This window comes from Leucobacter aridicollis, from assembly GCF_013409595.1.
GTDB classification, from domain to species: domain Bacteria; phylum Actinomycetota; class Actinomycetes; order Actinomycetales; family Microbacteriaceae; genus Leucobacter; species Leucobacter aridicollis.
On the sequence record NZ_JACCBD010000001.1, the window covers coordinates 1075777 to 1132721 of the forward strand.

The window sequence follows — 56945 nt, forward strand, 5'->3', positions numbered from 1 at the left end:
GACGTCATTCCGAGCGAGGCGGATACCTCGACGCAGCTCACGAGGCGCGTGCGGCTTGCAATGCCGCTGATCTCCGCGGCCATGGACACCGTGACCGAAACGCGCATGGCCGTTGCCATGGCGCGCAACGGCGGCCTCGGTATTCTGCACCGCAACCTGTCCATTCAGGATCAGGCGGAGATGGTCGACCGCGTGAAGCGGTCGGAAGCCGGGATGATCACCAACCCGCTGACAACGACGGTCGACGCGACCGTCGCCGAGGTCGACGCGGTCTGCGGCGAGTACCGGGTGTCCGGTCTGCCCGTCGTTGACTCCGCTGGGATCCTGCTCGGAATCATCACGAACCGCGACATGCGCTTCATCGATCCGAAGGATCGCGCGAACGTTCGCGTGTCGGAGGCGATGACGCGGATGCCGCTCATCACCGCGCCCGCCGGGATCTCCCGCGACGAGGCCGCCGAGCTGTTCAAGCAGCACAAGATCGAGAAGCTGCCGCTCGTCGACGGCGAGGGGCGACTGACCGGCCTCATCACCGTGAAGGACTTCGACAAGGAAGAGCAGTACCCGCTCGCGACGAAGGACGACGCAGGTCGGCTGCGCGTCGGCGCGGCCGTCGGTTTCTTCGGCGACGCGTGGAAGCGCGCGGGCTCGCTGCTCGAAGCCGGCGTCGACGTGCTCGTCGTCGACACCGCGAACGGCGATTCGAAGGGCGTGCTCGACATCATCGCGAAGATCAAGGGCGACCCGGCGTTTGCCGGTGTCGACGTGATCGGCGGCAACGTGGCGACCTACAACGGCGCGAAGGCGATCGTTGACGCGGGGGCCGACGCCGTCAAGGTTGGGGTCGGCCCGGGGTCGATCTGCACGACCCGCGTCATCGCCGGTGTCGGCGTTCCCCAGGTGACCGCCGTCTACGAGGCCGCGAAGGCTGCCACGCCGGCTGGCGTTCCCGTGATCGCTGACGGCGGCCTGCAGTACTCGGGCGATATCGCGAAGGCGCTCGTCGCCGGCGCATCGTCCGTGATGATGGGCTCGCTCCTCGCCGGCACCGACGAGAGCCCCGGCGACCTCGTGTTCGTCGGTGGCAAGCAGTACAAGACGTACCGCGGTATGGGCTCCCTTGGCGCCCTGCAGACCCGCGGCGAGCGTACGTCGTACTCGAAGGATCGCTACTTCCAGGCTGATGTGCCGAGCGACGAGAAGCTCATCCCCGAGGGGATCGAGGGGCAGGTGCCGTACCGCGGCCCCGTCGGCGCCGTCGCGCACCAGATGGTTGGCGGCCTGCGCCAGTCGATGTTCTACGTCGGCGCGCGTTCCGTGACCGAGTTGAAGGAGCGCGGCCAGTTCGTGCGCATCACCTCGGCCGGGCTGAAGGAGAGCCACCCGCACGACATTCAGATGGTCGTCGAGGCGCCGAACTACCGCAAGTAGGGGAGCCCCTGGCCGAAGGGCCGCAGCGAATCAGTTCGATTCCGCTGCGGCCCTTTTGCCGTGTACGGGGCAGAGTGCGACGGTGTCGCCAGTGAGCCCGAGGAGCCGCTCGGCGGCGGCGAGCAGCTCGGTGATCGCCTCGCCGTGGAGCAGCGAGTACACCGAGGCACGACCCTGCGGCCGCGACTCGACGAGGCCCGCATCCTTGAGGCGCGCGAGATGCTTCGACACCGTGCTCTGGGACAAGCCGAGGTGCTCGGTGAGATCGACCACGCGGTGTTCGCCGAGCTGCAGGTGCTGCAGGATCACGAGGCGTGACGGATCGCTGAGGCTGTGGAACAGGCAGGTGGCCGGCAGCAGCATCTCGAGCTCCGCAGCCCGGTCGCCGTCTGATGTCCCCGCAGTGATCGCCATGTCTCGATGATACCGCCCGGCGCGCCTGTTGCCCGGTTAGTGGCCGTCGGCGGAGCCGGCGAGCTCGCGGTTGAGCAGCCCCTCGTGTACGAGGTGCGCCCGCTCTTCGAACTGGAAGGTGCAATGCTCGATCCCGAACCGCTCGCGCATCGCGGCGGTGAGCTCGTCGAGGAGCGGTGCGTGCTCGGCCTCGGCGGTCGGCACCACGTGCGCCGACATCACCGCCACGCCGCTCGTAAGGCCCCAGACGTGCAGGCTGTGGACCGCCTCGACCCCCTCGGCGTCGACGATGGCGCCACGCACCTCGTCGAGGTCGATGCCCTGGGGGACACCCTGCATGATGAGGTTGATCGCCTGCTTCAGGAGCACGAACGCGCGCGGCAGGATGATGACGCCGATAGCGGCTGCGGCGATTGCGTCGCCGCGGTTCCAGCCGAGGGTCACGTTGAGGATGCCGGAGATGATGATCGCCGCCGCCCCGATCCCGTCGCTCATGACCTCGAGGAACGCGGCCTTCACGTTGAGGCTTTCCTTCGCGCCGCGGTTGAGGATGATGAGCGACGTCGCCGCGCCAATCAGGCCGATGATCGCGAACACGATGACGCCGCCGCCTGCGACGTCGGAGGGGTTAAACCAGCGCTCGACTGCCTCGAACAGGATGAAGCCGCCGAGCCCGAACAGCAGCAGGCAGTTGATGAGCACCGCCACGATCTCCGCGCGCATGAGTCCGTAGCTGCGCCGCTTCGTGGCGGCCCGTGTCGCGAGGACGGTCGCGATCAGGGCGATGAGGATCCCGCTCGCGTCGACAGCCATGTGCATCGCCTCGGCGGCGAGGGCGAGACTGTTTGTGACGATCGCGCCGACGATCTGCGCGACGATGATTGTCGCGTAGATCGAGAGGACGATCATGAGCCGTCGCTTGTGCGCTCCGGTCGCGGTTTGGAGCCCTCCGGCGCCGTGATCGTGGTTGTGGCCCATGCCCATGTCCGTCCTCTCGTCGAAAGATTCATCGCTTTCTAGCGATGATAGCTCAACTAAACGATATTGTCGCCCCGCGTGCGCACTGTGGGGAACTCAGGATGCGCCCGTCGCGCACCCGATAGACTGTCTGGGTGAGCAACGAGATCGAGATTGGTCGCGGAAAGCGCGCCCGCCGTGTCTATACATTCGACGAGATTGGTATTGTGCCGACGCGCCGTACCCGAGACCCCGAACTCGTCTCGACCTCCTGGACGATTGACGCGTTCCAGTTCGACATCCCGGTCATCGGCGCGCCGATGGACTCGGTCATGTCGCCAGCGACCGCGATTCAGCTTGGCCAGCTCGGCGGCCTCGGCGTCCTGAATCTCGAGGGGCTCTGGACCCGGCACGAGAACCCCGAGCCGCTGCTCGAGGAGATCGCGCGGGTCGATGACGAAGTGACCGCGGTGAAGCGTATGCGCGAGCTGTACTCCGCCCCGATCAAGCCCGAGCTGATCCGCGATCGCCTCGCAGAGATCCGCGACGCGGGCGTGACGGTCGCCGGTGCTCTGTCGCCCCACCGGACCGCCGAGTTCACCGACACCGTGGTGAAGGCCGGCGTCGACCTGTTCGTCATCCGCGGGAACACAGTTTCCGCCGAGCACGTGTCGATCGACGGCCGTGAGCCGTTGAACCTCAAGCAGTTCATCTACGAACTCGATGTCCCCGTCATCGTTGGCGGCGCCGCGACCTACCAGTCGGCGCTCCACCTCATGCGCACCGGCGCGGCCGGCGTGCTCGTCGGCTTCGGTGGGGGAGCGTCCTCGACGACCCGGGTGACCCTCGGCATCCGCGCGCCAATGGCGAGCGCGATCGCAGACGTCGCGGGTGCACGAACCGACTACCTCGACGAGTCCGGCGGGCGCTACGTGCACGTTATCGCTGATGGCGGCCTCGGCACTTCGGGTGACCTCGTGAAGGCGATCGCCTGCGGCGCGGACGCCGTGATGCTTGGTGCCGCCCTCGCGCGCGCAACGGACGCCCCGGGCCGCGGCTGGCACTGGGGCCAGGAAGCCCACCACGAGGATCTGCCGCGCGGGCGCCGCGTGGCTGTCGAGCAGATCGCACCGCTCGCCGAGATCATGAATGGCCCCGCACACATCGCCGACGGCAGCGCGAACCTGTTGGGGGCGCTGCGCCGCGCGATGGCAACGAGTGGCTACTCCGACGTGAAGGAGTTCCAGCGGGTCGACATCGTTCACGCTGAGCGGTAGTCGTGGCCTCGCGCACGCCCGAGTACTTGGGAGAGCCGACACTCGGACAGATCATGCGGCGGCCCCAGTGGATCGCCGCGCTCCTGCTCGCGATGATCGTCGCCGCCGTGTTTGCCTGGCTCGGCCAGTGGCAGATGGGCAACGCGATCCGCGACAACGTCGACGACCTCACCGCGACCGAGACCGTGCGCCCGATCGACGACCTCACCGAGCCGATCGCCGGGATCCCTGAGATCGCCGCGGGCGCGGTGGTCTCAGTCGAGGGAACGTTCGTGCCGGGCGACTTCTCGGTGATCGCGGAGCGAATGAACCAGGGCGCCGACGAGAGCGCGGAGCGCCGCGAGGGTGCCTGGGTTGTCGGGCACCTCGTGCGAACCGAGCTCGACGACGCCAGCCTGGCGGTCGCGGTCGGCTGGGCTCCGAGCGTCGCGGACGCGCAGCGCGCCGTCGAGCGCCTCACCGAGCTCCCCGAGTCGGAGCGCGCGCTCGAGGGGCGGTACCTGCCTGCCGAAGCGCCCGAGGTGCCACGCCCCGACGCGGACTCGCGGTACATGCGCACGATGGTCCCCGCATTCCTCGCGAACGAGTGGGGGCACACGCCCACCGGGCCGATTTACGGCGGTTACCTCGTCATGCACGACACCGCGCAGGCTCCAGCCCTCGCGGAAGTTGGGCTTGAGTCGATCGACTCGGTCGCGCCGAGCGCCCCGGAAAAGGTGAGCTGGCTCAACGTGTTCTACGCCATCGAGTGGGTGGTGTTTGCCGGCGTTGCGCTGTTCCTCTGGTACCGGCTCGCGCGAGACGCGTGGGAGAAGGAGCACGAGATGCTGCTGCTCACCGCCGAGGCCGAGGCCGCAGAATCCGCCGGTGACTCCGGCACCACGCCCAAACCATAGAATGGAAGCCATGCAACTCCAGCCCAAGCCCGAGGACTACCCACGTATTCGCCGCTCGCTGCGCGTCTACAAGGTGACCTCGGTCATCACCGGAATCATGCTCTTGCTGCTCTGCGCAGTCATGGTCATGAAGTACGTGTTCAAGGTCGAGTTGTTCCTGTTCACCCCGAACGGCGTCGCAGAGTTTCTCCCGACCATCCCGAAGGGCCAGGAAGCCGAGTTCGTCCGCGAAGGCTTCGACCTGTTCAAGGCGATCCTGATCGCCCACGGTTGGTTCTACGTGGTGTACCTCATCGCGAACTTCATGCTCTGGAGCCCGATGCGCTGGAACTTTGCGAAGTTCCTGCTGCTCGCGCTCGGCGGCGTGATCCCGTTCCTCTCATTCATCCTCGAGGGCCGTATCGCCCGCGAGGTGACGCAATTTTTGGATGCGAAGGAGGCGGCCATCGCCGACTCCGCAGCAGCCGCTGACCCAGATCGCCAGGAAGGCAAAGCATGACAGAAGAAGCGCACGACGGGCATCGGCCCGTCCTCGTCGTCGATTTCGGTGCGCAGTACGCGCAGCTGATCGCCAGGCGGGTGCGCGAGGCCGGGGTGTACTCCGAACTCGTCCCGCACACCATCAGCGCAGACGAGGTCCGCGCGAAGAACCCCGCGGGTCTCGTGCTCTCGGGCGGTCCGTCGTCCGTGTACGAGGAGGGCGCGCCGGCATTTGACGACGCAATCTTCGACCTCGGCATCCCGACGCTCGGCATCTGCTACGGCTTCCAGGTGATGGCGCGCGCTCTCGGCGGCACCGTCGGGAACACCGGCGACCGCGAGTACGGCTCGACCGAGGCGAAGGTCCTCGGCGACGGCGGCGCGATCCTCGGCGGCCAGCCCGTGGATCAGCTCGTCTGGATGAGCCACGGCGATGCGGTGCAGCAGGCACCCCAGGGCTTCGACGTGCTCGCGAGCACCGACGTCACGCCCGTCGCGGCCTTCGGCTCGCCCGAGCGCAAGATGTACGGCGTGCAGTGGCACCCAGAGGTCAAGCACTCCGAGCACGGCCAGCGCATCCTCGAGAACTTCCTGCACACCGTCGCCGGTATCCCGGCAGACTGGAACGCGGGTAACGTCATCGCGGAGCAGATCGAGGCGATTCGCGCGCAGGTCGGCAACGCCCGCGTGATCTCGGCACTCTCAGGGGGCGTCGATTCGGCCGTCTCGACCGCGCTCGTCCACGAGGCAATCGGAGACCAGCTCACCGCGGTGTTCGTCGACCACGGGCTGCTGCGCAAGGGCGAGCGCGAGCAGGTCGAGCGCGACTACGTCGCATCGACCGGCGTGCGGCTTATCACCGTTGACGCCGCCGACATCTTCCTCGGACACCTCGCCGGGGTCACCGATCCCGAGGAGAAGCGCAAGATCATCGGCCGCGAGTTCATTCGCGCGTTCGAGAAGGTCCAGCTCGACCTCGTCGCCGAGGCGAAGGCCGAGGGCGAGCCCATCAAGTTCCTGGTGCAGGGCACCCTGTACCCCGACGTCGTCGAGTCGGGCGGGGGAGCGGGCACCGCGAACATTAAGAGCCACCACAACGTTGGCGGGCTGCCTGAGGACCTCGACTTCGAGCTCATCGAGCCGCTGCGCGCGCTCTTCAAGGACGAGGTTCGGGCGATCGGGCGCGAGCTCGGCCTGCCCGAGGCGATCGTTGGCCGCCAGCCGTTCCCTGGCCCCGGCCTCGGGATCCGCATCGTCGGTGAGGTGACGCGCGAGCGTCTCGACATCCTTCGCGAGGCGGACGCGATCGCGCGCGCCGAGCTCACCGCAGCCGGCCTCGACGACTCGATCTGGCAGTGCCCCGTGGTGCTGCTCGCCGACGTCCGCTCCGTCGGCGTTCAGGGCGACGGCCGCACCTACGGCCACCCGATCGTGCTGCGCCCCGTCTCGAGCGAGGACGCAATGACCGCCGACTGGACTCGCGTCCCGTACGACGTGCTCGCGCGCATCTCGAACAGGATCACCAACCAGGTGCCCGACGTGAACCGCGTCGTGCTCGACGTGACCTCGAAGCCCCCGGGGACTATCGAGTGGGAGTAGTCCCGGGCCTCACGCAGACGCCCTGAGATCTGCAATTTGAATGCCGGGTGCGCTTCGCACCCGGCATTCGTTTTGCCGATTGCATTGGGTGAACTCGAGTGCGACCGCTGGAGTGCTGCCGCATGTGAGCTGTGAACATGCACGAGAACCTGCGACACTGGAGGGGTGCTTGATATGCAAAACGGTCGCGTAGCGGTCTACCTCGACTTCGATAACATCGTGCTCTCGTGGTACGACCGCGTGCACGGCAGGAACTCGTTCTCGCGCGACAGGCAGCGGATCGCCGAGGGTGACCGCGACCCCGAGATCACCGCACGGCTCGAGGCTGCAGTCGTCGACGTTGGCGCGATCATTGACTACGCCTCGTCGTTCGGCACCCTCGTGCTCACGCGTGCGTACGCGGACTGGTCGGCGCCGATGAACGCGGAGTACCGTTCGCAGCTCGTCGCGCGTGCCGTCGACCTTGTGCAGCTCTTCCCTGCCGCGGCTTACGCGAAGAACGGCGCCGACATTCGGCTGGCGGTCGACGCTGTCGAGGACATGTTCAGGCTCGAGGATCTCACCCACGTGATCATCGTCGCCGGCGACTCGGACTACGTGCCGCTCGCGCAGCGTTGTAAGCGTCTCGGCAGGTACGTCGTTGGCGTTGGCGTCGCGGGGTCGACCGCGAAGTCCCTCGCCGCCGCGTGTGACGAGTTCACGAGCTACGACTCGCTTCCCGGCGTGCAACCGCCCCGGCAGCGCGACGACGACGGCTCCAAGCGGGGCCGCGGCTCGAGGCGCGGTGGCGGCGGGCGTGGGGCGGAACAGGCGGCCGAGGAGCTTGCGAAGACGGCGACCGCCGACGCGGCCGGCGCCGAGGCGGCCTCTGCGGGTGACGCGGAGACCGCGTCGGATGCGGCGACAAAGCCAGCCGAATCGGGGCGGTCCGGCGGCCGGCGCGCCGCGGCGGCCAAGCAGTCGCAGCAGGATCGCACACCCACTGTCGACGCGAATGCTCACGGCGCTGACGGGCACGACGACGACACCCTCGACTCCGAGTTTGAGAGCGAGGAGGAGCGGGACATCGCGGTCACCGGCCTGCTCATCCGCGCGCTCTGGCTCAGCCAGGACACCGACGATTCGGGCTGGCTCTACAGCTCAGCCGTGAAGCAGCAGATGCGCCGAATGGATCCGTCGTTTAACGAGAAGGCGCTCGGGTTCCGCTCGTTCTCGGACTTTCTGCGCTCGCGGTCGGACGTCGTCGAGCTCGAAGAGAGCGGGCACGAGCGGCTCGTGCGCCTCGCCGAACAGCCGGAGTAGCGCGCGCCAAGCCCGCCGAGCCCGCCGAGCCCGCCGTGCCGCTAGTTGAACGCGCGCTCGTCGACGAGGCCGCTCGACACGAGATCCTGCCAGAGCGCATCGGGCACGACCCTCTCGTAGCGCGCGACGGTATCGGGGATGTGCGCGGGGCGGGACGCCCCGACGACGACCGAGGCCACGCTCGGCTGCCGGAGCGCGAACGCGAGCGCCGCGTCCGGCAGCGAGACGCCGTGGCGCTCGCAGACGTCAGCAAGCGCGTTCGTCCGGGCAACGAGCTCGGCCGGCGCGTCCGCGTAGTTGTACTGTGCATCGGGAGCGGGGCGAGGCGTCGCGAGCAGGCCGGAGTTGTAGACGCCGGCCACCACGACCGACGCGTCTGCCGCACGTGCCGCGGGGAAGAGATCCGAGAGCGAGCCCTGCTCGAGCAGCGTGAACCGCCCGGCAACCATCACGAGGTCAGCGTCACCCTCGGCGATGAAGCGGGCGAGCATCGCTGACTGGTTCATGCCGGCGCCGAAGCTCGTGATCGTCCCCTCGGCGCGGAGCCGCTGGAGGGCGGGGACGGCGCCAGCGATCGCCTCATCCCAGTGCTCGTCGGGGTCGTGGATGAACGCGATGTCGATGCGGTCGAGGCCGAGACGCTCGAGGCTCTCCTCGATCGAGGTGAGCGTGCCTGCCGCGCTGTAGTCGAGGGCGCGCCGCTTCGTCGCGGGGACGGCGAACCCCTCGGTGTCCTCGCCGATGCCGCCGGGGTTCGGTCGGATGAGGCGCCCAACTTTCGTTGACACCACGTACTCGTCGCGCGGATAGCGGCGCAGCGCGGCCCCGAGGCGCTCCTCGGAGAGCCCGAGGCCGTAGTGCGGCGCGGTATCAAAGAACCGGATGCCCGCGGCCCACGCCGCGTCAACGATCTCGTCAACCGTCGCATCGGGCATTGCCCGATAGAGGTTGCCGAACTGTGCACCTCCGAGGCCGAGCTCGGTGAGCTCCAGGCCGGTGCGGGTCGTCCTCCGGGGAACGGTGATGCTCATGAGATCCTTTGCGTGCTGGTGTGGTCCTGGGGCGCGTTCGCGCGCGGGGCGCCGGCGGGCAGCGAGCCATCGATCGCCGCAGCGAGCCCGCGGTACCAGGAGCAGGCGGTGCCAGCCCAGATCGATGCCTGCTCGCCCTCACTGAGCGGCGCGATGACCTGCTCGGCGATCGACACGGTGGCTCCGTAGCCGCCGCCGAGGACGCTGACAGGCCAGTCGCTGCCGAACATCATGCGGGCGGGACCGAACGCCGCGAGCGCCACGCCAGCATACGGCGCGAGGCGGTCCGCGGTCATCGTGAGCGCGTCGAAGGTGAGAAACCCGGAGAGCTTGCATGCGACGTGCTCGTGGGCAGTGAACGCGGCGATGTCGTCGGCCCACGCCCGAAAGTCAGCCTCCCGCATGGTTGGCTTCGCGAGGTGATTGATGACCATCCGCGTCTCAGGGTTCGCGGCGGCGAGGCGCTCGGCGGCACCCAGATTCGCCGGGGTGAGCAGCAGATCGAGGGTGAGGTCGCGCCCCGCGAGGGCGCGGGCGAGCGCGTGGATCGGCGGGGAATCGAGGGAGTCAGGATCGGCGCTGTACTCCGCGGCAACGCGCACCCCGGCGAGGTACTCGCCACCGGGACCCGCGATGAGGGCGTCCAGCTGCTCGCCGGCCGGGCGGGGGTCGGCGTCGACGTCGATCCAGCCGACGACCGCCGCGAGGCGCGGGTCCGTGGCGGCGAGGGCGAGCACTTCGGGCGTCTCCGCAGGGTCGGGCACGGTCTGGACAAAGACGCCGTGCGTGACGCCCGACGGCTCGGCCGCGGCCGCCCAATCCTGCTGCGAGTAGGGGCCGCCGATGGCCACCTGCGTGGCGTCATCCATCCACCCCTGCGGGCGTACGGACTGATCCCACAGGTGGTGGTGTGCGTCGATTCTCATCGGTGATCCTCCGTGCAGGTGTGGGCGTCTTCGGGCCTCGCGCTACCCACAATATCGTGTATTGAATCAATATATCGTGCAGGATTCTCGCACGAGGGCGAGCCGCGGGCCGTGCGGCGGGGCGCATGCAAAACGGTGGCCCGGAGAAATCTCCGGGCCACCGTCTGTCCATGGGCCTCGCGACCCGCCTGCCTGGCTAGTCGCGGAAGATCGCGATGATTCGCAGGATCTCCAGGTAGAGCCACACGAGCGTGACAGTCAGACCGAACGCAGCCGACCAGCCCCACTTCTCGGGGACGCGGTTCTGCACGCCGTTCTGCACGAGTTCGAAGTCCATCACCAGCGAGTAGGCCGCGAGCAGCACTGCGAGGCCGCCGATGATGAGGCCAAGCGTGCCGCCGCGCAGGCCCCACGGGTCGGTGTTCAACCCGGTGATCATCACCACGAAGTTGATGAGAGAGAACACGAGGTAGCCGGCCATCGCAATGAGCACGATCTTGGTGAGACGCGGGCTCGTGCGCACCTTGCCGCTGCGGAAGAGCAGGAGCGTGACGCCGAACACGGCGAGCGTGCCGATCACGGCCTGCGAGACGATGCCCGGCAGGCGCGCCTCGAAGGTGCCGGAGATCGCGCCGAGGAAGAGCCCCTGGGCTGCCGCGTACGCGATGATGAGCGGAACGCTCGGCTCCTTCTTGAAGGAGTTCACGAGGCCGAGCACGAGGCCGGCGATCGCGCCTGGAATCATCAGGGCGGGCATCATCCAGCCGACCGCGCCGAGCGCGAGCACGATGACGAAGAGGAACACGGTCTTCGAGATCGTGTTCTCATAGGTCATCGGGCGATCCGACGGGGTGATGACGGGCGGCTGACCGGCGTCGGACGCGGACTGTGCCGGCACGTCGACGCCCGGACGGTTCGTCGTCGCCGCGGGCTGGTCGTAAATACGGTGCAGCTCCTCGGCAGTGAGGGTCTTACCGTTCAGTGCCGGGTTGTTGCTGAGTGCAGGATTGCTCATTCGCTGGGACCTTTCGAAGCGTAATCGGGCAATAATTCAAGTGTATAGATTCCGCGGCTTTCGATGCTGTGACTGTGCATGATGTTCGCTCACGGCGGCGCATCGGAAGGCCCTAGGCTGGTAGGCATGTCAGAGTCCCAGGCACATCCCCTCGTGATTGGGCACCGCGGTGCCCCGGGGTATCGCCCTGAACACTCCGAAGCCTCGTACCGGCTCGCTTTCGAGCTCGGCGCCGACGCCGTCGAGCCCGACGTCGTAGTGACGCGCGACGGGGTGCTCGTCGTGCGCCACGAGAACGAGATCTCGGGGACCACGGACGTTGCCTCCCACAAGGAGTTCAAGGGGCGCCGCACGACCAAGGTCGTCGATGGCGTCCGGATGACGGGCTGGTTCACGGAGGACTTCACCTGGGCGGAGCTCCGGACACTCAGGTGCGTCGAACGGCTCAAACGCGTGCGGGCCGACAACCGCGCCTACGACGGCCAGGAGCCCATGCTCCGCTTGCGCGACGTGCTGCGCATCGTCGACGATGAGAGCGCGCGGGGCGGCCGGGCGCTTGGGGTCGTGCTCGAGGTGAAGCACGCCGACTACTTCAGGTCGATCGGGTTCGACATCGCCGCGCTCATTCAAGACGAGCTCGCCACCACCGGTTGGGCGGACCGACCCGAGCGGCTCACGATCGAGTGCTTCGAACTCGGGGTACTCGTCAGGCTCAGGCAGGCCGGCGTGCGCGCGAGCTACGTGTTTCTCGCGGAACGCTCCGGCGCGCCAGCGGACGAGGTCGCGCACGCCCGGGAGAGCGGCGGGCGCGCGAACACCTACGAGTGGTACCGCAGCGACGCCGGCCTCGACTACCTGCGTTCGCGCGTCGACGGGATTAGCGTCGACAAGGGGAGCCTCATCCGTACGAACGCGATCGGGCTCGCGGCCGGGCCCGAGGATCTCGTTGCGCGCGCCCACGCGCGCGGCCTGCTCGTCTTTACCTGGACCCTCCGGCCAGAGAACCGGTATCTCAACCTGCGCTATCACTCGTCGCTCAGCGGCGCTGAGTGGGGTGACTGGCAATCGGAGTTCGCGCTGGTGCTCTCGTCCGGGGTCGACGGCATCTTCGTCGACCACCCAGACCTTGGCGTCGCCGCGCGCGAGGCGGAGTCAGTCGCCGGCTGATCCTGCGCGGGCCGCGGCCGTGCGGCGCGCGGGCTCGACGCACTCGCCGATGAGGTTCATCGGCATGAGATGCGCGATCTCCTCGGTGGTGAAGCCGCGGTCGAGCAGATAGCCGAGCTTCGCGATCGACGCCTCCACGGTGAGGTCGGCGCCGGCGATGACGCCCGCGGCCGCGAGCTGTCTCCCGACCGCGTAGCGGTCGGTGTCCACGCTGCCGAGGGCACACTGGGTGATCGCGACGACGGGCATCCGGTCGCTGATGGCGCGCAGCGCGTCCTTCATCCCCGGCTTCGACATCGGCGCGTTGCCGGCTCCGTAGCACTCGAGCACCATCGCGGCCGCCCCCGTCGACGAGAGCGCGAGAAGATCGGCCGCAGCGAGCCCCGGGGTGAAGCGGATCGCGGTGACGCGGGCGTGGTCGGCGCGCACGAGGGGCGCGTCCTCCGGGCTCCCGGGGAGCCCGCGCGGCGCAGCCCCGAGCTCGCGTTCTGCGCGGAACGCGGTGAGCGCCTCGGCGTCCGACTTGGTCACGCGCACGGCCGGCAGGATCTTGCCTCCGAACGCGACCGCGACCGGGGCGGAGGGGTTCGCCTGGGTGACCGCGCGGATCGCGAGCTGCAGGTTGTCGAACGCGTCGGTCGGCCTGGCGCCGTGGGCGAACTGGCTGCCCGTCACCACAACTGGCACGCCGAGGCCCGCGAGTTCGAACGCGAGTCGCGACGCCGTGTACGCGAGGGTGTCAGTGCCGTGCGTGACGACGACACCGCTCGCTCGCATCGCGCCGACCCTGGCGCGGAGCGCGCGGGCGATTTTCGGGGCGGTCTCCTCGTCGGCGTTCGCGCTGTCGATCGCGGGCTGGAGCTGGTTGACGCGTGCGCGGAACCCGAACCGCGAGGCAACCCTGTCGGCGCGTTCCTCGAGGATCTCAAGGAACGCGGGGTCTGGCTCGAGGCCGCCGCCAACGTCATGCATCCCGATCGTGCCGCCTGTGGCGAAAATGAGGATCGTCGGAAGCTCGGGCGGTGTCTTGCGCATCCACCCATTGTCTCGCATCGCGCAGTGCTCCGCGCGCCGATCGAGCGTCGCCCGTGCGAGGGTCGCCGCCTCGCGCGAGGTGCCGCAACGTCGGAGGCCCCGCCTACACTAGAAGGACGATGAGTGACTTCGAGCTTCTTGACCCAGGCGCAGCGTTCGGCGGCGCGCAGCCAGCAGACGGCGGCGACCCGCTGCTTGATGGACTCAACCCCGAGCAGCGGCGCGCAGTCGTCGCGCGCGGGCCCGCGCTGCTGATCGTCGCGGGGGCGGGGTCCGGCAAGACGCGCGTGCTCACGCACCGCATCGCGCACCTCATCCGCGAGAAGGAGGCCTGGCCGAGCCAGATCCTCGCGATCACCTTCACGAACAAGGCGGCCGCCGAGATGCGCGAGCGCCTCGGCGGGCTCCTCGGGTCGGGCGTCGAGGGCATGTGGGTGTCGACCTTCCACTCGGCGTGCGTGCGCATCCTGCGGCGGGAGGCCGAGCGCTTCGGGTACGTGTCTGGTTTCACGATCTACGATTCGGCAGACTCGCGCGCCTTGCTCAAGCGCATTATCAAAGACCTCGACGCCGATACCTACGGCTTCACGCCAGCGAACACGAGCGCAAAGATCTCGAAGCTGAAGAACGAGCTCTCGGACGCGACCGACTACGCCTCGACGATGAACGCGAGCGATCCGCGGGAGCGGCTGTTCACCGAGATCTTCACGGCTTACGAGCAGGAGCTGAAGCGGGCGAACGCGTTCGACTTCGACGACCTCATTGGCCAGACCGTGCAGCTGTTCCGCGCGCACCCCGACGTCGCCGCGATCTACAAGCGCAGGTTCCGCCACATCCTCGTCGACGAGTACCAAGATACGAACCACGCGCAGTACTCGCTCATCCGCGAGCTCACGAAGAGCGTCGAGCCCGAGCAGCTCGCGACGCTCGTGCCGCCGGTGCGTGAGCGCGAGCTCGATGGCCTCGGCCGGATTCCGGGCGCGAGCCTCACCGTCGTCGGCGACTCCGACCAGTCGATCTACGCCTTCCGTGGCGCCGACATCCGCAACATCGTCGAGTTTGAACGCGACTTCTCGAACGCTGAGGTTGTGAAGCTCGAGCAAAACTACCGGTCGACGCAGAACATCCTGAGCGCCGCGAACGCTGTCATCGGCAACAACTTCGATCGCCAGGACAAGAAGCTGTGGACAGCGGAGGGCGACGGCGACAAGATCGTCGGCTTCACCGGGTATTCGCAGCACGACGAGGCGCGCTTCGTCGCAGAGGAAATCGAGGACCTGCACCGCGACGGCATGGCGTACGGCGATATTGCGGTGTTCTACCGCACGAACTCGCAGACGCGAGCGCTGGAGGAGCTCCTCATCCGGTCGGCGATCCCGTACCGCGTGCTCGGCGGCACGAAGTTCTACGATCGCGCCGAGATCAAGGACGCGATGGCGTACCTCACGACGATCGCGAACCCGTTCGACCCGATCGCCTGGTCGCGCATGCTCGGCGCGCCGAAGCGCGGCGTCGGGCCGATGGCCGAGGCGCACCTCGCGAACTTCCAGGAGGCCGAGGGCGTCTCGTTCCATCAGGCGATGGAGCGTGCAGCCGAGATTCCTGCCCTCGGTCCGAAGATCCGCACGACCGTCGTCGAGCTCGCCGACATGCTCGCGCGAGCCACTGCGATGGCGCTCGGCGGTGGCGGCACCGAAGTGCTGCCGCCCGTCGCGGAGGAGGCCGACGACGAGACCTCGGACGCGTCGCGGAAGAAGCCCGCGCCCGTCGCCGACGTGCTCAAGCTCGTGCTCGACTCGACGGAGATGATCGAGAAGCTCCGCGCGAAGCGCGACCCGCAGGACGACGCACGCGCCGAGAACCTCGAGGAGCTGCTCGCGGTGGCCCGCGAGTTCGACGCGCAGCAGCCCGGCGCAGGGCTCCTCGCGTTCCTGACCGAGGTGTCGCTCGTGGCGGCGGCCGACGATCTCGACGATCAGAGCGGCACGGTCTCCCTGATGACCCTGCACACCGCGAAGGGGCTCGAATACCCCGCCGTGTTCATCACGGGCGTCGAGGAGGGACTCATCCCGCACCAGATGTCCGTCGACGAGCTCGGCGGCATCAACGAGGAGCGGCGGCTGATGTACGTCGGCATCACGCGGGCGCGGCAGAAGCTCTTCATCACGCTCGCTTCGACGCGCGCGACCTTCGGAGACATCGCGGTCGCGATGCCGTCGCGGTTCCTGCAGGAGATCCCGGAGAGCCTCATCGAGTGGCGGCAGTCCCCGGGCGAGGTCACCGGTCGGGGCGGCACGGCCTCGCGCGCGCTCAACGCTGGCCGCGCGCCGGGCGCCGGCGGATCGAGCGGCGCCTCCTGGTCGCGGAACCGGGACTCGCAGGTCTCGTTTGGCGCAGGCGGCGCGGGCGGCAGCTCCGCGGCCGTGTCCGAGCCCGCGAGCGGGAACATGCAGTCCGCGCTCGACAAGTGGCGTGAGCGCAAGCGGCTCGCCAAGGAGGCGCAGGCCGCGGGCGGCGGGTTCCCGAACACGATCGTCGGCAACATCCGAGACAACGGCGACCTCGAGCTCGCCCTCGGCGACAGGATCCGGCACGACGAATACGGTGAGGGCCGCGTCAACGCGGTGACGGGCGCCGGGTCGAAGCGCGTCGCACACGTCACGTTCGACAGCGTCGGCGAGCGCAAGCTGCTCGTGAAGCTCGCGCCGATCGAGAAGCTCTCGGAGTAGCCGGAGCACACACGCAGACGATGCCCGGTCGGGCGGCGGCCTCAGCAGAGGCCCCGCCCGACCGGGCATCGCGCGTAAGGTGTGGCGTCAGCCAGCGAGTTAGCCCGCGAGCTTCACGACGTAGCTCCCCGCGAGGAACAGCAGGAATGCGAGGCCGAAGAGCGCCAGTACCAGCTGCGGCGTCTTGATGCGCAGTGCACCGCGGTCGCGGTGCCTGCCGAGAAACACCATCACCGCGCCAATCAGCGGGACGACGATGATTGTCACGGCCTGCGCCGTGATGATGAGCTGGATCGGAATCCCGCCGAACGCCGTCGCGATGACGCCGCCGAGCACGATGACGAGCGAGATGCACGCCTTGACGGGTGCCGAGGCCAGCCCGCCGCCATCGAGCTTGAAGACGCCCGCGAGCATCGAGCCGCCGATCGTCGAGTTGCCGAGGAGCGAGGAGAACGCCGCAGCCCAGAGGCCGATCGCGAACAGCCAGACCGCCCACGAGCCGATCGGCTCGAGGATCTGGGCGAGCGCGGCGGGAGAGTTCGCCTCGATGCCTGCCGGGTTGAGCGTCGCGGCCGCGGCGATCATGATGACTGTCGAGAGGGCGCCGAGGATGAGCGTGCCGAGGACGGCGTCGCGGCGGGCGAGCTTGAAGTCGCCGCTCGTCCATCCCTTCTCGCGCACGAGCTGAATCTGGTAGAGCGCACCGACGATCGAGAACGTCGTCGCCGCGAGGCCGACGATGAGCGGAATCGACCCGTCGGGGATGGAGGGGACCAGGCCGCCGACGACCGCGCCGAGGTCGGGCTTGCTCACGACGGCCGTGGTAATCATCGCGACGAGGAGCACGATGATTACCACGACCATGAGCTTCTCGAGCGCGGGGTAAAACTTCGGAATCCACACGAAGATGAGGCCGATGACGGTGAACAGCACGGCGAAGAACCGGGGATCGCCGCCGAACAGGAGCTGGCCCGCCGCGCCCGTGCCGGCCGAGTTGCCCGCCTGAAACGAGGTCACCACGAGGAACGAGCCGAGACCGACGATGATCGCGACGATGCCGGTGAGGCGGTGGGCGACGGTGCCGAGGATGCTCTTGTCCGTCGTGAGACCGATGCGCACGCCGATGTTCACGAAGCAGAGCATGAGGATGGTTGCGATGACGGGAACCCAGATGAGCTCGTAGCCAAACGAGGCGCCCATCGCGCTCGCGGTCGCGATGGATCCCGGCCCGAAGACGAGCGCCGCCGTAATGAATGCCGGGCCGATGGAGCTGAAGAACCCGCGTTTGGGTGATGTCCCCGGGGCGGGGGATGTGGCAAGGGTGGAGGTCATCACTGACTCTTTTCTGTGTGGTGTGTTCCGCGCAGCGCCTGTGCTGCGCGGATGGTGTTCGTGGCGACAGCGCGTGCTGAGTCCCACGGCGCTGTCGCGCGGCCGCCTTGGGTGTTGTCGACCAGGGCGGCGGCGAGCTCCGCGAACCCGAGCGAATCGTGCGGGTGCGGAAACTCGAGGCTGACTGACAGGGTGCCGGTCGCGGTGAACACGTCGATCGCGTAGCGTTCGGGGCCCGGCGTCCCGGTGACGGTGATCCCGAACTGCACGTCGCGGCGATCCGGCACGGCGACGGTGCCGGCGAGCTGGGCCACCTCCTCGGACGCACTGCGCGACCCCGGGGAGCGGTGCGTCCACCCGGAGACGTCGCCGACGAGCTCGGCGCCTGGGAGCACAGCGTCAAGCATCTCCCACGCATGGATGCCCGCCGTGACGAGCGTGCCGCCGCCGCGCGCCGGATCGTCCTGCCACGCCCGGTCGGGCGCGAGGAACATCTCGATGTCGTGCTGGGCGAGCACGCGCACGCCCCACACCTCGCTGCCCGCGACGCGCGCGGCGAGGGCGCGGAGCGCGGGGGCAAACCTGAGCACTGAGGATGTGCCGACCCGATCCTGATCGCCGGCGATTGCCGCCTCCCACGCCGCCAGCTGCGCCGCCGTGCCCGCGACGACCTTGTTCGCGAAGACGAGCGCGCCCGTCGTCGCGAGCAGCTCGCGCACGAACGGGGCGGTCTCGTGCGGGCGGGCGGTGAGGATCACGAGGTCCGGTCGGGTGTCGGCGAGTGCCGCGAGGGTGGGAGCGATCTCGCAGCCGAAGCGCGCCGCGAACGCTGTCGCGAGCGCTGCATCGGAGTCGAAGACCCCCACCAACTCGACGGGGGAGCCCGCGTCGCGCAGCCGCGCGAGATTGCTCGCGTCGCTCACCGGGTGTGAGTGCGCGAGGCCCGCGAAGGCGATCCGGATCGGGGTCATGACGAGCTACCGCAGCCAGGAATCGAGATGCTCGGCGATGAACGCGTCGTCGCCGAGGTCGGGATACGCCAGCCGTACGCGGCGGATCTCTTCTGCCTGGCCCGGGGAGAGCCCCTCAGCCGGGTCGAGGCACCAGACGCCCTCGAGCAGGCCCTGCTGGCGGAGCACCTCGTGCACCCCAGCGATGACGCCCGCGAAGTCATTGGCCGGGTCGAACACCGCCTGGTTGAAGTCGACCATGTCCGCGCTCGCGCGATTGAGCGCTGCGAGCGCCTCGAGGTCGCCGTCGGCCGCCCGATGCGCCTGCTCGAGGAGGGCGACCGCAGCGCGGGTGCCGACGGCCCACTGGCCGAGCAGGCCGCCGACGAAGCGGAGCGTGGTCGGCCCGGCCGGTGTCGAGACGTGAAACTCGGACTGCAGATCGGACACGATCGCGTCGTCGTTGCCCGTGTACAGGGCGACCTCGTGCGCGCGGCCTGACGCCGCCACGCCGCGGACGAGCTCGAGGGTGCGGTACCTGTCGAACGGTGCGGCCTTCACCGCGACCACGGCAGGGATCGCGGCGAACTCCCGCCAGAAGTCGCGGGAGAGGGTCGGGCCGCCGATCGCGGTCTGCAGGTAGAAGCCGACGAGGGGAAGCACCTCGCCGATGGCGCGGGCGCGCTCGAGCAGCGACTGCTCGGTCGCTCCCTCGACCCGCGGGCTCACGAGCACGGCATCGTAGCCGAGGTCGCGCGCGAGTTCGGCCTCGGCGACGGCCTGCGCCGTGTCGCCGGTGACGCCGGCGATGCGCAGCACGCTGTCGTCAGCATTGGCCGCGATCTCCTCCGCGGCGATGCGCAGCACCGGCTCGAAGAGATTGTGTTCGGGATCCCGGATCTCGAACTGCGTCGTGTGCACGCCAACCGCCAGCCCGCCGGCGCCTGCGGCGAGGTAGTAGCGGGTGAGCGCTCGCTGGCGGCGCTCGTCGAGCGTCCGCTCGGCGGTGAGCGCGAGCGGCTGCGCCGGAATGACAACGCCCCGGCTGAGGGCCTCACGCGCGGCGGGCCGGAGGGTGGGGACCGTGGACATCTAGAACTTCCCGTCTCGGACGGCCCACTTCGTGGGCTTAGCGGTCATCGGCAGGCCGGCCTCGATCCACTGCGCCTGCCACTCGATGAGTGTCTGCGCGGAGACCGACGGGTATCCGAAGAGCGCCATGCAGCGGCTCGAGTCGTTAAGGAGCGCCGTCGGCTGCGGCTCCCCGACGATCGTGACGTCGCGCCCGAGCAGGCCGCCAAAGCGCTGCGCCACGGCCTCGACCGATAGCGTCTCGGGGCCCGTGAGATTGATGGTGAACACATCGGCGGACGCGTGGGTGAGGCTTCGCAGCACGACCTCGTTCGCGTAGCCCTGCCAGACGACGTTGACGTTCGCGGTGTCGACGGACACCGGCTCGCCCGCGTGCACGGCCGATCCGATATCGGCGAGCACGCCGTAGCGGAGGTCGACCGCGTAGTTCAGGCGAACGATCGAGACGCGGGTGCCGCGCTCCTGTGCGGCGAACTCGAAGACCCGCTCGCGGCCGAGGCACGACTGCGCATACTCGCCGATCGGCGCCGGGGCGACGTCCTCGGAGGCGCCTCCGGATGAGGCCGGGACGAATGGGTACACGTTACCCGTGGAGAGCGCGGCGATGGCGCTGGTGCGGTAGCGGCGTGCGATCCGGTCGGGCAGGGCAGCGTTCACCTCCCACGCCCACGAGGGGCTTGTCGCGGCACCGAACTTCGCGCCGACCATGAAGACGACGTTCGGGGCGTCGGGGAGCGCGTCGAGGCTGTCGTTCTCGACGAGATCGAACGGGATCACCTCGACGCCAGCCTGCGTCAGGCGCTCGCGGACGCTCGCCTCACCGAAACGCGAGACCGCGTAGACGGTGTCGTTCTCGCGCCCGGCCGCGTTCAGGGCGTTGCGTGCGAGGACGGCGAGCGTCGGCCCCATCTTGCCGCCGGCGCCGAGGATCACGAGGTCGCCCGCGCCCTTCGCGAAGTCTTCGACGAGGCCTGCGCTTGGAGCGACGAGTCGCGCCTCAAGCTCGGCTTCGGATGTAAAACCCTGTGACATTCTCGATCCTCCATTGGTTCGTTCACGAGCGATTCGCTTGAGAGAAATTAAACACTACGATGTGATAATTCGCAATGTGGGTAGTGTTGGCGCGGAAACACGCGGAAAGATGACTGGATCGTTCTGGCAATGCCGAGACATATTGGCGCAATTCTCGCTGTTGCGCATGCCTTCTTGACTATGATGATGGCCACCGCGCGGCGCCGCCCGCGCCCGGACGGTTTGGAGGTGCACCGTGGCGAAGACGAACCCGCCGTCGATTGCGGCGCGAGTGGCGCTGCAACTACGCGACAGTGGCCCAGACTCCGTGAACGGCATCGCCGCGGGGCTCGAGCTCTCGCGCACGTCGGTCGAGAACGTGCTCGGCGCGCTCACCATCTCAGGCGCAGTGACGCGCACAACCGTGACGGGGGCGGGCGTCGGTCGCCCGTCGCGCCTCTACGCGTTCGACGCGGCAGCCGGGTACGTTGCGGGGGTCGACGTCGGAAACGCCAGCACGCGCGTCGTCATCTCCAACCTCTCAGGGGCGGTGATCGCCGACCATGCAGGCCGCGGCGTCGGTGAGTTCGCCGACGGTGCGGCAAAGCTTGCCTGCGTGACGGGGGAGGTCACGGCCGCGTTCGCTGCGGCATCGCTGCCACTCGACGCGCTCCGGGCGGTCGGGCTCTCGCTGCCCGGGATCGTGAACGAGGCGGGGCTCGTGCTCACCTCCGTCGTGATTCCGGAATGGTCGGGCGCCGACATCGGCGGGCACCTGCGTGAGGCGCTCGGGGCCCCGGTCTCCGTCGACAACGGTGTTCGTCTCGCGGCGGTCGCGGAGCACCACCTCGGGGCGGCGCAACTCGTGAACGATGTGCTCTACGTCTCGGTCGGCAACAGGATCGCGATGGGGCTCATCGTCGACGGGAGGCCGCGTCGCGGGGCGCACAACGCCGCGGGCGACATTGGCAGGCTGGCGTTTTCGGGGGTCGATCCGGTGACTGGACAGATCGAGTGGCAGAGCGCGGGCGGGGCCGCCGAAGTCTTCGAACGCGCCCGGTCGGGAGACGACAGCGCAATCGCCGAACTGCACGCGTTCGTCGAGGGATTCGCTCGCTCGCTCGCAACGCTCATCCTCGCAATCGACCCCGGCAAGGTCGTGATCGGGGGAGGGCTGTCGCGCGCCCATGAGGAATTTCTGCTCCCGCTCAGCGCTGCAGTGGCCCGCCACATTCGCCTGCCGTTCGAGTTTCCGCTCGTCGCGGCGCGGCTCGGGGGCGAAGCCGCCGCGCACGGCGCGCTCGTGCACGCGTTCCGCCGGTCCGCGTTCGAGATCTACGGGATCGAAGAGATGGGCGTGCCGCGCATCACCCCCGTGCGGAACTGAGTAGCGAATCGGGTTCCTGTGAGATGGCGGTGTTAGACTTGCTCCCGGTCGACATTTCTCTCGACATCGAGACATTTTTGCCTCGGGTAACCCAACATCCCAAGCAGAAGGACAGTACGTGGATCTGTACGAGTACCAGGCACGCGATCTTTTCGAACGATACGGGGTGCCGGTGCTCCCCGGCATCGTCGCTGACACCCCGGAGGAGGTGCGTGCAGCAGCCGAGAAGCTTGGTGGCGTCGTCGTCGTCAAGGCTCAGGTAAAGGTCGGCGGTCGCGGCAAGGCCGGCGGCGTGAAGGTCGCAAAGAACCCCGACGAGGCGTTCGAGGCAGCACAGGCGATCCTCGGCCTCGACATCAAGGGCCACACCGTAAACCGCGTCATGGTGGCCGCGGGCGCAGACATCAAGGAGGAGTTCTACTTCTCCGTGCTGCTCGACCGGGCAAACCGCTCCTACCTCTCGCTGTGCAGCGTTGAGGGCGGCATGGAGATCGAGGTCCTCGCGGTCGAGAAGCCCGAGGCGCTCGCACGCATCGAGATCGATCCGATCTCGGGCATCGACGCGGCGAAGGCTGAAGAGATTGCACGCGCGGCGAAGTTCCCTGAGGAGCTCGTCGGCAAGGTTGTGCCTGTCTTCCAGAAGCTGTACGAGGTGTACGTCGGCGAAGACGCGACGCTCGTCGAGGTCAACCCCCTCGTGCTCACCGGCGAGGGCGACATCGTCGCGCTCGACGGCAAGGTCTCGCTCGACGAGAACGCTGACTTCCGTCAGCCGGATCACGTTGAGCTCGAGGACAAGAGCGCAGAGGATCCGCTGGAGGCGAAGGCCAAGGCGCAGGACCTCAACTACGTGAAGCTCGACGGTGAGGTCGGTGTCATCGGTAACGGTGCTGGCCTCGTGATGTCGACGCTCGACGTCGTCGCGTACGCGGGCGAGAACCACGGCAACGTGAAGCCCGCGAACTTCCTCGACATTGGCGGCGGCGCGTCGGCTGAGGTCATGGCCGCAGGCCTTGACGTCATCCTCGGCGACCCGCAGGTGAAGTCGGTGTTCGTGAACGTCTTCGGCGGCATCACCGCGTGCGACGCCGTGGCAAACGGTATCGTCGGCGCACTCGAGAAGCTCGGCGACGCTGCGAACAAGCCGCTCGTTGTGCGTCTCGACGGCAACAACGTCGAGGAGGGTCGTCGCATCCTCAACGAGGCGAACCACCCGCTCGTGACCCAGGCCGCCACGATGGACGAGGGCGCCGACAAGGCCGCTGAGCTCGCCAACGCACGCTGAACCGCCCCCTGGAACTAGAAGGAATTACAGAACTATGTCGATCTTCCTGAACAAGGATTCAAAGGTCATCGTCCAGGGCATCACCGGCGGCGAGGGCACCAAGCACACCGCGCGCATGCTTGCCGCTGGCACCCAGGTCGTCGGTGGCGTGAACGCCCGCAAGGCCGGCACCACCGTGTCGCACGTTGACGCCGACGGCAACACCGTCGAGCTTCCCGTGTTCGCTTCGGTCGCCGAGGCGATGGAGGCGACCGGCGCTGACGTTTCGGTTGCATTCGTGCCGCCCGCCTTCACCAAGGACGCAGCGATCGAGGCCATCGACGCGAGCATCGGCCTCCTCGTCATCATCACCGAGGGCGTGCCCGTGAAGGACTCGGCTGAGCTCTGGGCTCACGCCAAGGCCACCGGTGGCAAGACCCGCATCATCGGCCCGAACTGCCCCGGCATCATCACCCCGGGCGAGGCCCTCGCAGGCATCACGCCCGCGACGATCACCGGCAAGGGCCCGATCGGCCTCGTGTCGAAGTCGGGTACCCTCACCTACCAGATGATGTACGAGCTCCGTGACCTCGGCTTCTCGACCGCGATCGGTATCGGCGGCGACCCCGTCATCGGCACCACGCACATCGACGCACTCGAGGCGTTCGAGAACGACCCCGAGACCAAGGCGATCGTGATGATCGGCGAGATCGGCGGCGACGCCGAGGAGCGCGCGGCCGAGTACATCAAGGCGAACGTCACGAAGCCGGTTGTTGGCTACGTTGCCGGCTTCACCGCTCCCGAGGGCAAGACGATGGGCCACGCTGGCGCGATCGTCTCGGGCTCGGCTGGTACCGCGCAGGCAAAGAAAGAGGCCCTCGAGGCCGCCGGCGTGAAGGTTGGCAAGACGCCGACCGAGACCGCTGAACTGCTGCGCGCTGCGTTCGCACAGCTGTAACCGCCAAGCGTTGACGCATAGGACCCCGCCGGCTACTGTCGGCGGGGTCCTATGCGTTGTGGCGTGTGCCAGGTTGGGGTCTCCTGCCGCCCCGGACACTCGACCATGCGTGCCCAGCCCCGCCAACGCACACCTTTCTCGCAAGACCACACCATAATTAGGGTAATTAACGTGTGATCTTGCGAGAAAGGTGTGCACCGGCGGGGGAGGCGAAACCCAGGCGCGGGGGCGAGAAGTGAGGCACCGGGATGGCCCCAGCACCCGGCGGGGCGAGAGGCCCGACCCCAGCGCCAGGCGCCGGGGCGCGCCGGCCGCGCGCAGCCTAGAAGGCTGCCGGAACGTCGAACTCCTCGAGCACGGCGCGCACTTCGTCGCTGTGGAACGCCTTCGCGAGGGCCTTCACCTCCGGGGAGTCCTGGTTGTCGTTGCGGCTCACGAGTGAGACCGCGAACTGCGGATCCTGTTCGACTGCGATCGCGTCCTCGCCGGGCACGAGGCCGAGCTGTCGGGCGAACGTGCCGTGCAGGAAGACGCCGTCGGCCTCGGGGTAGGCGGCGTTCAGCTGCATGAGGTCGACCTCGGTGAACTGCAGGTTCTTCGGGTTGTCGATGACGTCCTTAACCGTGACCTCCCAGGTGTCGACCTTCGGGTCGAGCTTGATAAGGCCGGCGGCAGCGTACATCTGCAGTGCGCGGGACTGGTTCGAGACATCCTGGGGCACCACAATGTGGCCGCCGTCGGGAATGTCCTCCATGCTGTCGTGCTTACTCGAGTACGTCCCGACGACTGTGAGGTAGACGGGCTCGATCGCGACAAGCGAGGCGTTGTTGCCGGCGTTGAAGTCCTCCATGAATGGCGGGTGCTGCACGAAGTTCGCGTCGAGCTCGCCCGCCGCGAGCATCGTGTTCGGCTGCACGTAGTCCGCAACCTCGACGAGCTCGATCGAGTACGGCGCTTCGATCGCCTCGGCCGCGGCGCGCACCACCTCGGGCATGGGTGTCGTCGTCGCCGCGACCTTGAGCACCTGCGTGTCGCCGTCTCCCGCGGCCGTGCTGTCGGCGTTCGGGGCGGCGGAGCAGCCGGCGAGCGCCAGCGCCGCGGTGGTGAGGGCGGCCGCGGCCGCGAGTCGGGCCATGCGTGCTGGGGTGGATCGAATCATGGTGTGCATCCTTTCGGGCCGCGCGATGCCGCGGCGGGTCAGCGCTTGTCGAGCGCGCGTGAGATCTTCAGACCGAGCGCCTGCAGCAAGATGACGCAGGCGACGATGAGCAGGATCGTGGTGTACATGAGGGTGAAGTCGTATCGCTGGTAGCCGTAGCGCATCGCGAAGTCCCCGATCCCGCCGCCACCGACGACGCCGAGCACCGTCGAATAGGAGACGAAGCTCACTGTCGCGGAGGTCAGCGCGTACACGAGGCCAGAGCGCCCGTCGACGAGGAGGAACCGGAACACGGTTTGTGGGACCGTCGCACCCATCGACGCCGCCGCCTGCCAGAGGCCGCTGGGCAGCTCGAGGAGGATCTGCTCGGTCAAGCGCGCATAGATGGCGACGGCGACAAAGGCGAGCGGAAAGGTCGCCGCGACGGTGCCGAAGCTCGTGCCGAAGACGAGGCGGGTGAGCGGAATCATGAAGACCACAAACAGCAGGAACGGGAACGACCTGAACACGGTGACGTAGAGGTCGGCGACAAGCCAGACGCCCCGGTTCTCGAGGATCCCGCCGGCCCGGGTGAGCGTGATCACCACGCCGAGCGGGAGCCCGATGAGCACCGCGACGACGATGGAAGTGAGCACCATGTAGCCGGTCTCGGCCATCGCGGTGCCGATCTCGGCGCCGTGCTCGCCGAACACGCGCTGGATCTCGGTGAGGATTGCGTTCATCGCTGCAGCTCCGCTCTCACGTGCTCGACGTAGCTGAGCTCTCGCGAGCCTGTCTGCGCCTCGACCGCGATGATGTCGCGCAGCTCGCCCGCCTCGAAGATCGCGGCCGAGTCGCAGATCCGCTTCACGGCGTCGAGCTCGTGCGTGACGAGCACGATGCTCGTGCCGAACTCCGCGCGGGTGGCGCCGAGCAGCGTGAGGATCTCGCCCGTGGTGTGCGTGTCGAGCGCTGAGGTCGGTTCGTCGCAGAGCAGCATCGTCGGGTGGGTGGCGAGGGCTCGCGCGATGGCGACGCGCTGCTTCTCGCCGCCGGAGAGCTGGGCCGGGTAGTGGTCGAGGCGCGGGCCGAGTCCGACAAAGTCGACGAGCTCGGCGACGCGCCGTGACACCTCGGCGCCCCGGCCCCGCTGCAGCCTGAGCGGCAGCGCGATGTTGTCGCGCACGGTGAGGTTGCCGACGAGGTTGAACGATTGGAAGACGACGCCGATCCGGTGGCGCACCGCGTTGAGCTCCCGCTTCGTGAGCGTCGAAAGATCGATGCCGTCGAACAGGACCCGCCCGCTCGTGGGGTGGTCGAGCCCGTTCATCATGCGAAGCAGCGTCGACTTGCCAGCGCCGCTCTCGCCGACGACGCCGAACACCGCGCCGCGCGGCACGGTGAGCGAGACGTCCGAGAGTGCGGTCACCGGCTGATCGCCGCCCTCAAACGTTCGGGTGACGCGAACGAACTCCACGGCGGGAGCTGTCGGGGGGATCATCGTGTATGCATTCGGGTGACTCGGGCTTTCGGAGGGGAGTGCGAGGCGGGTGCGCCGTGCGGCGGCGGCCCGGTCCGCGGACAGCCCTGCTAGCATGACACATTTCTTGGACTGCGTCTAACTTGTGGGTACAGTGGTGGTGAACGCATGAAGGGAGCCCACATGGATGAGCCGCGCGCAGCAGGATCCGCCGCTGTAGGCCCAGCGCTCTACACCGCGGTCGCCCGGAACTCGACCGGTGTCACCGGCGAGAGCGTGGCGGACGGTGGGCTCACGGTGTCCGTCGCCGCGCCCCCAACTCGCGCGGATGCGGCGGCGCCCGCGGGCACGACCAACCCCGAGGAACTCCTTGCGCTCTCGTGGGCGACCTGCCTCAACGCCGCGGCGCGCGTCGTCGCCGGGCCGGGGATCGAGGTGTCGGCACGCGTCGAGATCTCGCTGCACGCGCGCGGGTCGGGGGACGGGTTCGAGTTCTCCGGGCGGGCGGAGCTCTACTTTGACGGTGTCGAGGACGCGCGCGCGGCAGCGCTGGCTGACGCCGCCCACGCGCGATGCCCCGTCTCGCGGATGCTTGCGGGGACGTCCCGCGTCGAGGTCAGCGCCGTGAGCGTTCCGCGCTGAACCATCCGGGGCGGCGAACGCTGCGCTGCACGCCCGGCGCGCGTCACGAAACGCAACACAGCGCCGCGTCGGGCCGCAGCCGGGGGATACTGGAGACATGAGCGACAGCCAGGTCCAGGGAGCCCACCTCGTGGGAAGCATCAACTTTGACGAGGCCGCGCAGACGATGCGCGTCGCGGCCGAGGAGCTCGGTGGTCTGCTTCGCAGGATCCCGGACGGCGAGGTCGGTGAGCGGTTCCACTGGATCCTGTTCCAGGCCGACAGGATTGGCGCAGCCGAAGGGATCGAACGCGTCGGGGATACGCCGATCCCAATGCGCATGCTCGACATCCGCCCGGTGAGGCTCGCGCCGGGCGTGCAGGCCGCGGATATTGTGCTGCCGCCCCTCGGATACGCGGAGGCCGCACTCGAATCCTGGCGCAGCTTTAGCGAGCTCAAGGCCGCCGGGGTGATTCCCGGGGCGACGCGCTTCCAGGTCTCGCTGCCCACACCGCTCGGCGTCGTGGCGAGCCTGGTGGCCGCAGACGATCGCGAGGCGTTTGAGCCCGTCTACGAGCGCGCGCTCGCCGCAGAACTCGCCGAGATCGTCGCCGCGATCCCGGCCGAGGAGCTCGCGATCCAGTGGGACGCGGCACTCGAGTTCGCCATCCTCGAGGGGCTCACCGCGCACACCGGTCAGCCCTACGAGTGGTTCGGCGACGTCTGGGAGGAGACGAGCGAGCGGCTCGCCAGGCAGATCGACAGGGTCCCGCTCGCTGTCGAGGTCGGCGTGCACCTCTGCTACGGCGATGTCGCAGAGAAGCACTTCGTTGAGCCGCGCGACGCGGCGAACCTCACCCGCTTCGCGAACGCCGTCGTCGCGAAGGCCGAGCGTGATCTCACCTGGCTGCACCTCCCTGTCCCGATCGAGCGGGACGACGCCGAGTTCTTCGCGCCGCTCGCCGACCTCAGCCTGCCCGAAACGAGCGAGCTCTACCTCGGTCTCGTGCACCGGGAGGACGGGGCCGAGGGCGCGACCCGCCGAATTGCGGCGGCCTCGGCCGTGCTCACGCGCGACTTCGGCGTCGCCACCGAGTGCGGGTTCGGCCGCGCGCCCGAGGGCACCACGGTGCCGCTGTTCGAGACACACCGGGCGGTCGCCGCAGCCTGGTAGTCGCCCGGTCATCGCCGGGTAGACTTTCCGACGATGAGAGCAATACTGACCGGGGTTGTCGCAACAATTGAGGCCGTCGCGGTCGCGCTTGCCTCGCTGCTTGCCGTCGCGGCGTACGCGTTCCTGGTGTGGTGGCTCGGCTTCGGGCTCGCCGCCGAGCCGGGCGCCGTCTTTGGCGGCGCGGGCGCGGCGTGGCTGCTCGCGCACTTTGTGCCCCTCTCCGCGGAGATCTCCGCGGAGGCGATGCAGGTGCTCGGGTTCGCGCCCGAGGCGTTAACGTTCACGGTGTCGCTCGCTCCGCTCGGGCTCACGCTCGCGACGGCGGCGTTTGCCGCGCGCGCTGGGTGGCGCTTCGGCGCACGCGGCGGCGCTGGCGGGCTCGGCGTGCTCGGCGGTGCGGTCGGGTTTGGCGCCGTCGCTGCGGTCGTCGCCTCCGCCGTGGCGCCCGGTGGCGGGGTCTCGATCGGGATCGGCTGGCTCGCTGCCGCTGGATGCGCCGCAGTCGTCTATGGCGCGCCGTCTGGCGTCGCCTACCTCGCCAGGGCTGCGCGCGACGAGCATCCCTGGTGGATCGCGGCGATCGGCGCGACCGAGACGGCGCTCGGCAAGCTCCGGATCCCGCGCCCCGCTATCGTCACCCGGGTCGCCGGACAGGCCGTGCGGCTCGCGGCTGCGCTGGTCACCGGGTACGTCGGGATCGCCGCGCTCGGATTCGCGCTCACGCTGTTGACCCGCTTCGCGCTCGTGATCGCGGCGTCGGAGGCGCTGCAGCTCGACCTCACCGGAACGATCCTGATGTTCCTGTTGCAGCTCGTGCTGCTGCCCGTCTTCGTGATCTGGAGCGGTGCGTGGCTCACCGGCTCGGGCTTTGCCGTCGGCGTCGGCAGCTCGGCGTCGCCATTCGGGCAGCTCCTCGGCCCGATGCCTGGCATCCCGGTGCTCGCCGCGATCCCGGACGGCTGGGGGAGCGTCGCGGTGCTCGCGCCGCTGCTGCTCGTGCTCCTCGGGATCGCGCTCGGGATCGGGCTCGGAGACGCCGCGCGCCGCCAGTCCATGACGCGCCTGGTCTCCCAGATCGTGGGGGCGGCGATACTCGCCGGGCTCACCATCGCGCTGCTGAACTGGACTGCGACGGGAGCGCTCGGCCCCGGCCGACTCGAAGCTGTCGGACCCGACGTGTGGCCGGCCGCGGGCCTCGCCGCCGCTGAGCTCGGGCTCGGCTGCCTGCTCGGCGCCCTGGCGGCGCGCGCCGACATCGCGCGCCGGGTCGTCGCCGGGCCGGGCGAGGTCGCAGCGCGCCTCGGGTTCCGCGAGGACGGTGCGGGCGCTGATCCTGATCTGCGTGCCCGCGTGAGTGAGCTGCCCGACGCGGCCACGCCGGCTCCGTCGACCGGGCCAGCCGCGGATGCGGCGGACCCCGAGGTGCCCGAGGGCCCCGAGGAGTGGCTTGCGCCTGTGGCACCCCTCGTCCCGCACGGCGGGGCGGAGGCGGACGCCGACGACCAGCTCACCGAGCCGCTCGACTTCGACCCTCCGACGGCGCGCGGCGCTGGCTCCGACGCGGGCGTCGCGCCGGGCGACGACGCCGAAGCGCCAACTGGCGACGAGGCGCCCCAGGGCGACGCCGCCGCGGCAGAGGCCGAACTCTTCGACCAGCACGCGGCGACCGGGCCGGTTGACACGGTCCCGGCCGACGCCGCAGCCGACCGGCAGGCGAGCCAGGAGGCCGACGCCGAGATCGACGCGGACGCGCTCATTGAGGCGTACTCCTGGGACAACGTCGACCTCGAGCCAGGCCGCGACGACGACGAGAAGCGGGCCGGCTGGCGCTGGCCCGGCCGCAAGGGCTAGGCTGAGGGAGCAATCCACGGGAGTCCCGGCGCGCGGGGCTGAGAGGGAGCACGCGTGCTCCGACCGTTCAACCTGATCTGGTTCATGCCAGCGGAGGAAGGACTCTTCTCGTTATGCGTACACGTGCACGCTCACACACCACTGCCGCGCTGCTTGCGCTCCCACTGACCGCGCTGCTCGCGCTCGCGGGCTGCGCAGGCGCGCCCGACGGCCCCGCGGACGGCGGCGACTCGAAGAAGGTCTCGCTCGTGGTCCACGACAGCTTCGTCGACGGCGACGAGTTCTCGAAGCTCGCGAGCGCCGCTACGGGCTACGACGTCGAGGTGCTCACCGCCGGCGACGGCGGCGAACTCGCGAACAAGCTCGTGCTCACCAAGGGCGCGCCGATCGCCGACGCCTTCTTCGGCGTCGACAACACGCTGGTCTCCCGCGTCATTGATAACGACGTCGCGGAGCCGTTGCCCGCCGACATGCTGACCGGCGACGGCCTCAAGCTCGCCACCGAGCTCGCGACGGACGGCGCCGAGGCCGGCACCGTCCCGGTGGCGCCGATCGACCGCGGCGCGACCTGCGTGAACATCGACACCGCATGGTTCGCGGAGCAGGGCGTCGCCGAGCCTCAGACGTTCGACGACCTCGCGGATCCCGCCTACAAAGACCTCACGGTGCTGCTCGACCCGACAGCGTCGAGCACCGGCGCGTCGTTCATGATTGCCACGATCGCGGAGTTCGGCGAGGACGGCTTCGTCGACTACTGGAAGCGTCTCGAGCAGAACGGCGCCCGCACCGTGCAGGGCTGGACCGAGGCCTACAACACCGAGTTCACCGGCGTGAGCGACACGGGAACGCGGCCGATCGTTGTCTCGTATTCGACGTCGCCGGCGTTCACCGTGAACGACGACGAGAGCGCCTCGACGACACGCGCACTGCTCGACACCTGCTCGCAGCAGGTCGAGTACGCCGGCGTGCTCGCGGGCAGCGAGAACCCCGAGGGCGCGCGCGCAGTCGTCGACTACCTGCTGTCCGAGGAGTTCCAGTCGGGCATCGCCGACACCATGTACATGTACCCGATCGACGAAAACGTCGAGCTGCCGTCGAGCTGGGCGAAGTTCGCGCCGCTGCCCGACGCGGGCCAGACGCACGACCTTCCCGCCGCCGAGATCCAGGCAGGCCTCGACGGCTGGCTGCGCACCCTCGGCGACGCCGTCGGGCTGTAACCGCCCGACGACAGAGCACGGAGGAAGCCGCGGTGCGCGCACTCACACGTCGCCCGCTCGGGCCGTTGGCCTGGGGGCTCGCCGCGGCGATCCCCGTGCTCTTCGTCGGGGTGTTCTTCCTCTGGCCGGTCATCGCGCTCGTCGCGACCGGGCTGACGAGCGGAGGCCAGCTCGACCTCGGCGGTATCCCCGAGGTGCTCGGGCTCGAACGCAGCTGGCGGGTGCTCGGGAACACGCTCGTGCAGGCAAGCCTTGCGACGCTTGTCGCGATCCTGCTCGGCGTCCCCGCGGCCTACGTGCTCTACCGGCTCGAGTTCCGCGGCCGCGGGGCGCTGCGGGCGCTGCTGACGGTCCCCTTCGTGCTCCCCGCCGTGGTCGTCGGCGTCGCATTCACCGCGCTGTACGGCCCAGGGGGAGCGCTGCACTGGCTGGGCCTTGACCGCTCGCTCGTGGTCGTGGTGCTCGCCCTCGCGTTCTTCAACGTGACGGTCGTCGCCCGCACCGTCGGCGGGTACTGGGCGCAGCTCGATACCCGCCAGGGGCAGGCGGCGCGCACGCTTGGGGCGGGCCCGGTGCGCGTCTTCATGACGGTGACGCTGCCCGCGCTCGGCCCGGCGCTCGCGTCGGCCGGGGCGCTCGTGTTTCTCTTCTGCGCGACCTCGTTTGGTGTCGTGCTGATCCTCGGCGGGCGCGAGTTCGCGAACATCGAAACCGAGGTGTATCGGCTCACCGTGCAGTTCCTCGACCTGCGCTCAGCGGCCGTGCTCTCACTCGTGCAGTTCGCGATTGTCGCGCTCGCGCTCGTCGTGTCCGCGCTCCTGCGTGGCCGCAACGAACGCGCCCACGAGGTCCGGGTCGAGGTGCGCGCGCCGCGCAGGGGCGACGCGCCCGTGCTCGCCGTGTTCGGCCTCACCGTGCTGCTCCTGCACGTGCTGCCGATCGGCGCGCTCCTGTGGCGGTCCCTCCAGGGCCCGCGCGGCACCGGCGTCTCGCTTGCACACTATCGGGCGCTCTTCGACCCGCCCGCGAGCTCGCCGCTGCACGGCTCCGTCGTGGACTCGGCGCTGCTGTCGTTCGGGATCGCGTGCGTCGCAACCCTCATCGCCGTGACGCTCGGCATGCTCGTGTCGCTGGTCGTGTCGCGGCGGCCCCGGTCCGCGGCGTTGCGCCGGGGCATCGCCATCTACGACGCCGCGATCATGCTGCCACTCGGCATCTCGGCGGTGACGCTCGGATTCGGGCTGCTCCTGACGATGCACAAGCCGCTCGGCATCGGCTTCGACCTGCGCACCTCCGTCGTGCTCATCCCGATCGCGCAGGCGCTCGTCGCGCTGCCGCTCGTCGTGCGCACGCTCACGCCGGTGCTGCGCTCGATCGACACGCGCACCCGGGAGGCCGCCATGATGCTCGGGGCGTCGCCGCTCCGGGTGCTGCGCACCATCGACTTCGCGCTGCTCGGCCGGTCGGCGGGCCTCGCGCTCGGGTTCGCGTTCGCCGTGTCGCTCGGCGAGTTCGGGGCGACCGCGTTCCTCGTGCGACCGGACGCGCAGACGCTGCCCGTCGCGATCGCGGCGCTCGTCGGCAGCCCGGACCCCGCGAGCTATGGCATGGCGCTCGCCGCCTCGGTGGTGCTGGGCGCGCTCGCAGCGGGCATCATGGTCATAGCTGAACGCTGGCGGGTAGACCGCGGAGTAGGAGGAAGCTGGTGATTGCACAGGCCACCACTGGGGCATCGACCGGGTTGAGCGTCGTCGACGTCAGCGTGGCGTACCGCCGCGACGAGCTCGTCGTGCGCGACGCGAGTTTCGACGTGCCACGCGGCGAGGTCGTCGCCCTGCTCGGTCCGTCGGGCTGCGGAAAATCGACGCTGCTGCGCGCTATCGCCGGGCTCGAGCCACTCTCGACCGGATCCGTGAGCTGGGCGGGGGACGACCTGGTCGGCGTGCCGCCGCACCGCCGGGAGTTCGGGCTTGTCTTTCAAGACGGCCAGCTGTTCACGCACCGCTCCGTCGGCGAGAACATCGCGTACGGCCTTCGGGTGAAGCGCTGGCCGCGCGCCGAGCGCGACGCACGGGTCGCAGAGCTGCTCGACCTTGTCGGGCTCACGGGCTTCACGAACCGCGCCGTCACCGAGTTGTCGGGCGGGCAGCGGCAGCGGGTCGCACTCGCGCGGGCGCTCGCGCCAAGCCCGCGGCTGCTGCTGCTCGATGAGCCGCTCTCCGCGCTCGACCGCGAGCTGCGCGACCGGCTCGCGCAGGAACTCGCTGCGCTGCTGCGGGCGACGCAGACGACCGCGGTCCTCGTCACCCACGACGAAGGCGAGGCCGAGACCATCGCCGACCGGGTGCTGCGCATGCGCGACGGGCGGGTTGCTGGGTGAGCGGGCAGCTCGCCGTCCCGTCGATGACGCCCCTCGCCGCCAGACTGGCACACCGCGTGCTCGCCGGGCGCGTATCGGTTCAGCCGCAGGGTGCCTGGCCGCGCACGATCTTCATCGACGGACGCTCCGGCTCCGGGAAGACGACCCTCGCTGAGGCGATCGTGGAACGCCTCGCAGCCCAGGGCCTGCCCGCACCCCAGATCGTTGGCATGGACGAGCTGTACCCGGGCTGGGATGGGCTCGCCGCGGGGAGTGCTGCGGTTCCGGGGCTGCTGCGATCTGGCGTCTACCGGCGCTACGACTGGCACGCGGAGGACTTCTCCCCGGAAGTCGCCCTCGACAAGGAGGCGCCCCTGATCATCGAAGGATGCGGCTCGATCAGCGCCCGTGCGCTCGCAGCGGCGCGACACCTGGGCCCTGTGTATGCCGTGTGGGTCGAGTGCCCTGCGAACGTGCGGCGTGAACGTGCGCTCGCCCGTGACGGTGAGATGTTCGCCCCTCATTGGGAGCGCTGGGCCGAGCAGGAGGTGCGGCATTTCGCGAGCACCCAGCCGGTGGCGCGGGCGCACGAGGTGGTGCACGTCGCGGGCTGAGGCTCCGGCTGAGGGGTCGTGGCTTCGTGTCGCTCCCAGATCTTCGGATCTGCAGTCGGTATCGCCGAACCGTCGGCGGCCGGCATATACACTGCCGATCCCAGGCCGTGGTGCTGACGGCTGGCGGCCCGCTAGTGCTGCTGTGGCCCGCTAGTGCACCGAGAAGCCGCCGTCGACGGCGAGCGACTGGCCGGTGACGTAGGCGGCGGCGGGACTCGCGAGGAAGACCGCGGCGCCCGCGAAGTCCTCCGGTAGCCCGTTGCGCCCGACCAGCGTGCGGGCGGCGAGGGCCGCGACGACGGCAGGGTCCGAACTCAGCCTGGTGTTCAACGGGGTCTGGACGAATCCCGGGATGAGCGAGTTTGCCGTCACGCCGAACGAGGACCACGCTTCGGCCTGTGAGCGGGCGAGGCCCTCGACCGCGGCCTTCGAGACCCCGTATGCCCCGCTCGACGCGAAGGGACGGTGCGCCTGCTGTGAGCTGATGTGGATCAGTCTGCCGTAGCCGCGCTCAATCATGCCGGGGGACAGTCGCTGCCCGAGCACGAACGGCGCCTCGAGGTTCACGGCCATCGTCGTGTCCCACTCGGGATCCGTGAGTTCGCCGAGCGGCGGGCGAATGTTGACGCCCGCCGAGTTCACCACGATGTCGACGGCAGTCTCCTGCTCAAGGACCGCATCCGCGAGGGCGTGCGCGCCGGCCCGGGTGGTGAGGTCGGCCTGTAGCCACGAAGCTCGGCCCCCGGCAGCGCCGACGTCCTCGCGCGCGGTGATCTCGGCGGCGGCCCGTTCGAGTCCAGCGGCGGTCCGAGCCGCAATGACAACGTGTGCGCCCGCGCCGGCGAGCGCCACAGCGATCGCTCTGCCAATGCCGGAGCTTCCGCCGGTGACGAGTGCGGTGCGACCAGTGAGCCCGAAGAGATCCTGAAGGAGCATGGGGAGAGCCTACCGCCAGCGCAGGCGCGGGGGAGCCGCCCGGTTCGAAGCGCGCGGCCGGCCCGCGGCCTGGGCAGGCCGGGCGCGCGTTCACACATCCGCGCAGCGAGTAGACTGGGTGAGTGTTGAGACTCGCGGTTCTTATCTCTGGTGGCGGCAGCAATCTTCAGGCCCTCATCGAGGCGACGAAAGATCCGGATTTTCCCGCAGAGATCGTGTGCGTTGGCGCCGACACCGACGCAGCCGGCCTCGCCCATGCCGAGGCTGCGGCGATCCCGAACTTCGTGGTGCGACCCGCGGACTACGCGAGCCGCGCTGACTGGGGAGCCGCGTTCGCCGCGGAGATCCAGAGCCACGACGTCGATCTGGTCGTGAGCGCTGGCCTCATGCGCATTCTCCCCGTGGGGTTCGTCGCTGCGTTCTCGCCGCGCCTCATCAACACGCACCCGGCCCTGCTGCCGCTCTTCCCAGGCGCCCACGCGGTGCGGGACGCGCTCGCCGCTGGCGCCACCGAGACTGGCGTCACCGTGCACATCATCGACGAGGGCGTCGATACCGGCCCAGTGTTGCGTCAGGCGACCGTCGCGGTGCGTGACGGCGAGCGTGAGGCCGACCTCCACGAACGCATCAAGCAGGAGGAGCGTCCGCTGCTCATCCGAACCGTCCGCGAGATCGCCGACGGAACGCTCGACCTCGCTGCCGTGGCGTCTGCCGCGCGCGCCCAGTAGTCCGAACTTTTCTCACCCCCTCACCGCACGAATTCAAGGAGCCCCATGGCAGTCCAGAGCCACGATCCGAGCCTGTACGAGCATCGCGACCTCATCGAGGTGAAGCGCGCGCTCATCTCTGTGAGCGACAAGACGAAGCTCCTCGACCTCGCCGCTGCGCTCGCCGCCGCTGGCGTCGAGATCGTGTCGACCGGGTCGACTGCCGCCACGATCCGAGAGGCAGGCCACCCCGTGACCGACGTCGCCGAGGTGACGGGGTTCGCTGAGGCCCTCGACGGCCGCGTGAAGACGCTGCACCCGGCGGTCCACTCGGGCCTGCTCGCCGACCTGCGCCTCGCGGACCACCGCGCGCAGCTCGAGCAGCTCGGCTTCGCGCCGTTCGAGCTCGTCGTCGTGAACCTCTACCCGTTCGAGCAGACCGTCGCCGCGGGCAAGCCCGCAGCGGACATCGTCGAGAACGTTGACATCGGCGGCCCGGCGATGGTTCGCGCGACCGCCAAGAACCACGCCAACGCGGCGATCGTCGTCTCGCCCGGCCGCTACGACGAGGTCATCTCGGCGATCCAAGCGGGAGGCACGACGCTCGCGCTTCGACGCTCGCTCGCGACCGAGGCATTCGTGCACACCGCGCAGTATGACGGCGCCGTCGCGAACTGGTTCCTTGATCAGCAGGACGCTGGCTGGGAGGATGCCCCCGCCGCCGCAGAGCTCGACGCCCCCGAGGAGGACGAGGTCGCCGCAATCTTCGCCACGAGCGAGGGATACGTCGGCTACGAGGTGTTTGGGCTCCGCGAGTCGGTGCTCCGCTACGGCGAGAACAGCCACCAGCGCGCCGCACTGTTCAGCGAGAACGAGGGCGTGGGAATCGCGCAGGCGACGCAGCTGCACGGCAAAGAGATGTCGTACAACAACTACGTTGACGCCGACGCTGCTCTCCGCGCCGCGTTTGACCACGAGCGCCCCGCGGTCGCGATCATCAAGCACGCGAACCCGTGCGGTGTTGCGGTCGCTCCGGAGGGGGCAGCCGACCCGATCGCTGCGGCGCACGAACTCGCGCACGCGTGCGATCCGGTCTCCGCGTTCGGCGGCGTGATCGCGGCCAACCGGGTCGTCACCGAAGCAATGGCGAAGACGGTGTCCGAGATCTTCACCGAGGTCATCATCGCGCCGGGCTTCGAGCCTGAGGCGCTCGCGATCCTCGCGCAGAAGAAGAATGTGCGACTGCTCGTGCTGCCCGAGGGCTACGCGCAGAACCCCGTCGAGCTGAAGCAGGTCTCCGGCGGCTTCCTCATCCAGGACGCCGACCGCCACTTCGCCCCCGCCGCAGAGTGGACGCTCGCAGCCGGCGAGCCCGCCGACGCCGAGACGCTCGCCGAGCTCGAGTTCGCGTGGCGTGCGAGCCGTGCGGTGAAGTCGAACGGGATCCTGCTCACGAACGGTGGCGCCTCCGTCGGCGTCGGCATGGGCCAGGTCAACCGCGTCGACTCGTGCCGCCTCGCGGTCTCACGCGCGGGGGAGCGCGCGGCCGGTGCTGTCGCTGCGTCCGACGCGTTCTTCCCGTTCGCCGACGGCCTGCAGGTGCTGCTCGACGCCGGAGTCCGCGCGGTCGTGCAGCCCGGTGGTTCGGTTCGCGACGAGGAGGTCATCGCGGCAGCGCAGGCTGCCGGCGTGACCATGTACTTCACCGGTGAGCGCCACTTCTTCCACTAGGCCTCACCGATCCGCCGAGCGGGTACGCCAGTCAGCGACGCGTACCCGCAAGGCCCCCACACGTTCCGGCCTCAGCGCCGACACTCACGCACATTCGCAACTACACGGGAGGAATACTCGATGGAAATCATTAGGAACATCCTGCTGATCCTGCACATCGTCGGCTTTGCCGGCGTCGCTGGCGCGACAATCGCGCAGCTGCCCAAGGTCAAGGAGGGCGTCGCCAAGGTATCCGGCGGCATCCTGCACAGCGCATGGCTCATGCTCGCGACAGGCCTCGGCCTCGTCGGCATGATGTACGCCATGGGCGGGGCGCCGAACAACATGAAGATCGGCGTGAAGACGGTCGTGCTGCTCGCGATCATCGTGCTCGCGCTCGTCTTCAAGAAGAAGGAGAACGTCTCGGGCGGCGTCCTCGGCGCGATCCTCGGCCTGTCGGTGCTCAACGTCGCACTGGCGGTCGCCTGGTAGCAGCGACGCCGGGCCGGCCGAGCGCCGGCCCGCTCGCGACACCAGCACCGGTCCCGGCGGGCGCACCGCCGGGCTGATACTGCAAAGGGCGGGGTGTGGATCTGATCCACACCCCGCCCTTCGCGTCTCGCGCGGTCCTGCCGCGCCGGTGCCCTACTCGGGCGCGGTGAACTCGGTCTTCTTCAGTGAGCCGATCTTCTTGCCGTCCTCATCGCTGAATGCGATCTTGTCGCCCTCGACGACCGCTGTCGAGGCGCCGCTCAGCCAGGTATCGACGCCCTCACAGAACATCATCGTCGAGGCGAGCGGGCCAAAGGTGACCTTGCCCTTCTCCTCGGTCCAGGTGCCGTTGACAATGTTGCAGCCGTCGGTGCCAAAGGCCTTGCCGTCGGCGGTGAACGTCATCGCGGGCTCGCCACGAGTGTCGAGTGTTCCCCAGCTCGTGTCGGCGACTGAAGCGCCGCCGGAGCAGGCGGTCAGCACAAGCGCCGCAGCGCCGAGCAGGGCGGCGGCAGCTGCGCCGCGGAGGGTGCGGGAGCGTGGAGCGGTGCGTGTGTTCATCATGTGCTCAGCGTAACCTATCTAGTTCCAATCAAGGCCGGGAATCGGCTGTGGGGCCGGCCGCGGAATCGAGCACGGCGCCAGCCGCGGGAGCGTCCGCGAGGGCGGCCGCGGGCTGGCTGCGTCCTCGCAGTCGCAACACGAGCCAGAGCGCGGTGAGCGGGATCAGGCCAAAGAACAGGATCACGATCCCCGACCACACGAGATCGTACCCTGCGGGCAGCAGCGGATTGCCGGTCGCAGTCTCCACAACCACATCAGTGAGCGGTTCGCTGCTACCACTCTGTGCCGAACTGAGATTGACTGCACGGACCAGCCAGAGGGCCACGCAGAGCACCGCCGCGACCACACACGGAGCAGCAAACGCCGCCACCTTCTCGCCCCTGCGCCAGAGCCCACTTGTGCCCACGAGCACGCAGCCGACGACCCACCCGACGAGTGGAACCACGATGCCGCCGATACCGAAGGTGATCGCCGCGGCGATAGCATACCCGCGCGTCTGGGAGAGTGGGAGCTGCGGGGCGGCCTGTCCTGAGACGGCGGGGCGAGCGGTGCCCAGCGAGTCCAGCGTGTCCCGCGTGTCCCGCGTGTCAGGATCGCTCGTGGCCGCGGCAAGTGCTGCCGCTGCGACCGCCTCGGGCGCCCCCAACTCCGCGATGCGAGCCGCGACCTCGCCGGGCGGGAGGGCCGTGAGCTCGGCTGAGATTTCGTCTCGCAGTGGGGCCGCGATGCCGTGCGGGAGGCGCTCGACCGCGACGTCGAGCCGGGCAAGGTACTGCTCCGCTGCGTGAGGGATCGCGGGCGGGCTCGGGGCTGGGTTGTGTGCCGGGTCCTGTGCTGGGTCCTGTGCTGGCATGGCGGCTGCTCTCTGGGGTCAGGTCTCGTGAGTGCGGGGGAACGGGGACTTGCTGAAGACGCAGCCTACGCGTCCTCGGGACTCCGTCTGCCGCGAAGCCGGAGGAGCAACCAGACCGCCGTCAACGGAGCGACGATGACTGGTGCGAGTATGAGCGACGCGTGCGGCATTGCGATGAGCGGGTTTTCGGGACCGCTATCCCCGGTGGTGACATCTGAGAACCACGACAGAGCGGTCGCGATGAGTATCGCGAGAGGTGGGAATGCGATCGCCCAGACCTTTTCACTGGTGCGCCAGAACTGACTCGTGGCGACGAGCACACAGCCCACCAGCCATCCGATGACGGGCAGCGCAAGGCCGCCGAACCCGATTGCGATGAGCCCGGCAACTGCGTAGCCGCGTGTCTCGGAGAGCGCCCGTGGCGGCGAGTCCCGGACTTCGGCTTGGAAAGGCTCAGGTGTTGTGGTGCCTGTGATCTGACCAGAGGCGACCGGGAATCCTGGTGACGTCGCCGACTGAGTGGAGCCATAGCGCATCGCTTGCTCGTGATGAGTGTGCTGTCCATCTTCAAGACCCGCGAGCGCGGCAGCTCGGGCAACCTCAACAGGGTCCCCGAGCGTCGCGATGCGAGCGCGCAATTCCGCGCCTTCGAGCCCGAGGAGCTCCTCGCTCACACCGGCGCGAAGCTCGACGGCAAGGCGGTGGGGGAGGCCGCCGATCGCGGCATCAAGCGCAGCGAGGTAGGAGGCCCGTTCCGCGTCATCGGCCCCGGGAGTCCGGTCGCGGGGGTTCGTCGTGTCGTCGGTACTCATGATTCGAGCCCCTTCTCAAGTATCTCGGTGACGTTCTGCGTGAACGGCCCCCACTGGGTACGGAAAGCTGCGAGGTGGGCCTCGCCCTCCTGAGTGAGCCTGTAATACTTGCGGGTCGGCCCGCCCGATGGCGCCGCGGCACCATCGTCGCCACCGGCGGGGCTAGGGTTGCTTGCGCCCTGCTGCTCGAACGTGGCGATGAGACCGCGGTCTCGCAGCCTCCCGAGCAGCGGATAGAGCGTACCGATGCTCGCGATGAGGCCACGCTCGATCAGGGCGGAGGAGAGCTCCCAGCCGTACATTGGCCGCGCCGACAGAAAGCCGAGTACGCAGAATTCGACGACGCCCCTGCGCAACTGCGTCGTGACGTCATCTATCATGTGACACAAGCTAGCATGCCTCGCAAGATAGCGTCAATGGGCGTGCAGCGCTGTGGCGGGCTGCGGGGCGCCGCCTTAGCTCCGGCGCGGGCGCGCGATGGGCCCGGATCCAATGTGCCCCAGTTTTTCTGTTCCGCATCAAATATCCCGGCAATTTGACGCTGGATGGAAAGTTTGGGGGTGGTGGGGTGGTGGGATGGAACGGGGGTGGGGTGTCGGCGGCGGGACGGTGCCCGGCGCCAGACGCAGCAGTTGGGTTGCCAGGCACAGCAGGCCGGGCGCCCGACGCGGCGGCCGGTGCCCGACTCACCGCCCGGCGCACCAAACAGCAGTGCGGCCCACCCCTGAAGGGGCGGGCCGCACTCGCGCAGGGTCCGCGCACGGCGCGGTTCGGCAGGTTAGCCGCGGTACTGGCTGCCCCAGTCGCCCGACTGGCCTGCGGGCGAGATCGCCTGCGGGAGGCCGAGCGGGTTGTCGTCGCGCAGCGCCTCGGGGAGGAACGCCGCGGGCGTGTTCTGGAACGCGACGGGGCGCAGGAACCGCTTGATTGCAGACGTGCCAACCGAGGTGCTCGCGTCGTTGCTCGTCGCGGGCCACGGTCCGCCGTGCTGCTGTGCGGGGGTGACGGCGACGCCGGTCGACCAGCCGTTGAACAGCACGCGGCCGACCTGCTTCGCGAGCGCGGTGACGAGCGCGCGCAACTCGCCGACGTTTGCGGTCGTTCCCGACGCCTCGTCGGCGCTCACGTGGATCGTGCCCGAGAGGTTGCCCTCGTAGAACTCTGGCATGAGCGCAGCGAGGTCGGTGCCCTCGGGGGTCTCAACGAGGATGGTGAGGGGGCCGAACGCCTCCTCCACGAGTTCCTGGTGTCCGGCGCGGAAGTCCTCGAGTGACACGGACACAACGGTGGGGGATGCCCAGCCGTGGCCGTCCTTGTCGAAGCGGACGCCGCCCGGGATGACTGCGGAGACGCCAGCGGTCGCGAGGATCGTGTCGCGGCGCTCGTTGAAGCTCTGCGCGATGCGCGGGTCGAGCAGGCGGTGCTCGGGCAGCTCGTTCGCGGCGGCGGTGACGGCGGCCGGCAGCGCGGAGCCTGCGGGGATGAAGATGAAGCCGGGCTTCGTGCACAGCTGGCCGGCTGAGCCCGCCACGCTCGTGATGAGCCCGGAAGCGATCTCGTCCGCACGCTCGGCGGTCGCCGCAGCGGTGATGAAGACCGGGTTGACCGAGCCGAGCTCACCGTAGAAGGGGATCGGGGTGGGCCGCGCCGCAGCGATGTCGGTGAGCAGTCGGCCGATGCCGATCGAACCGGTGAACGAACCGGCCTTGATCCGGGGATCCTTGAGCACGGCGACGCCGGCCTCACGGCCGTGGATGAGGTTGAACACGCCCTCGGGCGCGCCAACCGACTGGAGCGCCTCGCGTGCAACGTCTGCGGTTGCGTCTGAGAGCTCGGGGTGGCCCGAGTGCGCCTTCACGATGACGGGGCAGCCGGCCGCGAGGATCGATGCGGTGTCGCCACCGAGCACCGAGAATGCGAATGGGAAGTTTGACGCCGAGAAGTTGATGATCGGGCCAAGCGGCACGTGGGTGCGGCGGATGTCGGGGCGCGGTCCGAGGACGAACTCGGGGTCTGCGTAGTCGATGCGGGCGTCGAGGTACGAGCCGTCCATCACGGTCTCCGAGAACAGCCGGAGCTGCACGGCCGTGCGTGTGACCTCGCCGTTCAGGCGGGCCTCGGTCAGGCCGGTCTCGCGCATGGCGATCTCCACGAGGCGCGGCTTCGCTGCCTCGAGGGCGTCGCCGAGGGCGACGAGGATGCGTGCCCGCTCGGCCGGTGCGAGGGCTGCGTATGCGGGGGCTGCGGCGGCGGCGCCAGCGACTACCGCTTCGAGCTCGGGGGTGAGAGTGCTCTCGGTCATCTATCGTTCCTTATGTGGTGAGGGATCGAGACGCGCCGTCGGTGCGCGCCAAGCAATCGTCATGTGACATTGTACAGGCTGGGCAGGGGCCTGTCGCCCCCGGCGCTACAGGGCAGGCTGCTGCTGCGTAATGCAGTGGATGCCGCCGCCGCGCGCAAACAGCGGGCGGGCATCGATCGCCACAACCTCGCGGCCCGGGTAGACGTCACGGAGCACGCCGAGCGCGCGGTCGTCCGCGGGATCGGCGAACGCGCAGGCGAGCACGCCGCCGTTCACGACGAGATGGTTGATGTAGCTGTAGTCGACAAATCCCTCGTCGTCGCGCAGCGTCTCGGGCGCCGGCAGATCGACAATGTCGAACTGGTCAGAGCGGTCGTCGCGGTACCGCTCAACGACCTCGCGGTTCGTGCGCGCGATCGCGTGGTCTGGGTGCGACTCCGCGTCCTGCCGGTGCATGAGCAGCACGTCTGGCGTGGTGAACGCCGCGAGAATGTCGGCGTGGCCGCGGGTGCCGAAGGTGTCGTGGTCGCGGGTGAGACCGCGGGGGAGCCAGATGGCGCGATCGGTGCCGATCGTGCGCGCGAGCTCCGCCTCGACCTGCTCCTTGGTCCAGCCCGGGTTGCGTCCCGGGTCGAGCTGCACGGTCTCGGTAAGTACAACGCGTCCGGTACCGTCGACCTGGATCCCGCCGCCCTCGTTCGTCATCTCGGAGTCGACGAGCGTTGCGCCTGCAGCCTCGGCGATGATCCGGCCGATGTGCTGATCCTTATCCCACTCGGCCCAGTCCTGACCGCCCCAGCCGTTGAAGCGGTAGTTCACGGCGCCGAGCGTGCCATCGTCGCCGATGACAAAGCTCGGGCCGATGTCGCGCATCCACGCATCGTTCAGCGGGGCGACGAGGCGCTCGATCTGACCCGAGAGGTATCGGGCGGCGATCGCCTCGTCGCCAGGGTTCACGACCACAGTGACGGCCTCGAACTCGCTGGCGGCATTCGCGACGGCGGCCCACGTCGTGCGCGCCGACTCGACCTCCGCCTCGGTGTCGCCGAGCGTGTAGCCCGAGGTCGGCCATGCGAGCCAGATGCGCTCCTGCGCGTGGCCCTCGATAGGCATACGCCATGTGGTCATCGGTGATCCCCCTGAATGAAGTGCGAACTCGCGACTAGTCGAACTTGAGCGCCTGCGCGAGCAGGGCTTCCTGCTCGACCGCGTGCACCTTCGCCGAGCCCGTGGAAGGCGCAGCCGAGGCGGCACGCGAGACGACGCGGATGCGGTCGTTCGCCAGGTGCTTCGCGAGCACGAGCGAGATGAACGGCCACGCGCCCTGGTTCTCTGGCTCGTCCTGGACCCAGACGAGCTCGGCGTTCGGGTAGGTCGCGATGATGCGCGTGAGATCGATAACGGGCATCGGGTAGTACTGCTCGACGCGGACGACGGCGACACGCGAATCAGGATTCTTCGCGAGCGCGCCCTCGAGGTCGTAGTACACCTTGCCGGAGGTGAGGATCACACGCTGGACCGCCTCACGATCCTGCACGTTCGGGTCGTCGATCACCGGCTTGAAGCTGCCGGTGGTGAAGTCCTCGACGCTCGACGTCGCACCACGCAGACGCAGCATCGACTTCGGGGTGAAGACAATGAGCGGCTTGCGCGGGCGGGCGTAGGCCTGGCGGCGGAGCAGGTGGAAGTAGTTCGCGGGCGTCGACGGACGCGCGACGATCATGTTGTCTTCCGCGCACAGCTGCAGGAAGCGCTCAATGCGCGCCGACGAGTGATCCGGGCCCTGGCCCTCGTAGCCGTGGGGGAGCAGCATCACGACGGACGACTGCTGGCCCCACTTCTGCTCGGCCGCAGCGACGTACTCGTCGATGACCGCCTGCGCGGTGTTCACGAAGTCGCCGAACTGTGCCTCCCACAGCACGAGTGCATCCTCGCGTTGCAGCGAGTACCCGTACTCGAACGCGAGCGCGGCGTACTCGGAGAGCAGTGAGTCGTAGATCCAGAACCTAGCCTGATCCTCGGAGAGGTTCAGCAGCGGCAGCCATTCCTGGCCGTTCGACCGGTCGTGGAAGACCGCGTGGCGCTGCGTGAACGTGCCGCGTCGTGCATCCTGGCCGGCGAAGCGCACCGGGGTGCCCTCCATAAGCAGCGACCCGAGTGCGAGCAGCTCGCCGAAGCCCCAATCGATCTCGCCCGAGCGGCTCATCTCCACGCGCTTGGCGAGGAGCTGCTGCAGCTTGCGGTGCACGGTGAAGCCCTCGGGGGTGTTGCCGTGCGCATCGCCGATGCGGTGGATGACCTCGGTCGACACCGCCGTATCGAGCACCTCGCCGGTCAGCTGACCCGGCTCCTCGCGCTCGGCGATGCCGGACTGATCGATGACGGGAATCGAGCCGGTCTGCGCAGCGTGGGTTTCCATGAACGCCTGCTCGAGGCGGTTCTGGAAGTCCTGCTTCGCGGTCTCGTACTGCTCCTGCGTGATGTCGCCACGGCCGACGAGGCCCTCGGTGTACAGGCGACGCGTCGAGCGCTTCGCCTCGATGAGGTCGGTCATGAGCGGCTGCGTCATCGACGGGTCGTCGCCCTCGTTGTGCCCGCGGCGGCGGTAGCAGATGAGGTCGATGATGACGTCCTTGTGGAACTTCTGGCGGAACTCGTAGGCGAGCTGCGCCACGCGCACGACCGACTCGGGGTCGTCGCCGTTCACGTGGAAGATCGGGGACTGAACAACCTTGCCTACATCCGACGAGTAGACGCCGGTGCGGGAGTCGAGCGGCAGCGTGGTGAAGCCGACCTGGTTGTTGATGATGATGTGGATCGTGCCACCGGTGCGGTAGCCACGCAGCTGCGACATCTGCAGCGTCTCGTAGACGACGCCCTGACCGGCCATCGCGGCGTCGCCGTGAATGAGCAGCGGGAGCGTGGTGAACGAGCCGATCGGCTTGAGATCCTGCTTCGCGCGGACGATGCCCTCGAGCACGCCGTTCACGGTCTCGAGGTGCGACGGGTTCGCCGCGAGGTGGATCGGCACCTGCGTCCCGTTCGGGGCGGTGAAGACGCCCGACGTGCCGAGGTGGTACTTCACGTCGCCCGAGCCGGTCTTCTGCGCGGTTCCCTCGAACTCGCGGAAGATCTGGCCGTACGTCTTGCCCGCGATGTTCGAGAGCACGTTCAGGCGGCCGCGGTGGGCCATGCCGATGTCGACCGAATCGACGCCGTCTTCCGCGGCATCGATGAGCATCGCGTCGAGCAGCGGAATGACGGACTCGCCGCCCTCCAGGCTGAAGCGCTTCTGGCCGACGTACTTGGTCTGCAGGAAGGTCTCGAAGGCCTCGGCCTCGTTGAGCTTCTCGAGGATGCGCATCTGCTCGTCGCTCGTCGGCTTCGCGTAGGTCACCTCGAGCTGGTCGCGCAGCCAGATCCGCTCCTCGGGATCCTGGATGTGCATGTACTCGACGCCGATCTTGCGGCAGTAGGTGTCGCGGAGCACGCCGAGAATGTCGCGCAGCTTCATCGTCGGCTTGCCGCCGATGCCGCCCGTGACGAACTCGCGGTCGAGATCCCAGAACGTCAGGCCGTGGTTCTCGATCTCAAGATCGGGGTGGGTGCGCTGCACGTACTCAAGCGGGTCGACGTCCGCCATAAGGTGGCCGCGCACGCGGAACGCGTTGATGAGCTCCTGCACGCGAGCCGACTTGCCGATTGCGCCCGAGACGTCGACGTGGATGTCCTTCGCCCACTGGATCGGCTTGTACGGGATGCGCAGTGCGGCGAAGACGTCCTCGTAGAAGTTGTGGCCGCCCGCGAGGAGCTCGTGCACGTACTTCAGGAACTCGCCGGAACCGGCACCCTGAATGACACGGTGGTCGTAGGTGCTCGTGAGCGTGATGGTCTTCGAGATGCCGAGATTCGTGAGCACCTCTTCGGACGCGCCCTGGAACTCAGCGGGGTACTCGAGCGCGCCGGCGCCAATGATCGATCCCTGCCCGTTCATGAGGCGGGGGACCGAGTGCACGGTGCCGATGCCGCCCGGGTTGGTGAGCGAGATCGTGGTGCCCTGGAAGTCGTTTGCGGTGAGCTTGTTGTCGCGCGAGCGCTTCACGAGGTCCTCGTATGCGGCGAGGTACTCGTTGAAGTCGAGGGTCTCCGCGTACTTGATCGCGGGGACCATCAGCGAGCGGCTGCCGTCTGCCTTCTGCACGTCCACGGCGATGCCGAGCCCGACGTGTGCGGGCACGACCACGCCTGGCTTGCCGTCGACCTCGGTGTAGAAGACGTTCTGCGCGGGGTGTACCTTCAGCGCCTGGATCAGGGCCCAACCGATGAGGTGGGTGAACGAGACCTTGCCGCCGCGGCTGCGACGCAGGTGGCTGTTGATGACAATGCGGTTGTCGATGAGCAGTTTCGCGGGAACCGTGCGCACGCTCGTCGCGGTGGGGACCGTGAGGCTCGCGTCCATGTTCTTCGACAGGGTGCGTGCCATGCCCTTGAAGACGCTGAACTCGTCGGTCGCCGTGTCGTCGGCCGCAGCCTGCGGCGCGACGGGGGTCTTGCGGGGCGCGTCGGCGGGGATCGGCGCGGTGCGGGGCGCAACATTGGTGGTGCGGGCGGGCTGCGTGGCCGGCCCGGTGCTCGGCGCTGCGTGTGCGGCCGCGGCGGGGGGAGCTGTCGCAGCTGCCGACGGCGGGGCCGCGGGCGCGCCCGTGGCGGGAGCCGCCGACGCTGACTGGGACTGAACTGCTGACTGAGTGGCTGCGAATTTCTCGAGAGTCGGCCACCAAGCCGGGTCTACCGAGTTCTTGTCGACGACGTACTGTTTGTACATCTCATCGACAAGCCAAGCGTTCGCACCAAAATCTTCTGCGGAACCATCCTGTGAGGTGGTTTCCGAGCGCTCTGCCAAAGCGACTTCCTCTCCCGTGAGTAATGTTGTCTCGTGCGAAAGTGCCGCTGTATCCGGCGGCACGACCCGCGATAACGGTTCGCCATCGCACACTGTATAAGCCTACGCCGTTCCCGCTCCGAAAATGCCAATCTCGCTGATAAAGTGGAGCAATCATGGAAGCGGACCCCCGAAGACCCTCAGACCCTCCGAGTATCATCCGCGCTGAGGCGCGGACTTCGCACAGGAATTCGGTTCTCGTATGAACGAGTGGCTGCAACTTTCCCTCGGCATTCTTCTCACATTTGGCACCGGTGTGTTCGTCGCTGCTGAGTTCTCGCTTGTCGCGCTCGACAGGCAGGACCTCGAGCGGCGCAGGGAAGGCGGGGAGCGCGGCCTGGACCGCGTCATCCGCGGGCTCTCCCACACGTCGACCCACCTCTCGAGTGCCCAGCTCGGGATCACGCTCACGACGCTGCTCGCCGGCTACCTGCTCGAGCCCGTCATCAGCGGCGCCCTCAGCGGACCGCTCACCGCGATCGGCCTGCCGCGCGAGCTCCTCGGCGTTGTCACGGTTCCCGTGGCCGTCGCGATCGCCACGATCTTCTCGATGATCGTCGGCGAGCTGGTGCCGAAGAACTTCGCGATCTCGCTGCCGCTCGCGACGGCGAAGCTCGTGATGCCGCTGCAGGCCGGCTTCACCGCGGTGTTTAAGCCCGCGGTGAAGGTGCTGAACGGCAGCGCGAACGGGATCCTGCGCTGGATTGGGATCGAGCCGAAGGAGGAGCTCTCCGGCGCCCGCTCGGCGCAGGAGCTCTCCTCGCTCGTGCGTCACTCGGCGAGCGCGGGACTCCTCGAGGCCGACACGGCGACGCTGCTCGACCGCACCCTCCATTTCGCGGAGCTCACCGCGGCAGACGTGATGACGCCGCGGCTGCGCATGGAGAGCATCCAGCGCCTCGAGCCGGCGCAGGCCGTGCTCGAGCTGTCGGGGCGCACCGGGTTCTCGCGTTTCCCGGTGATCGATGAGGATCGCGACGACGTCGTCGGGGTGGTCCACGTGAAGCAGGCTGTGGCAGTTCCCCGCTCGAAGCGCGCCGAGGTGCCGGTCGCGGCGCTCGCGGAGGAGTCGCTCCGCGTGCCTGAGACGCTGCGCGTCGACCAACTGCTCGAACAGCTGCGCGCCTCTGGCTACCAGCTTGCGATCGTCGTCGACGAGTACGGCGGCACGGCGGGCCTCGTCACGCTCGAGGATCTCGTCGAAGAGATCATCGGAGAGGTGTCAGACGAGCACGACCGCTCGGCGGCCGGCGTCGTTGGCACCGCCAACGAGATGACGTTCCCTGCGGATCTCCGGCCCGATGAGCTGCGCGAGCAGACCGGGATCGAGATCCCAGACTCCGACGATTACGACACCGCCGCTGGCTTCGTGCTGCTGCAACTCGGGACGATCCCGGTTGTTGGCGACGAGGTCCAGCTGCCCGACGGCGCGACGCTTCGCGTCGAGCGGATGGACGGCAGGCGCATCGCGCGACTCCGCTTCTTCGCGGCACCGGAGCTCGACGAGCTCGAAGACGCAGGCCTTGGGGAGGGGGACCGCTCATGAGCGATTGGCTCGGAATTCTCTGGCTGGTGCTGCTGCTTGCAGCAAACGCCTTCTTCGTCGCCGCCGAGTTCGCGGTGATCTCTGCGCGACGCTCGCAGATCGAACCGCGGGCAGAGGCCGGATCGAAGAGCGCGAAGACCGCCCTGTTCGCGATGGAACACGCGACGCTCATGCTCGCGACCTGTCAGCTCGGTATTACCGTCTGCTCGCTCGTGATCCTGAACGTCTCCGAACCGGCGATTCACCATCTGCTCGCCGGCCCGCTCGAGTGGACGGGCATGAGCGTCGAGGTCGCCGGCATCACCGCGTTCGTGCTGACGCTGCTGCTCGTCACGTATCTCCACGTCGTCTTCGGCGAGATGGTGCCGAAGAACGCCGCGTTCACGCTGCCGGACCGCGCGGTGCTGCTGCTCGCCCCGCCGCTCGTGGCGATCTCGCGCGTACTCCGTCCGATCATCACGGCGCTCAACGCCATCGCGAACGGCGTGCTGCGCATGTTCCGAGTCGAGCCGAAGTCGGAGACGACGAGCACGTACACGCTCGAGGAAGTGGCGAGCATCGTCGACCACTCGCGCCGCGAGGGCGTGCTTGAGGATCGTTCGGGCGCGCTCACGGCAGCGTTCGAGTTCACCTCGAAGCGGGCTGGCGACGTGCTCGTGCCAACCGACAGGCTCGTCGTCCTCCCGCCAGGGTCGACGCCGGCCGACGTCGAGGCGGCGGTGGCGCGTCACGGGTTCTCCCGGTATCCCATCGTCGACGCCGAGGGCGCGCTCGTCGGATACGCGCACATCAAGGACCTCGTGCGGATCAGCGAGAGCTGGATCAACGAGCCGATCCCGCCGAAGCGCGTGCGCGAGATGGTGACGATGCGCGTCGACTCGGAGCTCGAGGACGTGTTGTCGCACATGCAGCGCCGCGGCATTCACATGGCGCGCGTCGTCGACGCGAGCGGGGCTGAACTCGGCGCGGTCTTCCTCGAAGACGTCATTGAGGAGCTCGTCGGGGAGATCCAGGACGCGACGAGGCGCCAGCGCTACGAGGACTAGCGGAAGCTCTCCACCTGAGCTCTCCCGCTCCGCGAGAGCTCTCCCTCTCCGAGAGAGCTCTCCCTCTCCGAGAGAGCTCTCCCTCTCCGAGAGAGCTCTCCCTCTCCGTGAGCTCTCCCTCTCCGCGCAACAGCCCCTTCCCTGCAAGACCGGCAGAACCTGACCGTCGGAAACGGTCCGTCTTGCAGGGAAGGGGCTGTGTGGTGGGCTGCGCCGGTGCGCGGTGGACCGTGGCGGAGGTTATGCGTCGCGGAGCGCGTCGACCGGTTCGATCTTTGCGGCCTTCATCGCCGGGTAGCTGCCGGCAGCGAGCCCGACAAGGGCGCCGACCGCCACGCCCAGCGGTGCGGCCCAGGGGGCGAGCACGGGCGTCCACTGTTGCACGAGGCACACCCCGATGAGCGCGAACATACCCACGACGACACCCATGAGGCCGCCGAGCAGCCCCGTGGTCACCGATTCGATCATGAACTGGCCGGCGATGTCCCGCGTGCGGGCGCCCAACGCTCGTCGAAGGCCGATCTCACCGCGGCGCTCCGTCACCGACATGAGGGTGACGCTCGCGATACCGATGCCGCCGCCAATGAGCGCGACGATGCCGATCGCGAGGAACAGCACATTCACGTCGGCCTCCACGCCCTCGCGGAGCGCGTTCGCGCTCGACGGCGCCGAGACCTTGAAGGCGTCCGGGGCGTTCGGGTCGAGCGCGATCGGCGCCTGCCGTGCGACGACGTCGCCTGCGCCAACGGCGATCCTGATATCCAGGCTGTTGGCGCTCGCGAGGCCGAGCTCGCCGCGCGCGGTGTTCACCGGCACGATCACGGAGTCGAGCAGAGTGTTGCGGGTACCGACCTTGTCGAGGATCCCGATCACGGTGTAGGCCCGCTCCTCGATGAAGATCGCGGGCTGACCGCTCACGCGATTCACGCCGAGGCGCTCGGCCGCTGCCTTACCGAGGACAACGACGCGATCGCCGCGTTCGTCATGCCCGGCGTCGAAGAACCTGCCCGCGCTGATGTGGCCGGCGACAGTGTCGAGCAGCTCGGGGGAGGCCGCCACCACGGGCGGCGCGGCCTTCGCCGCCGCTGACGGGTCGTTGACCTGCACCGTCACGACGTCCTTGACGTTATCGAGTTTCGCGTACAGCGCTGCGTGCTCGACCCCGGCGAGGTCACGAACCCTGTCAGCCGCGTCCCACGGGAGCCGGGCTGTCGCCCGCTCTTTGCCTCCGGCGGCCTTCGCCTTGCCTGGTTCGACGGTCACTCGAGTCGCCGAGAGCGCATCGAACTGCTGGGCGATCTGGCCTCCAGCGGTCTGCGCGAACCCAATCGTCGCGACGAGCGACGCAATGCCGAGCACGGTGCCGGCGAGGGTGATGAGCAGACGAGACGGGCGGGAGCCGACGCCCTCGAGCGCCTCGCGGACGAGGTCGCCGCGCGAGATCGTGGTGCGCGGGGCGCCAGCCGATTGCTGCTTGCGGGCGCGGCGCGAGGCGAACCAGCGTCGCCGCGGCTGCTTCGACTGGTCCGCGGCCTCTGCGGCGTCCGCTGCCGCCGTGGCGTCCGCCGTGAGGTCATCGAGCGTGAGCTCCGGAGCGTCCGCGCGATCGAGCTCCGGTGATGCGCCGCGCTTCCGGCCGCGTCGTGCGCGTGGTGTGAGCTTCATTCGATCACCGTGAGCTCTCCATCGTTGATGCGCACGCGACGTCCCGCGGCCTGTGCCACGGCCTCGTCGTGCGTGATCATCACGATCGTCAGGCCGTCGGCGGAGAGCTCGTCGAACAGCTCCATGATCGCGCGCGAGTTGGCCCGGTCGAGGTTGCCCGTCGGCTCATCGGCGAGGAGGAGCCGCGGTGACGTGCAGACGGCGCGCGCGATCGCGACACGCTGCCGCTCACCACCGGACAGCGTGTTCGGTGTCGAGTCGATCCGGTGCGAGAGCCGAACCCGGTCGAGCGCACGGCGCGCGAGGGGCTCCCGCTCCTCGCGAGTGAGCCCAGCGTAGGTTCCGGCGAGCATGACGTTCTCGAGCACCGTTCTCGTCGGCATCAGGTGGAACGACTGGAACACGAAGCCGATGGCGCGCGCGCGGAGCCCCGCGCGTTCGTCCTCGCTCAAGCCGGCGACGTCGATGCCCTCGAAAAGGAACGTGCCGGTGCTCGGCCGGTCAAGCAGGCCGAGGGTGTTGAGCATCGTCGACTTGCCGGATCCGGACGGGCCGATGATCGCGAGGTAGTCGCCGCGGTCGACAGTCAGGTCGACGCCGCGCAGCGCGTTCACCGGGGGAGGGCCGGGGAAGAACCGGGTCACGCCCGTCAGTTCGGCGATGGGGCCGGAGAACGCGGGATCGCCGATGTCGGGTCGTTCGACGGGGATCGACGCGGCCGCAGCCTCGTCCGCCGCCGTCGCGCTCGCCGGGGTGGACTCGGCCGCCCCGGGAGCGCTGGCCACGGTCTTGGACGGGGCGGCCGCCTCGTCGCGAAACAGCTCTTCGACGCCACTCACCTACCGACCACGACTTTCGCGCCCTCGACGATGCGGTCGTCGCTGCTCGTGATCTCAACGTAGCCGTCGGCTGCCAGACCGGCCTCGACTGCGACGGTCTCGGTTTCGGCGTTGTGGCCGTCGCGGACGTCGATGAGGAGCTCCACCCGATCCTCGCCGCCCGATCCCGCAGACAGCGCTGCGATCGGCACCGCGATGACCTCGCCGTCGGTTGACGCGACGGGAATGCGCAGCCGCACGTTGGTGCCGCGCAGCTCATCGAACTGCTCGTTGGTGAGGTCGACGGGCTCGAGCTCAACGGTGTAGCGAGCACCGCTGGCGTCGCCGCCACCGCTGCCACCGCTGCCGCCGCTGCCGCCGGAGCCACCCTCTGAGCCTTCGCCGCCCTCGGAGCCGCCACCGGACTTCGGAGCCTTCACCGCGGTGACCTTTGCGGTCAGCGCGGTGCCGTCGGGGGCGGAGAACTCCGCGACGAGGCCCTCCGACAGCAGATCAGCGTCCTGCTTCGAGACGGTGCCGCTGATCGAGAGCGTCGCACCCGACACGCTCATAGGCGATCCGGAGAGTACGTCGCCGCGCTTGACGCTCACCTCGTCGACGCGACGGGGCAGCCCCGCAAGGAAGAGCGCCTCGCCTGCCGGAAGCGTCGGAAGCACGGCGGCCTGCGCCTCGCCCAGCGCCTCCTGAGCATCGTTCACGCCCTCCCACGCGGCGTTCACTGCCGCCTGTTCGCTCGTGACGTTCGGGGACTTCGCCGCGCGCGCCTCGTCGAGCGCTGCCTGCGCCTGAGCCGCCGCGACGTTCGCGTCGCGCAGGGCGCGCTCAGCGCCCTTGAGCTGTTCGCGGGACTCGTCGCCACCAGTGGACGCCGTGTACCCGAGCTGTTCGTAGAGGGCCCCGAGACCCGCCGCGGTATCCCAGTCGAAGGTATCGGTGTTGAGATCACCGCTCGCGTAGCCGAGCGCCGACAGCGCCTGCTTCAGCTGGGTCACGTCGGGGCCGCGCATCCCGATGCTCAAGCTGCGGTAGGCCGGCAGCTCCCCGGGCAGTACGATCACGGGTCGGCCCGCGACCTCGAGGGCAACATTGCCAGCCTTGAAGATGGCGCCGACAGCGGGAACTTGGCCGGTGACGACCGCCTTCGCCTCGCCGCCCGCCGCGTCGATCGCGACAGCAACGGAATCGGCGTAGGCGACCTCGCCGCGCAACACGACGGTGTTCTCGATCACGCGATTCTCGATCGGTGCGGTGACCGGGCCCGGCTTCGGTGCTTCGGTGCGGGCCGCGAGGGTCGCTGGCGAGACGATGAACTGCATCACGAGGACGCCGAGCAACAGCGACGCCACGGCAACTGCCGCGATGAGCGCGACGAGGCGCTTGCCTGTCCACGGCTGCTTGGTCTTCGGTTTCTTTGCCCCGGTCTCCGAATCAGCATTCGCTACAGCCTCTGCCTCTACAGCGTCAGCTTCCACAGCGTCGGCCTGAACAGCGTCGGCCTGAACAGCGTCAGCCTCGTCGCTCAGATCGAGGGGGGTTGTCGCCTCAGCATCGGTGCCTTCGGGCGGCATGGATTCGGAGGCGTCGCCTCCCTGGCGACGCCTCTTGAATGCCACGGGTTACTTCTCCTCAGACTTGGAGCCAGACTTGGTCTGGTACTTCGCGAGCATGGCGTCGAGCTCCGCCTTGTGCTCGTCAACAAACTTCTGCTCCTGCGCGTGCATGATCTTGGTCGACTTCTTCTCGTAGCCGACCTTGTCCTTGCATTCGAAGTCGGCGACGGCGGTCTCGATCTCGAGCTTCTTGAGCTCGTCCATCTTCTCCTTCGACGGCTCCTTCGGCTCCTCGCCCTCGACGTACTCGCCGCCGCCGTACAGCTCGTTGCTCGCTTCCATGACCGAGTTCTGCGCGTCGTCGGGAGTCGAGAACTGACCGTAACCGCTGTCGGCCATGCACGCGGCCCACTCGGTGTTGAGGGCAGTCATCTCCTCGGAGGGCTCCATGCCCCAAACCTCGTTCATCGCCTCGAAAAGGTCAGCGAACTCAGGATCCTCGTACGCAGCCTGAGCGCCCTGCGCCTCCTGGGAGATCTCGTGACGCGCCGCGCCCTGGCAGCCCTCCTGGGTCCAGTCGGAGGTGTAGCCGCCGCCCTCCTCCATTTCGGCCATCTGCTCTTCGGTCGGTCCGGGGCCGTAGAGCACCTCGTAGAAGGCCTGCTGCTCGGACTCGCTGAGCGACTCAACGTATTCCTGGTTCGGGTCGACGTACTCGTTGCCCTCTTCTTCGGGCTGGTTGTTCCACGGGCTGTCGAAGAAGCCGTAGCCGTACTGCTCGGCAAACTCCTTGCTGCCCCACTGCGGCCCGTCCATCTCCTCTTCGTCGGCGGAGAAGAACGTCATGCTCTGGGTGTCCGGCTCGTACTCGAAGCCTTCCTTCTGCATGCAGGCAGCGACGAGCTCCTCAACCTTGAGCTGCTCCTCCTGCATCGCCTCCTCGGTCATCTCCTCGCCGTCCCAGAGGGCGGAGAGGTACTTGCTCAGGGGGCCCTCATCAATCTCGGCAGCCTTGTCGCCGGGCTTCGCCGAGCAGCCGGAGAGTGTGAGTGCCACTGCCGCGGCGATTGCGGTGATGGGAACGAGTGCCTTGCGAGCGTTGCGGGGCATGAAAAAACCTCATTTGATCATGAACGAGAGCCAGGATGAATCTGAAAGTTAGCACACAAAGCAACGGGCGCTGTTGCTTATGAGCGGTTTGTCAGCTTGTCGTGACCAAGCCGATGCAGAGTCTTCGGCGCGTGTCGGAGAACCCCCGGAAACGCGGCCCGGAACGCCCGCCTACAGTGCGAGCAGCCGGGTGAGCTGCGCGCCGACGAGCTCGAACTCGATGAGGAACGAGTCGTGACCATAGGGGGAGTCGATCCGCGTCGCCTGCGTGCCGTCGAGGCTGCCCGGCGTGTGCCGCGCGATCTCGTCCTGCCCCTCGATCGTGAAGAGGCGATCGCTCGGAATCCCGAGCACGAGCGTCGGAAGCTCGAGCGTCTGCAACGCGGCCCGGACCCCGCCCCGGCCGCGCCCGACATCGTGCGAGTTCATCGCCTGCACGAGCGTGACGTAGCTGTTCGCGTCAAACCGGCGGGTGAACTTGTTGCCGTGGAAGTCGAGGTACGACTCAACCGCGAACCGGCCCCCGCCGCCGAGCGGGCTCACCGCCGACTGCCACGACCTGCCGAACCTGTCGTCGAGCTCAGTGTTGCTGCGATAGTTCAGCAGCGCGAGCCTGCGGGCCGTCGCGAGCCCATGGTGCGGGCCGATGCCGTCGGGCGCATCGTAGTAGTCGCCGCCGTGGTACGACGGGTCCGAGCGGATCGCTTCGAGCTGCACGAGGTTCAGGCCGATCTGATCCGCCGTCGTCACCGGCGGGGCCGCGATCACGGCCAGGCGCGCCGTGCGATCCTGATTGACGATTCCCCACTCGAGCGCGTGCATCCCACCCATCGAGCCGCCGATGACCGCGGCGAACCGTTCCACGCCGAGCGCGTCGGCGAACTTCGTCGCCGCCTGAACTTGGTCGCGAACCGTCAGATACGGGAAACGGGCGCCCCACTCGCGGTGGTCGGCCGCGAGCGAGCCCGGCCCGGTCGTGCCCTGGCAGCCGCCGAGCACGTTGGGGGCGATGATGCAGTACCGGTTCGTGTCGAGCGGGCGGCCGGGGCCGACGATCTCGCTCCACCAGCCGTCGGTCGGGTGGCCCGCCGTCGCGGCGCCCACGAGGTGGCTATCGCCGGTGAGGGCGTGGAAGACGAGGATCGCGTTGTCCCGTGCCTCGTT

49 protein-coding genes and 1 riboswitch (2 of these 50 only partly in view) are annotated in these 56945 nt (G+C 68.7%); of the genes, 23 read left to right on the plus strand and 26 right to left on the minus strand.

Translation table 11 applies throughout. The features are described 5' to 3' along the window. On the plus strand, nucleotides 1-1431 hold the 3' portion of the coding sequence (gene guaB / locus BJ960_RS05060) for an IMP dehydrogenase (RefSeq protein ID WP_121077571.1). 72 nt of this gene lie to the left of the window's left edge; only the last 1431 of its 1503 coding nucleotides appear in the window; the start codon falls outside the window, past its left edge; the stop codon is at nucleotides 1429-1431. Nucleotides 1432-1461: 30 nt separating this feature from the next. On the opposite strand, the gene BJ960_RS05065 is transcribed toward guaB, so the two are convergent. Both BJ960_RS05065 and BJ960_RS05070 read right to left on the minus strand, forming a co-directional pair. After that, on the minus strand, nucleotides 1462-1845 hold the full coding sequence (locus BJ960_RS05065) for an ArsR/SmtB family transcription factor (RefSeq protein WP_121077569.1): 384 nt from the start codon (nucleotides 1843-1845) through the stop codon (nucleotides 1462-1464). Between the two features lie 36 nt (nucleotides 1846-1881). Beyond that, nucleotides 1882-2829, minus strand: coding sequence for a cation diffusion facilitator family transporter (locus BJ960_RS05070; protein WP_185986489.1), 948 nt, complete (start codon nucleotides 2827-2829; stop codon nucleotides 1882-1884). A gap of 128 nt (nucleotides 2830-2957) precedes the next feature. On the opposite strand from BJ960_RS05070, the gene BJ960_RS05075 reads away from it, so the two are divergent. The 5 genes from BJ960_RS05075 to BJ960_RS05095 all read left to right on the plus strand — a co-directional run bounded on the left by BJ960_RS05075 (nucleotide 2958) and on the right by BJ960_RS05095 (nucleotide 8356). Further along, on the plus strand, nucleotides 2958-4079 hold the full coding sequence (locus tag BJ960_RS05075) for a GuaB3 family IMP dehydrogenase-related protein (RefSeq protein ID WP_121077564.1): 1122 nt from the start codon (nucleotides 2958-2960) through the stop codon (nucleotides 4077-4079). Nucleotides 4080-4132: 53 nt separating this feature from the next. Then, nucleotides 4133-4975, plus strand: a complete 843-nt coding sequence (locus tag BJ960_RS05080) for an SURF1 family protein (protein ID WP_185986490.1) — start codon at nucleotides 4133-4135, stop codon at nucleotides 4973-4975. A 10-nt stretch (nucleotides 4976-4985) separates the two neighbouring features. Beyond that, nucleotides 4986-5474, plus strand: a complete 489-nt coding sequence (locus tag BJ960_RS05085; RefSeq protein WP_185986491.1) for a DUF3817 domain-containing protein — start codon at nucleotides 4986-4988, stop codon at nucleotides 5472-5474. Continuing rightward, entirely contained in the window at nucleotides 5471-7054 is a 1584-nt protein-coding gene (gene guaA, locus BJ960_RS05090; protein WP_121077560.1) for a glutamine-hydrolyzing GMP synthase, read from the plus strand. The genes BJ960_RS05085 and guaA overlap by 4 nt, the downstream gene beginning before the upstream one ends. A gap of 174 nt (nucleotides 7055-7228) precedes the next feature. Beyond that, nucleotides 7229-8356: an NYN domain-containing protein gene (locus tag BJ960_RS05095; RefSeq protein WP_221936388.1), complete on the plus strand. Its 1128-nt coding sequence runs from the start codon at nucleotides 7229-7231 to the stop codon at nucleotides 8354-8356. 41 nt (nucleotides 8357-8397) lie between these two features. Here BJ960_RS05095 and BJ960_RS05100 read toward each other — a convergent pair whose 3' ends face one another. The 3 genes from BJ960_RS05100 to BJ960_RS05110 all read right to left on the minus strand — a co-directional run bounded on the left by BJ960_RS05100 (nucleotide 8398) and on the right by BJ960_RS05110 (nucleotide 11328). Then, on the minus strand, nucleotides 8398-9387 hold the full coding sequence (locus BJ960_RS05100) for an aldo/keto reductase (protein WP_185986493.1): 990 nt from the start codon (nucleotides 9385-9387) through the stop codon (nucleotides 8398-8400). After that, entirely contained in the window at nucleotides 9384-10313 is a 930-nt protein-coding gene (locus tag BJ960_RS05105) for an amidohydrolase family protein (RefSeq protein ID WP_185986494.1), read from the minus strand. Before BJ960_RS05105 ends, BJ960_RS05100 begins: the two co-directional genes overlap by 4 nt. Nucleotides 10314-10509: 196 nt before the next feature. Further along, nucleotides 10510-11328, minus strand: a complete 819-nt coding sequence (locus BJ960_RS05110; protein WP_121077552.1) for a Bax inhibitor-1/YccA family protein — start codon at nucleotides 11326-11328, stop codon at nucleotides 10510-10512. A 126-nt stretch (nucleotides 11329-11454) separates the two neighbouring features. Between BJ960_RS05110 and BJ960_RS05115 the strand changes: the two genes are divergently transcribed. Next, nucleotides 11455-12495, plus strand: coding sequence for a glycerophosphodiester phosphodiesterase family protein (locus BJ960_RS05115; RefSeq protein WP_185986495.1), 1041 nt, complete (start codon nucleotides 11455-11457; stop codon nucleotides 12493-12495). Here BJ960_RS05115 and BJ960_RS05120 read toward each other — a convergent pair. Continuing rightward, the gene (locus BJ960_RS05120) at nucleotides 12481-13530 is read right to left on the minus strand and encodes an asparaginase domain-containing protein (protein WP_221936276.1); all 1050 of its coding nucleotides are present in this window, start codon (nucleotides 13528-13530) and stop codon (nucleotides 12481-12483) included. The two genes, BJ960_RS05115 and BJ960_RS05120, sit on opposite strands and share 15 nt — an antisense overlap. A 119-nt stretch (nucleotides 13531-13649) precedes the next feature. Here BJ960_RS05120 and BJ960_RS05125 point away from each other — a divergent pair, with 119 nt between their 5' ends. Beyond that, a complete protein-coding gene (locus BJ960_RS05125) occupies nucleotides 13650-16259 on the plus strand; it encodes an ATP-dependent helicase (protein ID WP_185986496.1) in 2610 nt (869 codons plus the stop codon). A gap of 99 nt (nucleotides 16260-16358) precedes the next feature. Here the strand turns inward: BJ960_RS05125 and BJ960_RS05130 are convergent, their stop codons facing one another. From BJ960_RS05130 to BJ960_RS05145, 4 genes are read right to left on the minus strand one after another with little or no spacing between them, the layout of a single operon-like run. Beyond that, the gene (locus BJ960_RS05130) at nucleotides 16359-17591 is read right to left on the minus strand and encodes an Nramp family divalent metal transporter (RefSeq protein ID WP_185986497.1); all 1233 of its coding nucleotides are present in this window, start codon (nucleotides 17589-17591) and stop codon (nucleotides 16359-16361) included. Continuing rightward, nucleotides 17591-18562, minus strand: coding sequence for a Gfo/Idh/MocA family oxidoreductase (locus BJ960_RS05135; protein WP_185986498.1), 972 nt, complete (start codon nucleotides 18560-18562; stop codon nucleotides 17591-17593). The genes BJ960_RS05130 and BJ960_RS05135 overlap by 1 nt, the downstream gene beginning before the upstream one ends. 6 nt (nucleotides 18563-18568) lie before the next feature. Continuing rightward, a complete protein-coding gene (locus BJ960_RS05140; RefSeq protein ID WP_185986499.1) occupies nucleotides 18569-19633 on the minus strand; it encodes a dihydrodipicolinate synthase family protein in 1065 nt (354 codons plus the stop codon). Further along, entirely contained in the window at nucleotides 19634-20665 is a 1032-nt protein-coding gene (locus BJ960_RS05145; RefSeq protein WP_185986500.1) for an NAD-dependent epimerase/dehydratase family protein, read from the minus strand. It abuts the gene before it with no gap. Between the two features lie 235 nt (nucleotides 20666-20900). On the opposite strand from BJ960_RS05145, the gene BJ960_RS05150 reads away from it, so the two are divergent. The 3 genes from BJ960_RS05150 to sucD all read left to right on the plus strand — a co-directional run bounded on the left by BJ960_RS05150 (nucleotide 20901) and on the right by sucD (nucleotide 24253). After that, the gene (locus BJ960_RS05150; protein WP_185986501.1) at nucleotides 20901-22031 is read left to right on the plus strand and encodes an ROK family transcriptional regulator; all 1131 of its coding nucleotides are present in this window, start codon (nucleotides 20901-20903) and stop codon (nucleotides 22029-22031) included. A 118-nt stretch (nucleotides 22032-22149) separates the two neighbouring features. After that, entirely contained in the window at nucleotides 22150-23316 is a 1167-nt protein-coding gene (gene sucC / locus BJ960_RS05155) for an ADP-forming succinate--CoA ligase subunit beta (protein ID WP_185986502.1), read from the plus strand. A gap of 34 nt (nucleotides 23317-23350) precedes the next feature. Then, a complete protein-coding gene (gene sucD, locus BJ960_RS05160) occupies nucleotides 23351-24253 on the plus strand; it encodes a succinate--CoA ligase subunit alpha (protein ID WP_121077533.1) in 903 nt (300 codons plus the stop codon). Nucleotides 24254-24575: 322 nt separating this feature from the next. On the opposite strand, the gene BJ960_RS05165 is transcribed toward sucD, so the two are convergent. The 3 genes from BJ960_RS05165 to BJ960_RS05175 are packed head-to-tail and all read right to left on the minus strand — an operon-like array spanning nucleotide 24576 to nucleotide 26892. Beyond that, the gene (locus BJ960_RS05165; protein WP_237463638.1) at nucleotides 24576-25412 is read right to left on the minus strand and encodes a MetQ/NlpA family ABC transporter substrate-binding protein; all 837 of its coding nucleotides are present in this window, start codon (nucleotides 25410-25412) and stop codon (nucleotides 24576-24578) included. A 38-nt stretch (nucleotides 25413-25450) separates the two neighbouring features. After that, nucleotides 25451-26134 carry a methionine ABC transporter permease gene (locus BJ960_RS05170; RefSeq protein WP_185986503.1) on the minus strand — a complete coding sequence of 228 codons (684 nt, stop codon included), beginning with the start codon at nucleotides 26132-26134 and terminating at the stop codon, nucleotides 25451-25453. Continuing rightward, nucleotides 26131-26892, minus strand: a complete 762-nt coding sequence (locus BJ960_RS05175) for a methionine ABC transporter ATP-binding protein (protein ID WP_185986504.1) — start codon at nucleotides 26890-26892, stop codon at nucleotides 26131-26133. Before BJ960_RS05175 ends, BJ960_RS05170 begins: the two co-directional genes overlap by 4 nt. Nucleotides 26893-27054: 162 nt before the next feature. Between BJ960_RS05175 and BJ960_RS05180 the strand changes: the two genes are divergently transcribed. The 7 genes from BJ960_RS05180 (at nucleotide 27055) to BJ960_RS05210 (ending at nucleotide 34707) form a co-directional block, all read left to right on the plus strand. After that, on the plus strand, nucleotides 27055-27513 hold the full coding sequence (locus BJ960_RS05180) for an OsmC family protein (protein WP_185986505.1): 459 nt from the start codon (nucleotides 27055-27057) through the stop codon (nucleotides 27511-27513). A gap of 97 nt (nucleotides 27514-27610) precedes the next feature. Further along, nucleotides 27611-28666 carry a hypothetical protein gene (locus BJ960_RS05185; protein WP_185986506.1) on the plus strand — a complete coding sequence of 352 codons (1056 nt, stop codon included), beginning with the start codon at nucleotides 27611-27613 and terminating at the stop codon, nucleotides 28664-28666. Between the two features lie 33 nt (nucleotides 28667-28699). After that, nucleotides 28700-30517: a cell division protein PerM gene (locus BJ960_RS05190; RefSeq protein WP_185986507.1), complete on the plus strand. Its 1818-nt coding sequence runs from the start codon at nucleotides 28700-28702 to the stop codon at nucleotides 30515-30517. A 6-nt stretch (nucleotides 30518-30523) separates the two neighbouring features. Further along, a riboswitch (TPP riboswitch) is annotated at nucleotides 30524-30633 on the plus strand. Beyond that, entirely contained in the window at nucleotides 30631-31734 is a 1104-nt protein-coding gene (locus BJ960_RS05195; RefSeq protein WP_185986508.1) for a thiamine ABC transporter substrate-binding protein, read from the plus strand. Its footprint overlaps the riboswitch before it by 3 nt. A 32-nt stretch (nucleotides 31735-31766) precedes the next feature. Then, nucleotides 31767-33443 carry an ABC transporter permease gene (locus BJ960_RS05200; RefSeq protein ID WP_185986509.1) on the plus strand — a complete coding sequence of 559 codons (1677 nt, stop codon included), beginning with the start codon at nucleotides 31767-31769 and terminating at the stop codon, nucleotides 33441-33443. Beyond that, nucleotides 33440-34114: an ABC transporter ATP-binding protein gene (locus BJ960_RS05205; protein WP_307814672.1), complete on the plus strand. Its 675-nt coding sequence runs from the start codon at nucleotides 33440-33442 to the stop codon at nucleotides 34112-34114. Before BJ960_RS05200 ends, BJ960_RS05205 begins: the two co-directional genes overlap by 4 nt. Beyond that, on the plus strand, nucleotides 34111-34707 hold the full coding sequence (locus BJ960_RS05210; RefSeq protein WP_221936277.1) for an AAA family ATPase: 597 nt from the start codon (nucleotides 34111-34113) through the stop codon (nucleotides 34705-34707). Before BJ960_RS05205 ends, BJ960_RS05210 begins: the two co-directional genes overlap by 4 nt. 150 nt (nucleotides 34708-34857) lie before the next feature. Here the strand turns inward: BJ960_RS05210 and BJ960_RS05215 are convergent, their stop codons facing one another. After that, nucleotides 34858-35643, minus strand: a complete 786-nt coding sequence (locus BJ960_RS05215) for an SDR family NAD(P)-dependent oxidoreductase (protein ID WP_185986510.1) — start codon at nucleotides 35641-35643, stop codon at nucleotides 34858-34860. 122 nt (nucleotides 35644-35765) lie between these two features. Between BJ960_RS05215 and purN the strand changes: the two genes are divergently transcribed. The 3 genes from purN (at nucleotide 35766) to BJ960_RS05230 (ending at nucleotide 38552) form a co-directional block, all read left to right on the plus strand. Continuing rightward, entirely contained in the window at nucleotides 35766-36371 is a 606-nt protein-coding gene (gene purN / locus BJ960_RS05220; RefSeq protein ID WP_185986511.1) for a phosphoribosylglycinamide formyltransferase, read from the plus strand. 45 nt (nucleotides 36372-36416) lie between these two features. Beyond that, complete coding sequence (purH, locus tag BJ960_RS05225) at nucleotides 36417-38081, plus strand: bifunctional phosphoribosylaminoimidazolecarboxamide formyltransferase/IMP cyclohydrolase (protein ID WP_185986512.1); 1665 nt, start codon at nucleotides 36417-36419, stop codon at nucleotides 38079-38081. 120 nt (nucleotides 38082-38201) lie between these two features. Continuing rightward, nucleotides 38202-38552, plus strand: a complete 351-nt coding sequence (locus tag BJ960_RS05230) for a hypothetical protein (protein ID WP_185986513.1) — start codon at nucleotides 38202-38204, stop codon at nucleotides 38550-38552. A 153-nt stretch (nucleotides 38553-38705) separates the two neighbouring features. Here the strand turns inward: BJ960_RS05230 and BJ960_RS05235 are convergent, their stop codons facing one another. The 7 genes from BJ960_RS05235 to BJ960_RS05265 form a co-directional block, all read right to left on the minus strand. Continuing rightward, complete coding sequence (locus tag BJ960_RS05235; RefSeq protein ID WP_237463639.1) at nucleotides 38706-39116, minus strand: META domain-containing protein; 411 nt, start codon at nucleotides 39114-39116, stop codon at nucleotides 38706-38708. A 28-nt stretch (nucleotides 39117-39144) separates the two neighbouring features. Then, nucleotides 39145-39969, minus strand: a complete 825-nt coding sequence (locus tag BJ960_RS05240; protein ID WP_185986514.1) for a hypothetical protein — start codon at nucleotides 39967-39969, stop codon at nucleotides 39145-39147. Nucleotides 39970-40034: 65 nt separating this feature from the next. Next, entirely contained in the window at nucleotides 40035-40781 is a 747-nt protein-coding gene (locus tag BJ960_RS05245; RefSeq protein ID WP_185986515.1) for a hypothetical protein, read from the minus strand. Continuing rightward, nucleotides 40778-41161 (minus strand): PadR family transcriptional regulator, encoded by a 384-nt coding sequence (locus BJ960_RS05250; protein WP_185986516.1) that lies wholly within the window; start codon nucleotides 41159-41161, stop codon nucleotides 40778-40780. Before BJ960_RS05250 ends, BJ960_RS05245 begins: the two co-directional genes overlap by 4 nt. Nucleotides 41162-41559: 398 nt before the next feature. Further along, nucleotides 41560-43083, minus strand: a complete 1524-nt coding sequence (locus BJ960_RS05255; protein WP_185986517.1) for an aldehyde dehydrogenase (NADP(+)) — start codon at nucleotides 43081-43083, stop codon at nucleotides 41560-41562. A 105-nt stretch (nucleotides 43084-43188) separates the two neighbouring features. Then, the gene (locus BJ960_RS05260; RefSeq protein ID WP_185986518.1) at nucleotides 43189-44211 is read right to left on the minus strand and encodes an agmatine deiminase family protein; all 1023 of its coding nucleotides are present in this window, start codon (nucleotides 44209-44211) and stop codon (nucleotides 43189-43191) included. Nucleotides 44212-44245: 34 nt separating this feature from the next. Further along, entirely contained in the window at nucleotides 44246-47986 is a 3741-nt protein-coding gene (locus BJ960_RS05265) for a multifunctional oxoglutarate decarboxylase/oxoglutarate dehydrogenase thiamine pyrophosphate-binding subunit/dihydrolipoyllysine-residue succinyltransferase subunit (RefSeq protein ID WP_121077485.1), read from the minus strand. A 241-nt stretch (nucleotides 47987-48227) separates the two neighbouring features. Here BJ960_RS05265 and BJ960_RS05270 point away from each other — a divergent pair, with 241 nt between their 5' ends. Further along, on the plus strand, nucleotides 48228-49571 hold the full coding sequence (locus tag BJ960_RS05270) for a hemolysin family protein (protein ID WP_185986519.1): 1344 nt from the start codon (nucleotides 48228-48230) through the stop codon (nucleotides 49569-49571). Continuing rightward, nucleotides 49568-50617, plus strand: a complete 1050-nt coding sequence (locus BJ960_RS05275) for a hemolysin family protein (RefSeq protein WP_185986520.1) — start codon at nucleotides 49568-49570, stop codon at nucleotides 50615-50617. The genes BJ960_RS05270 and BJ960_RS05275 overlap by 4 nt, the downstream gene beginning before the upstream one ends. A 240-nt stretch (nucleotides 50618-50857) precedes the next feature. Here the strand turns inward: BJ960_RS05275 and BJ960_RS05280 are convergent, their stop codons facing one another. The 5 genes from BJ960_RS05280 to metX form a co-directional block, all read right to left on the minus strand. Further along, nucleotides 50858-52282 (minus strand): ABC transporter permease, encoded by a 1425-nt coding sequence (locus BJ960_RS05280; RefSeq protein ID WP_185986521.1) that lies wholly within the window; start codon nucleotides 52280-52282, stop codon nucleotides 50858-50860. Further along, entirely contained in the window at nucleotides 52279-52992 is a 714-nt protein-coding gene (locus BJ960_RS05285; RefSeq protein WP_185988163.1) for an ABC transporter ATP-binding protein, read from the minus strand. Before BJ960_RS05285 ends, BJ960_RS05280 begins: the two co-directional genes overlap by 4 nt. A gap of 125 nt (nucleotides 52993-53117) precedes the next feature. After that, the gene (locus BJ960_RS05290) at nucleotides 53118-54734 is read right to left on the minus strand and encodes a hypothetical protein (RefSeq protein WP_307814674.1); all 1617 of its coding nucleotides are present in this window, start codon (nucleotides 54732-54734) and stop codon (nucleotides 53118-53120) included. Nucleotides 54735-54737: 3 nt separating this feature from the next. Continuing rightward, nucleotides 54738-55781, minus strand: coding sequence for a hypothetical protein (locus tag BJ960_RS05295; protein ID WP_185986522.1), 1044 nt, complete (start codon nucleotides 55779-55781; stop codon nucleotides 54738-54740). 171 nt (nucleotides 55782-55952) lie between these two features. Beyond that, nucleotides 55953-56945 carry the 3' portion of a homoserine O-acetyltransferase MetX gene (gene metX, locus BJ960_RS05300; RefSeq protein ID WP_185986523.1) on the minus strand. Its footprint extends 213 nt past the window's final position, so 993 of the gene's 1206 nt are visible here — the last part of the coding sequence; its start codon lies beyond the right edge, outside the window; its stop codon occupies nucleotides 55953-55955.

Bases quoted from the DNA above. Each gene is read 5' to 3' on its own strand.
- BJ960_RS05190 (WP_185986507.1), top strand. From the start codon at position 28,700: ATGAGAGCAATACTGACCGGGGTTGTCGCAACAATTGAGGCCGTCGCG.
- BJ960_RS05235 (WP_237463639.1), bottom strand. From the start codon at position 39,116: ATGATGAACACACGCACCGCTCCACGCTCCCGCACCCTCCGCGGCGCA.
- BJ960_RS05270 (WP_185986519.1), top strand. From the start codon at position 48,228: ATGAACGAGTGGCTGCAACTTTCCCTCGGCATTCTTCTCACATTTGGC.
- BJ960_RS05065 (WP_121077569.1), bottom strand. From the start codon at position 1,845: ATGGCGATCACTGCGGGGACATCAGACGGCGACCGGGCTGCGGAGCTC.
- BJ960_RS05275 (WP_185986520.1), top strand. From the start codon at position 49,568: ATGAGCGATTGGCTCGGAATTCTCTGGCTGGTGCTGCTGCTTGCAGCA.
- BJ960_RS05215 (WP_185986510.1), bottom strand. From the start codon at position 35,643: ATGCTCCTTCAGGATCTCTTCGGGCTCACTGGTCGCACCGCACTCGTC.
- BJ960_RS05295 (WP_185986522.1), bottom strand. From the start codon at position 55,781: ATGCCCCGCAACGCTCGCAAGGCACTCGTTCCCATCACCGCAATCGCC.
- purH (WP_185986512.1), top strand. From the start codon at position 36,417: ATGGCAGTCCAGAGCCACGATCCGAGCCTGTACGAGCATCGCGACCTC.
- BJ960_RS05145 (WP_185986500.1), bottom strand. From the start codon at position 20,665: ATGTCACAGGGTTTTACATCCGAAGCCGAGCTTGAGGCGCGACTCGTC.
- BJ960_RS05195 (WP_185986508.1), top strand. From the start codon at position 30,631: ATGCGTACACGTGCACGCTCACACACCACTGCCGCGCTGCTTGCGCTC.
- BJ960_RS05115 (WP_185986495.1), top strand. From the start codon at position 11,455: ATGTCAGAGTCCCAGGCACATCCCCTCGTGATTGGGCACCGCGGTGCC.
- BJ960_RS05185 (WP_185986506.1), top strand. From the start codon at position 27,611: ATGAGCGACAGCCAGGTCCAGGGAGCCCACCTCGTGGGAAGCATCAAC.
- BJ960_RS05100 (WP_185986493.1), bottom strand. From the start codon at position 9,387: ATGAGCATCACCGTTCCCCGGAGGACGACCCGCACCGGCCTGGAGCTC.
- BJ960_RS05120 (WP_221936276.1), bottom strand. From the start codon at position 13,530: ATGCGCAAGACACCGCCCGAGCTTCCGACGATCCTCATTTTCGCCACA.
- BJ960_RS05125 (WP_185986496.1), top strand. From the start codon at position 13,650: ATGAGTGACTTCGAGCTTCTTGACCCAGGCGCAGCGTTCGGCGGCGCG.
- BJ960_RS05080 (WP_185986490.1), top strand. From the start codon at position 4,133: ATGCGGCGGCCCCAGTGGATCGCCGCGCTCCTGCTCGCGATGATCGTC.
- guaA (WP_121077560.1), top strand. From the start codon at position 5,471: ATGACAGAAGAAGCGCACGACGGGCATCGGCCCGTCCTCGTCGTCGAT.
- BJ960_RS05180 (WP_185986505.1), top strand. From the start codon at position 27,055: ATGGATGAGCCGCGCGCAGCAGGATCCGCCGCTGTAGGCCCAGCGCTC.
- BJ960_RS05070 (WP_185986489.1), bottom strand. From the start codon at position 2,829: ATGGGCATGGGCCACAACCACGATCACGGCGCCGGAGGGCTCCAAACC.
- BJ960_RS05240 (WP_185986514.1), bottom strand. From the start codon at position 39,969: ATGCCAGCACAGGACCCAGCACAGGACCCGGCACACAACCCAGCCCCG.
- BJ960_RS05245 (WP_185986515.1), bottom strand. From the start codon at position 40,781: ATGAGTACCGACGACACGACGAACCCCCGCGACCGGACTCCCGGGGCC.
- BJ960_RS05135 (WP_185986498.1), bottom strand. From the start codon at position 18,562: ATGACCCCGATCCGGATCGCCTTCGCGGGCCTCGCGCACTCACACCCG.
- BJ960_RS05255 (WP_185986517.1), bottom strand. From the start codon at position 43,083: ATGACCGAGAGCACTCTCACCCCCGAGCTCGAAGCGGTAGTCGCTGGC.
- BJ960_RS05105 (WP_185986494.1), bottom strand. From the start codon at position 10,313: ATGAGAATCGACGCACACCACCACCTGTGGGATCAGTCCGTACGCCCG.
- BJ960_RS05175 (WP_185986504.1), bottom strand. From the start codon at position 26,892: ATGATCCCCCCGACAGCTCCCGCCGTGGAGTTCGTTCGCGTCACCCGA.
- BJ960_RS05130 (WP_185986497.1), bottom strand. From the start codon at position 17,591: ATGACCTCCACCCTTGCCACATCCCCCGCCCCGGGGACATCACCCAAA.
- BJ960_RS05085 (WP_185986491.1), top strand. From the start codon at position 4,986: ATGCAACTCCAGCCCAAGCCCGAGGACTACCCACGTATTCGCCGCTCG.
- BJ960_RS05110 (WP_121077552.1), bottom strand. From the start codon at position 11,328: ATGAGCAATCCTGCACTCAGCAACAACCCGGCACTGAACGGTAAGACC.
- BJ960_RS05170 (WP_185986503.1), bottom strand. From the start codon at position 26,134: ATGAACGCAATCCTCACCGAGATCCAGCGCGTGTTCGGCGAGCACGGC.
- BJ960_RS05260 (WP_185986518.1), bottom strand. From the start codon at position 44,211: ATGACCACATGGCGTATGCCTATCGAGGGCCACGCGCAGGAGCGCATC.
- sucD (WP_121077533.1), top strand. From the start codon at position 23,351: ATGTCGATCTTCCTGAACAAGGATTCAAAGGTCATCGTCCAGGGCATC.
- BJ960_RS05250 (WP_185986516.1), bottom strand. From the start codon at position 41,161: ATGATAGATGACGTCACGACGCAGTTGCGCAGGGGCGTCGTCGAATTC.
- BJ960_RS05095 (WP_221936388.1), top strand. From the start codon at position 7,229: ATGCAAAACGGTCGCGTAGCGGTCTACCTCGACTTCGATAACATCGTG.
- BJ960_RS05230 (WP_185986513.1), top strand. From the start codon at position 38,202: ATGGAAATCATTAGGAACATCCTGCTGATCCTGCACATCGTCGGCTTT.
- BJ960_RS05280 (WP_185986521.1), bottom strand. From the start codon at position 52,282: ATGAAGCTCACACCACGCGCACGACGCGGCCGGAAGCGCGGCGCATCA.
- BJ960_RS05140 (WP_185986499.1), bottom strand. From the start codon at position 19,633: ATGTCCACGGTCCCCACCCTCCGGCCCGCCGCGCGTGAGGCCCTCAGC.
- BJ960_RS05165 (WP_237463638.1), bottom strand. From the start codon at position 25,412: ATGATTCGATCCACCCCAGCACGCATGGCCCGACTCGCGGCCGCGGCC.